This window comes from Kribbella sp. NPDC051770 (assembly GCF_040681455.1).
GTDB lineage: Bacteria > Actinomycetota > Actinomycetes > Propionibacteriales > Kribbellaceae > Kribbella.
Genome location: NZ_JBFAYT010000011.1, coordinates 121,907 through 178,909, shown reverse-complemented (window position 1 = coordinate 178,909; position 57,003 = coordinate 121,907). Strand labels below are relative to the sequence as shown.

53 protein-coding genes (2 of these 53 only partly in view) are annotated in these 57,003 nt (G+C 70.3%); 28 read left to right on the top strand and 25 right to left on the bottom strand.

All coding sequences use genetic code 11. The features are described 5' to 3' along the window. From AB0M01_RS31165 to AB0M01_RS31140, 6 genes are all read right to left on the bottom strand, one after another. Positions 1-1,740, bottom strand: the 5' portion of a protein-coding gene (locus AB0M01_RS31165) for a hypothetical protein (protein ID WP_363675823.1). It extends 57 nt beyond the left edge of the window; only the first 1,740 of its 1,797 coding nucleotides appear in the window; it begins with the start codon at positions 1,738-1,740; its stop codon lies off the left edge, out of view. After that, positions 1,733-2,563, bottom strand: coding sequence for a hypothetical protein (locus tag AB0M01_RS31160; RefSeq protein WP_363675821.1), 831 nt, complete (start codon positions 2,561-2,563; stop codon positions 1,733-1,735). The genes AB0M01_RS31165 and AB0M01_RS31160 overlap by 8 nt, the downstream gene beginning before the upstream one ends. Continuing rightward, on the bottom strand, positions 2,563-4,893 hold the full coding sequence (locus AB0M01_RS31155; RefSeq protein WP_363675819.1) for a glycosyltransferase: 2,331 nt from the start codon (positions 4,891-4,893) through the stop codon (positions 2,563-2,565). The genes AB0M01_RS31160 and AB0M01_RS31155 overlap by 1 nt, the downstream gene beginning before the upstream one ends. A gap of 190 nt (positions 4,894-5,083) precedes the next feature. Then, entirely contained in the window at positions 5,084-5,845 is a 762-nt protein-coding gene (locus AB0M01_RS31150) for an N-acetyltransferase (RefSeq protein WP_363675817.1), read from the bottom strand. Position 5,846: 1 nt separating this feature from the next. Beyond that, entirely contained in the window at positions 5,847-6,986 is a 1,140-nt protein-coding gene (rffA, locus tag AB0M01_RS31145) for a dTDP-4-amino-4,6-dideoxygalactose transaminase (protein ID WP_363675815.1), read from the bottom strand. 11 nt (positions 6,987-6,997) lie between these two features. Beyond that, entirely contained in the window at positions 6,998-7,993 is a 996-nt protein-coding gene (locus AB0M01_RS31140; protein ID WP_363675813.1) for a glycosyltransferase family 2 protein, read from the bottom strand. 53 nt (positions 7,994-8,046) lie between these two features. Here AB0M01_RS31140 and AB0M01_RS31135 point away from each other — a divergent pair, with 53 nt between their 5' ends. Further along, on the top strand, positions 8,047-10,374 hold the full coding sequence (locus AB0M01_RS31135) for a hypothetical protein (RefSeq protein WP_363676009.1): 2,328 nt from the start codon (positions 8,047-8,049) through the stop codon (positions 10,372-10,374). A 25-nt stretch (positions 10,375-10,399) separates the two neighbouring features. Beyond that, positions 10,400-12,646: a hypothetical protein gene (locus tag AB0M01_RS31130; protein ID WP_363675811.1), complete on the top strand. Its 2,247-nt coding sequence runs from the start codon at positions 10,400-10,402 to the stop codon at positions 12,644-12,646. On the opposite strand, the gene AB0M01_RS31125 is transcribed toward AB0M01_RS31130, so the two are convergent. Then, positions 12,631-13,659, bottom strand: coding sequence for a spore coat protein (locus AB0M01_RS31125; RefSeq protein ID WP_363675809.1), 1,029 nt, complete (start codon positions 13,657-13,659; stop codon positions 12,631-12,633). The two genes, AB0M01_RS31130 and AB0M01_RS31125, sit on opposite strands and share 16 nt — an antisense overlap. Positions 13,660-13,754: 95 nt before the next feature. Between AB0M01_RS31125 and AB0M01_RS31120 the strand changes: the two genes are divergently transcribed. The 12 genes from AB0M01_RS31120 to AB0M01_RS31065 all read left to right on the top strand — a co-directional run bounded on the left by AB0M01_RS31120 (position 13,755) and on the right by AB0M01_RS31065 (position 27,077). Further along, positions 13,755-13,982: an AbrB/MazE/SpoVT family DNA-binding domain-containing protein gene (locus AB0M01_RS31120; RefSeq protein ID WP_363675807.1), complete on the top strand. Its 228-nt coding sequence runs from the start codon at positions 13,755-13,757 to the stop codon at positions 13,980-13,982. Then, positions 13,972-14,412, top strand: a complete 441-nt coding sequence (locus AB0M01_RS31115) for a type II toxin-antitoxin system VapC family toxin (RefSeq protein ID WP_363675805.1) — start codon at positions 13,972-13,974, stop codon at positions 14,410-14,412. The genes AB0M01_RS31120 and AB0M01_RS31115 overlap by 11 nt, the downstream gene beginning before the upstream one ends. A gap of 174 nt (positions 14,413-14,586) precedes the next feature. Continuing rightward, a complete protein-coding gene (pseB, locus tag AB0M01_RS31110; protein ID WP_363675803.1) occupies positions 14,587-15,570 on the top strand; it encodes a UDP-N-acetylglucosamine 4,6-dehydratase (inverting) in 984 nt (327 codons plus the stop codon). A gap of 4 nt (positions 15,571-15,574) precedes the next feature. Further along, positions 15,575-16,699 (top strand): UDP-4-amino-4,6-dideoxy-N-acetyl-beta-L-altrosamine transaminase, encoded by a 1,125-nt coding sequence (gene pseC / locus AB0M01_RS31105; protein WP_363675801.1) that lies wholly within the window; start codon positions 15,575-15,577, stop codon positions 16,697-16,699. A 36-nt stretch (positions 16,700-16,735) separates the two neighbouring features. After that, positions 16,736-18,256 (top strand): hypothetical protein, encoded by a 1,521-nt coding sequence (locus AB0M01_RS31100; RefSeq protein ID WP_363675799.1) that lies wholly within the window; start codon positions 16,736-16,738, stop codon positions 18,254-18,256. Further along, positions 18,256-19,119: a hypothetical protein gene (locus AB0M01_RS31095; protein ID WP_363675797.1), complete on the top strand. Its 864-nt coding sequence runs from the start codon at positions 18,256-18,258 to the stop codon at positions 19,117-19,119. The genes AB0M01_RS31100 and AB0M01_RS31095 overlap by 1 nt, the downstream gene beginning before the upstream one ends. Then, positions 19,116-19,847, top strand: a complete 732-nt coding sequence (locus tag AB0M01_RS31090) for a glycosyltransferase family protein (RefSeq protein ID WP_363675795.1) — start codon at positions 19,116-19,118, stop codon at positions 19,845-19,847. The genes AB0M01_RS31095 and AB0M01_RS31090 overlap by 4 nt, the downstream gene beginning before the upstream one ends. 93 nt (positions 19,848-19,940) lie before the next feature. Continuing rightward, entirely contained in the window at positions 19,941-20,732 is a 792-nt protein-coding gene (locus tag AB0M01_RS31085; protein ID WP_363675793.1) for a class I SAM-dependent methyltransferase, read from the top strand. Positions 20,733-20,821: 89 nt separating this feature from the next. After that, positions 20,822-21,163 (top strand): DUF485 domain-containing protein, encoded by a 342-nt coding sequence (locus tag AB0M01_RS31080; protein ID WP_363675791.1) that lies wholly within the window; start codon positions 20,822-20,824, stop codon positions 21,161-21,163. Continuing rightward, entirely contained in the window at positions 21,160-22,800 is a 1,641-nt protein-coding gene (locus AB0M01_RS31075) for a cation acetate symporter (protein ID WP_363675789.1), read from the top strand. Before AB0M01_RS31080 ends, AB0M01_RS31075 begins: the two co-directional genes overlap by 4 nt. A 182-nt stretch (positions 22,801-22,982) precedes the next feature. Further along, positions 22,983-26,591: a discoidin domain-containing protein gene (locus AB0M01_RS31070; protein ID WP_363675787.1), complete on the top strand. Its 3,609-nt coding sequence runs from the start codon at positions 22,983-22,985 to the stop codon at positions 26,589-26,591. 81 nt (positions 26,592-26,672) lie between these two features. Next, the gene (locus AB0M01_RS31065) at positions 26,673-27,077 is read left to right on the top strand and encodes a hypothetical protein (protein ID WP_363675785.1); all 405 of its coding nucleotides are present in this window, start codon (positions 26,673-26,675) and stop codon (positions 27,075-27,077) included. 338 nt (positions 27,078-27,415) lie between these two features. Here the strand turns inward: AB0M01_RS31065 and AB0M01_RS31060 are convergent, their stop codons facing one another. Beyond that, entirely contained in the window at positions 27,416-28,225 is an 810-nt protein-coding gene (locus AB0M01_RS31060) for a hypothetical protein (RefSeq protein WP_363675783.1), read from the bottom strand. Positions 28,226-28,296: 71 nt separating this feature from the next. Between AB0M01_RS31060 and AB0M01_RS31055 the strand changes: the two genes are divergently transcribed. Next, positions 28,297-28,944: a Pr6Pr family membrane protein gene (locus tag AB0M01_RS31055; RefSeq protein ID WP_363675781.1), complete on the top strand. Its 648-nt coding sequence runs from the start codon at positions 28,297-28,299 to the stop codon at positions 28,942-28,944. On the opposite strand, the gene AB0M01_RS31050 is transcribed toward AB0M01_RS31055, so the two are convergent. Both AB0M01_RS31050 and AB0M01_RS31045 read right to left on the bottom strand, forming a co-directional pair. After that, the gene (locus AB0M01_RS31050) at positions 28,941-29,414 is read right to left on the bottom strand and encodes a MarR family transcriptional regulator (protein WP_363675779.1); all 474 of its coding nucleotides are present in this window, start codon (positions 29,412-29,414) and stop codon (positions 28,941-28,943) included. The genes AB0M01_RS31055 and AB0M01_RS31050 overlap by 4 nt on opposite strands. Before the next feature lie 217 nt (positions 29,415-29,631). Then, entirely contained in the window at positions 29,632-30,261 is a 630-nt protein-coding gene (locus AB0M01_RS31045; RefSeq protein ID WP_363675777.1) for an NAD(P)H-binding protein, read from the bottom strand. A gap of 79 nt (positions 30,262-30,340) precedes the next feature. On the opposite strand from AB0M01_RS31045, the gene AB0M01_RS31040 reads away from it, so the two are divergent. Beyond that, a complete protein-coding gene (locus AB0M01_RS31040; RefSeq protein WP_363675775.1) occupies positions 30,341-30,706 on the top strand; it encodes a helix-turn-helix domain-containing protein in 366 nt (121 codons plus the stop codon). Here the strand turns inward: AB0M01_RS31040 and AB0M01_RS31035 are convergent. After that, positions 30,696-30,974, bottom strand: coding sequence for a hypothetical protein (locus AB0M01_RS31035; RefSeq protein ID WP_363675773.1), 279 nt, complete (start codon positions 30,972-30,974; stop codon positions 30,696-30,698). The two genes, AB0M01_RS31040 and AB0M01_RS31035, sit on opposite strands and share 11 nt — an antisense overlap. Positions 30,975-31,222: 248 nt before the next feature. On the opposite strand from AB0M01_RS31035, the gene acs reads away from it, so the two are divergent. The 3 genes from acs to AB0M01_RS31020 all read left to right on the top strand — a co-directional run bounded on the left by acs (position 31,223) and on the right by AB0M01_RS31020 (position 34,317). Beyond that, positions 31,223-33,157 carry an acetate--CoA ligase gene (acs, locus tag AB0M01_RS31030; RefSeq protein ID WP_363676007.1) on the top strand — a complete coding sequence of 645 codons (1,935 nt, stop codon included), beginning with the start codon at positions 31,223-31,225 and terminating at the stop codon, positions 33,155-33,157. 69 nt (positions 33,158-33,226) lie between these two features. Next, positions 33,227-33,880, top strand: coding sequence for a hypothetical protein (locus AB0M01_RS31025; RefSeq protein ID WP_363675771.1), 654 nt, complete (start codon positions 33,227-33,229; stop codon positions 33,878-33,880). Continuing rightward, positions 33,877-34,317, top strand: a complete 441-nt coding sequence (locus AB0M01_RS31020; protein WP_363675769.1) for a hypothetical protein — start codon at positions 33,877-33,879, stop codon at positions 34,315-34,317. Before AB0M01_RS31025 ends, AB0M01_RS31020 begins: the two co-directional genes overlap by 4 nt. A gap of 7 nt (positions 34,318-34,324) precedes the next feature. Here AB0M01_RS31020 and AB0M01_RS31015 read toward each other — a convergent pair whose 3' ends face one another. Further along, the gene (locus AB0M01_RS31015) at positions 34,325-35,086 is read right to left on the bottom strand and encodes a GntR family transcriptional regulator (RefSeq protein WP_363675767.1); all 762 of its coding nucleotides are present in this window, start codon (positions 35,084-35,086) and stop codon (positions 34,325-34,327) included. A 301-nt stretch (positions 35,087-35,387) separates the two neighbouring features. Here AB0M01_RS31015 and nhaA point away from each other — a divergent pair, with 301 nt between their 5' ends. The 3 genes from nhaA (at position 35,388) to AB0M01_RS31000 (ending at position 38,140) form a co-directional block, all read left to right on the top strand. Continuing rightward, a complete protein-coding gene (nhaA, locus tag AB0M01_RS31010) occupies positions 35,388-36,602 on the top strand; it encodes a Na+/H+ antiporter NhaA (RefSeq protein WP_363675765.1) in 1,215 nt (404 codons plus the stop codon). Positions 36,603-36,836: 234 nt separating this feature from the next. After that, positions 36,837-37,238, top strand: coding sequence for a phage holin family protein (locus tag AB0M01_RS31005; protein ID WP_363675763.1), 402 nt, complete (start codon positions 36,837-36,839; stop codon positions 37,236-37,238). A 113-nt stretch (positions 37,239-37,351) separates the two neighbouring features. Next, complete coding sequence (locus AB0M01_RS31000; RefSeq protein WP_363675761.1) at positions 37,352-38,140, top strand: alpha/beta hydrolase; 789 nt, start codon at positions 37,352-37,354, stop codon at positions 38,138-38,140. On the opposite strand, the gene AB0M01_RS30995 is transcribed toward AB0M01_RS31000, so the two are convergent. From AB0M01_RS30995 to AB0M01_RS30965, 7 genes are all read right to left on the bottom strand, one after another. After that, entirely contained in the window at positions 38,137-38,847 is a 711-nt protein-coding gene (locus tag AB0M01_RS30995; RefSeq protein ID WP_363675759.1) for a hypothetical protein, read from the bottom strand. The genes AB0M01_RS31000 and AB0M01_RS30995 overlap by 4 nt on opposite strands. Continuing rightward, positions 38,844-39,338 carry a SigE family RNA polymerase sigma factor gene (locus AB0M01_RS30990; RefSeq protein WP_363675757.1) on the bottom strand — a complete coding sequence of 165 codons (495 nt, stop codon included), beginning with the start codon at positions 39,336-39,338 and terminating at the stop codon, positions 38,844-38,846. The genes AB0M01_RS30995 and AB0M01_RS30990 overlap by 4 nt, the downstream gene beginning before the upstream one ends. Before the next feature lie 58 nt (positions 39,339-39,396). Then, the gene (locus AB0M01_RS30985) at positions 39,397-40,569 is read right to left on the bottom strand and encodes a MarP family serine protease (protein WP_363675755.1); all 1,173 of its coding nucleotides are present in this window, start codon (positions 40,567-40,569) and stop codon (positions 39,397-39,399) included. Further along, on the bottom strand, positions 40,566-41,333 hold the full coding sequence (locus tag AB0M01_RS30980; RefSeq protein WP_363675753.1) for a CoA pyrophosphatase: 768 nt from the start codon (positions 41,331-41,333) through the stop codon (positions 40,566-40,568). The genes AB0M01_RS30985 and AB0M01_RS30980 overlap by 4 nt, the downstream gene beginning before the upstream one ends. After that, positions 41,330-41,878, bottom strand: a complete 549-nt coding sequence (locus AB0M01_RS30975) for a TlpA disulfide reductase family protein (protein ID WP_363675751.1) — start codon at positions 41,876-41,878, stop codon at positions 41,330-41,332. Before AB0M01_RS30975 ends, AB0M01_RS30980 begins: the two co-directional genes overlap by 4 nt. 92 nt (positions 41,879-41,970) lie before the next feature. After that, positions 41,971-42,756 carry an endonuclease III gene (nth, locus tag AB0M01_RS30970; protein WP_363675749.1) on the bottom strand — a complete coding sequence of 262 codons (786 nt, stop codon included), beginning with the start codon at positions 42,754-42,756 and terminating at the stop codon, positions 41,971-41,973. A 31-nt stretch (positions 42,757-42,787) separates the two neighbouring features. Next, positions 42,788-43,732, bottom strand: a complete 945-nt coding sequence (locus AB0M01_RS30965; protein ID WP_363675747.1) for a hypothetical protein — start codon at positions 43,730-43,732, stop codon at positions 42,788-42,790. A 196-nt stretch (positions 43,733-43,928) separates the two neighbouring features. Here AB0M01_RS30965 and AB0M01_RS30960 point away from each other — a divergent pair, with 196 nt between their 5' ends. Continuing rightward, positions 43,929-44,606, top strand: a complete 678-nt coding sequence (locus tag AB0M01_RS30960; RefSeq protein ID WP_012918134.1) for a Crp/Fnr family transcriptional regulator — start codon at positions 43,929-43,931, stop codon at positions 44,604-44,606. 57 nt (positions 44,607-44,663) lie between these two features. On the opposite strand, the gene cynS is transcribed toward AB0M01_RS30960, so the two are convergent. The 5 genes from cynS to AB0M01_RS30935 form a co-directional block, all read right to left on the bottom strand. Next, a complete protein-coding gene (gene cynS, locus AB0M01_RS30955; protein WP_363675745.1) occupies positions 44,664-45,116 on the bottom strand; it encodes a cyanase in 453 nt (150 codons plus the stop codon). 48 nt (positions 45,117-45,164) lie between these two features. Beyond that, positions 45,165-45,959 (bottom strand): MBL fold metallo-hydrolase, encoded by a 795-nt coding sequence (locus AB0M01_RS30950; RefSeq protein WP_363675743.1) that lies wholly within the window; start codon positions 45,957-45,959, stop codon positions 45,165-45,167. Then, positions 45,956-46,783 carry an NUDIX hydrolase gene (locus AB0M01_RS30945; protein WP_363675741.1) on the bottom strand — a complete coding sequence of 276 codons (828 nt, stop codon included), beginning with the start codon at positions 46,781-46,783 and terminating at the stop codon, positions 45,956-45,958. Before AB0M01_RS30945 ends, AB0M01_RS30950 begins: the two co-directional genes overlap by 4 nt. Positions 46,784-46,880: 97 nt before the next feature. Continuing rightward, entirely contained in the window at positions 46,881-47,342 is a 462-nt protein-coding gene (locus tag AB0M01_RS30940) for a RidA family protein (protein ID WP_363675739.1), read from the bottom strand. Beyond that, positions 47,339-47,500: a hypothetical protein gene (locus AB0M01_RS30935; RefSeq protein WP_012918129.1), complete on the bottom strand. Its 162-nt coding sequence runs from the start codon at positions 47,498-47,500 to the stop codon at positions 47,339-47,341. The genes AB0M01_RS30940 and AB0M01_RS30935 overlap by 4 nt, the downstream gene beginning before the upstream one ends. A 62-nt stretch (positions 47,501-47,562) precedes the next feature. Between AB0M01_RS30935 and AB0M01_RS30930 the strand changes: the two genes are divergently transcribed. The 4 genes from AB0M01_RS30930 to AB0M01_RS30915 all read left to right on the top strand — a co-directional run bounded on the left by AB0M01_RS30930 (position 47,563) and on the right by AB0M01_RS30915 (position 54,675). Beyond that, positions 47,563-48,513: an ArsA-related P-loop ATPase gene (locus tag AB0M01_RS30930; protein WP_363675737.1), complete on the top strand. Its 951-nt coding sequence runs from the start codon at positions 47,563-47,565 to the stop codon at positions 48,511-48,513. After that, positions 48,510-49,631 (top strand): ArsA family ATPase, encoded by a 1,122-nt coding sequence (locus AB0M01_RS30925; protein ID WP_363675735.1) that lies wholly within the window; start codon positions 48,510-48,512, stop codon positions 49,629-49,631. The genes AB0M01_RS30930 and AB0M01_RS30925 overlap by 4 nt, the downstream gene beginning before the upstream one ends. Before the next feature lie 97 nt (positions 49,632-49,728). Beyond that, positions 49,729-52,083 carry an endopeptidase La gene (gene lon, locus AB0M01_RS30920; protein WP_363675733.1) on the top strand — a complete coding sequence of 785 codons (2,355 nt, stop codon included), beginning with the start codon at positions 49,729-49,731 and terminating at the stop codon, positions 52,081-52,083. A gap of 183 nt (positions 52,084-52,266) precedes the next feature. Next, on the top strand, positions 52,267-54,675 hold the full coding sequence (locus tag AB0M01_RS30915; protein WP_363675731.1) for a transglycosylase domain-containing protein: 2,409 nt from the start codon (positions 52,267-52,269) through the stop codon (positions 54,673-54,675). Between the two features lie 42 nt (positions 54,676-54,717). Here the strand turns inward: AB0M01_RS30915 and AB0M01_RS30910 are convergent, their stop codons facing one another. Further along, on the bottom strand, positions 54,718-55,113 hold the full coding sequence (locus AB0M01_RS30910) for a hypothetical protein (protein WP_363675729.1): 396 nt from the start codon (positions 55,111-55,113) through the stop codon (positions 54,718-54,720). 113 nt (positions 55,114-55,226) lie between these two features. Between AB0M01_RS30910 and AB0M01_RS30905 the strand changes: the two genes are divergently transcribed. Beyond that, on the top strand, positions 55,227-57,003 hold the 5' portion of the coding sequence (locus AB0M01_RS30905; RefSeq protein WP_363675727.1) for a glycoside hydrolase domain-containing protein. Its footprint extends 572 nt past the window's final position; the window shows 1,777 of its 2,349 coding nt (coding positions 1-1,777); it begins with the start codon at positions 55,227-55,229; its stop codon lies off the right edge, out of view.

Below are 57,003 nucleotides of genomic sequence, written 5' to 3'. Positions count from 1 at the left end.
CTTGCGCGGGTTGCGGATCTGCGCGGCCTGACGGATCAGCTTCACCGCGGAGTACGCCTTGGAGTTCTTCAGCTTGGCGCGCTCGGAGTTGGCCTTCTGGACCTGGGTGCGCATCTCGCGCAGCCGGGTCTCGCGGGTCTTCAGGGCCTTGTCGCGGAAGCCGAGGGTGCGCTCCAGGCCGAAGATCTGGCCCTTCAGCTCGTGGATCTCCTGGGCGGCGCGGTCGGCGTCGGCCAGCACGGTCCGTACGTCGGGCGTCTGCGAACCGTCCGCCGGTACGCCGAGCGCGGTGGCCAGGGCGGCCGCCAGCTCCTTGCCGCGGGCAACCTGGGCGACGGAGACCGACGGGGTGTCCGGGGTCGTCGCCGGGGTCTGCGCCGGGGCGTCGATGCCGGACATCGCGAGCCAGGCCGAGACCAGGTCGTCGCCGACCATCCACGGCGGGTACGGGTGCCGGCGGTGCGCGCCGATCAGGCGGTCGTGGAACCGGGACCAGGCGGCCGCGAGGCGGTCCTGCTCGGACTCCTCGGCGACCGTCACCCACGCGGAGGCGCCGAAGGCGAAGCTGTCGCCGTCGACCACCACGTCGTCCCAGCGCGGGAGCACGCGGGAGGCCTGCGAACGCGCCCAGTCGCCGAGGCGACCGGCGAGGTCGCGGAAGCCTGGGACGTCTTCGGCTGCTGCCAGGCGGAACAGCAGAGTCTCAACCGAAACCCCACCGGAAACAGTCGAAGGAACTACAGAAGAGTCAAAAGCCAAAGCACCTTGGGCTTCGACATCGTCCCCGGCAACAACCAGTTTCCAGTTCTCACCCTCGGCGTCCGCCGTCAGCACGGCCGGGTGGCCAGTGGTCTGGCTGTAGACCGCGTGCGGCGCAGCGCCGCCGCGGACGGCCAGCCAGCCCGTGGGGGTGGAGGCCAGCAGGCCAGCGCGAGCAGCAGCCTCGGCCGACTCGGCGATCGGCGCCAGCAGCGGGACGACCGTGGACGCCGCCTCCAGGGCCTCGACCGCCAGGCGGGTGGGGAGCTGCCCCGGGCGAGCCGCGGCTGCGACCTCGTCGGACAGCAGCGCGTGCGGGGTCTCGCCGACCGAGAAGGTCGCGTACGTCGTCGCGCCGGTCAGGCCGACTCGGTCCAGCTCGGCGAGCAGCTGGGCGGTGGAGACCGGGCGCGTCGGGTCGTCGTGCAGCGGGCGCCACTCGTCGTCGCCGTGGCGCTGGTCGGCCGGGCGGCGGTCGAGCAGGTTGGTCAGGGAGAACTCGTTCTCCAGGCCCAGCACGACGACGGCGTCCGGCGCGCAGACGGCGGCGAGCGCGTCGAGCCGCTGCGACCAGGTCAGGTCGGGGCTGTCGTAGCCGATCACCCGGTCCAGACCGTCGGCAGCGACGACCACGTCGTACGCCGGGCGCCCCGCCTCGGCGAGTCCGTCGAGGGCTCCGGCGACGACCTGCAGGCCGGCACCGGCTCCCTGGCCGGCGCCTGCGGCGAACCGCTCGGCGAGCTCACCGGCGTCGGAGACCGAGCGGACCAGCAGCGTCGCCTCGGAGGCCTTGGCGACGACCGCCTCGACCAGGTCGGCGCCGTGCGGGCCGACGATCAGCGTGCGTGCCCCGTCGGGCAGGACGTCCGTGAGCAGCGCGCGCAGCGCCGGCCCCTGGACAGCCCCCCGCTTGCCGGAGTAGTCGCTCCACGGCTGCATCTCACCGCGGACGACCTCGACGGCCAGCTGGTTGTCAGACACGCTCTCTCCAATCGAACAACATCCGCAGTTCCGCGGGGGGCATCATCCACGGCACGCCCAGTTCCAGGTCGGTGGTCGCCCGGGCGGCGTCCATGTCCAGCTCCTTGCCGAGCATCTCAGGCCACAGCCGCGCGATCCGGCTCTGCCCGCCGAAGAGGGGGTTCTCGCCCTCCATCTCCATCGGGTCGCCGTACACGGCCGCGTCGCAGCCGGCGGCGATCCCGTAGAAGATCGCGGTCGACAGCCGGTTGGCCGCCACCCGCTTGTGCTTGCGGAGCTCGGCGAGCTGCTTGTAGAGGAACTTCGGGTCGGTGCCCTCGTAGGAGAACCCGCGGCGGCCGAACGAGACCACCCGGAACCCGGCGTCCTCGTACGACTTGCGCACCTCGGGCCGGTCGTACTCGGTGTAGTACAGGCTGAAGGTGACCGGGCCCGGCTCGGTCTCCCGGATCTCGTCGATCAGGCGCTTGTGGTCGCCCTGGATCTTGCCGCCCTCCCAGCCGTGGAAGAGGAACCACAGGGTGCCTTCGCGCTCTTCCTCCGGTACGGCGCCGAGCTCGGGCTCCAGCTCCTGCAGGTACAGGAACGGGGCGCCGATGCTGGCGTAGTTGCGGCGGCCGAGGGCATGACCGCGGCGGCGCGGGCCGTCGCTCCAGGTGTAGCGCCAGGCGCCGTCGTAGAACTCGTGCACCGGGTTCCAGCCGTCGGCGATGTTCCAGCCGTGCTGGAGGTAGCCGCGCAGGCGGGGCGGGTACTCGTCGTCGAGTCCGGCGTACCGGGCCAGGATGTGGGCCTGGCCGTAGTAGTGGTTGTGGTGATGCATCAGCGGACCTCGAGGTGGAGTGTGCCGGCGTGCGGGCGCAGCGCGGCGGTGTGACCGGCCTGCTCGACCTCGACCGGGAGCCGGGCGGACAGGAACGGCTCGCACTGCACCGCGTGCTCGGCGCCGTCCGGGGCGGTCGCGAACAGGATCCAGTCGGCCAGGCTGGCCAGCGGGTCCGTGGAGTTGACCACCGCGTCGGCCGGGATCAGGTCGGTCAGGTCGGCGCTCGCCGTCCAGCGGCCGCCGGCGATCTCCAGCCGGCAGGTCACGTCGGCGTGGTCGTCGGAGTCGTCCAGGTAGCGCCGCCAGGAGAAGGTGTAGCCGTCGCCGGCCAGCTCCGGGCCGTCGATGCGCAGTTCCAGACCGTTGCTGCCAGCAACGATGTTGGCGTGCTCGGCGGGCAGCCGGAGCGGGGCCTCGTGCAGGTTGACGTAGCCGCCGGTGGAGCGGGTCAGGCTGACCATCCGGCCGTCGGCCAGGTGGTGCACGGCCTGCGGCTCACCGGTCCACAGCAGCAGCTTCTCGTCGTCCTTGCCGACCAGCCGGAACGCCCAGGTGGTGCGCTGGGTGAACGGGTCGTCGGGGTTGGTGTCCTCGATGATCGGCCGGACCGGGATCCGGACGCTGAAGTCGCGGCCGTCACCGCTGAAGGTCAGCGGCAGCTCCTGGTCCTTGCCGGCCAGCGGCCGGGTCACCTGGAGCTTCGGCTCCTCCAGGTCGGCCGGCACGCGGCCCTGCAGGATCAGCGCGTCAGCGGTCTGGCTGACGGCGGTGAGGCGGGTCGGGTCGACCATGCGGCGCAGCACGAAGGCACCGTCGGCACCGGGGCCGGGCTGGACCCAGCTGGTGCTGCTGATCCAGGCACCCGGCGGCCAGCCCGGGCTGCCGGGGCGCTGGCCGCGGAGCTTGCCGTGCCGGCGCAGCCGGCCCGACTTCAGCCGGACCATGAAGTGCGCCGGGGCGCCGGTGCCCTTGAGCTTGCCGAGCAGCGCCTTGTCGAGGCGGACCTCGAAGCCGACCAGCGCCGGGTCGCCGTGCGTGTCGGTCGCGTCGTACCGGCGTACGGCGAGCGGAGTCTCGGCACCGCCGACGACCAGCGCGACCCGCAGGCTGGACGACGTCTTGGTCTCCAGGTGCCGGATCTCGGCCGTGCCCTTGACCGACAGTGAGCCGTCGTCGAGCCAGCTGACCTCGCGGACGCTGGTGGCCAGCGTCAGGTCCTTCATCGGCAGCCGGTAGAGCTCCTTCGAGACCGAAGCGCTCTGGTCCTGTACGCCGGGGTAGTTGTGCTCGAACTGCCACGGGCGGCCCGGCCGGGACAGCGCCCGGGCGCCGCCGCGCAGACCGCCGTCGTTGCGGAAGTGGGCCAGCCGGCGGAGCAGGTCGACGTCGCCGGCGGCGAGCGCCGAGTGCTGGATCCGGTCGTAGCTGTGGGCGCGGGCCAGGACCGAGTCGTCGAGCCGGTCCATCAGCCGCCGGGCGAGCTTGAGCAGGTTCTGCTCCTCCTCGGCCGGGGCGGCGCCGAACGCCATCATCAGCGTCAGCATGTCGATCTGGGTGAAGTGCGCGTGCACGCGGCGGCGGACCTCACGCAGCGTGTCACCGGTCTCGATCAGGTCCATCACCATCTCGGCCGAGCGGACCCGGTCCTCCATGTTGCCCAGCTGGAACTTCTGCTGGGTGATCGACTCGCCGGACTCGCGCTCGCGCCAGTAGTAGACCGGTACGGCGAGGGCGTCCACGGTGACCGCGTCCAGGTGCGCCTTCAGCGTCACCGGGTAGTCCTCGTAGCGGATCGCGGGGAACTCGTAGCCGTACTCGTCCCAGAACGACCGCCGGTAGACCTTGTTCCAGGCCATCCGGTCCAGGATCAGGTCCGGGGTCTCGATCACGTGGGTGGCGATCCGGTCCTTGGCGAACGGCAGCCGGTGGATCCAGGACGGCCGGACGCCGGAGCTGTTGTTGAACCGCCGCGCGTTGCCGCCGGCGAACGACGAGCCGCTGCTGTCCAGGGTGCGGATCAGCTTCTCGAAACCGTGCCGGGTGACCAGGTCGTCGCTGTCGACGAAGGTGATGTACTCGCCGTCGGCGTGCCGGACGCCGGTGTTGCGGGCCGGGCCGAGGCCCTGGTTCTCCTGCGCGACGATCCGGAACCGGGGGTCGCGGTCGCAGAAGTCCTGCGCGATCGCGGCGCTGTCGTCGGGGGATCCGTCGTCGACCAGGATCGCCTCGAAGTCGGTCCAGGTCTGTCGCGCGATCGAGTCGAGGCAGTCCCCGATGTAGTCGCGGACGTTGTAGAAGGGCACAACGACACTCAGCCGCGGCGTCACAACGGCAAATCTCCTCGGCTCGGTCGGCGGTCGGTCGACATCGATGTCGGCACTACCGCCTGACCCGATGCTGCCTGGGCGCGCGGCGCCGGAGCAACCAAGGTCCGGGCGGCGACCAGTGATCCATCGCGGTCATGTTAGCACCGCTGCGTAGTCGCCCGGACGGTCTGTGGAGCCACCGGGGATCTTGTCAGAGTCTTTGCTTTTCGTTCACCAGATGCACGGTCAGCAGGGTGTGAACCGGCTCGAAACCGTAACGTGCCCAGGCCCTCTGCACCCCGGTGTTGTGACCCTGCGTGGAGATCACCAGCCGGCGCGCGGTGCTCGAGTCCTCGACCGCGGCGAGCAGGTGCGCGTAGCGGCCACGCCCCTGCTCGGCCGGTACGACGCCCGCGAGCTCGATCTCGGTCCAGGACGCCTGCTGGTCCACTGTCGCCAGCGCCAGCACGCGGCGGTCCGGACCGCGCAGTACGACGGCACCTTCGGCTGCGATGCTCCGCCGCGCCCACTCCTGGTAGCCGGCCAGCGCCAGCGCCCGGTCGAACAGCGGGTTGGCGCAGTAGTGGTTCCCGTAGTCGCCGAAGATGTCCCCGACCAGGTCGTCCACCAGCTCGTCGTCGATCGCCGACTCCAGCCCGGCGGCGAAGCCGGCCAGCGGCGCCGGGCGGCGGCCCTTGCCGACCGGGAGCGACCAGTAGACGAGTGAGTCCGCCAGGATCGCCGTACGGCGTCCGGTGGCGAGCGCTGCGAACCAGGAGACCTCGCGGGCCGGGTAGCGCAGGACGACGACGTCGGCCGTGGACTTGTCGACCGCGGTCAGCACCTCCTCCAGCGGCGTACCGGCGGAGGCGGAGACCGAGACCCGGTCGACGGAGACGCCGAAGCGCTTCGACTCGTACTCCGAGGGGCTGCTGGTCAGCTCACCGGCCTCCAGCGCGTCGTACCAGCCCATCTCAGAGGGGGTAGGAGAGCAGCGCGTCGATCACTCGGGTCTGCTCCTCCTCGGTCAGCTGACTGAACAGCGGGAGCCGGACCAGCTGGCCGCTGATCCGGTCGGTGACCGCGCAGCCGCCCGGGCCGACCCGGCCGTAGCGCTCGCCGGCCGGGGCCGAGTGCAGCGGGACGTAGTGGAACGGCGCGGTGATGTTGCGCTCGCGCAGGTGCGCGATCAGGCCCAGCTGGTGCTCGTGGGTCGGCATCAGCAGGTAGTACATGTGCGCCGGGTGCACGCACTCCTCCGGAACCGTCGGTACGCCGATGCCGTGCGCGGCGGTCCAGTCCGCCAGCTCCGCGGCGTACCGGTCCCAAATCGCGTAGCGCGGGGCCTGGATCTGGTCGAACCGCTCCAGCTGGGCGGTCAGGAACGCGGCCAGCGGATCGGCCGGCAGGTAGCTGGAGCCGATGTCGACCCAGCGGTACTTGTCCACCTGGCCGCGGAAGAAGGCGCTCCGGTTGGTGCCCTTCTCGCGGATGATCTCGGCCCGGTGCAGCAGGTCGACGTCGTTGACGACCAGCGCGCCGCCCTCGCCGCAGTGCACGTTCTTGGTGCCGTGGAACGACTGCGTCGCCATCAGCCCGAGCGAGCCGAGCGGGCGGCCCTTGTAGGTGCCGCCCAGGCCGTGCGCGTTGTCCTCGATCACGACCAGGCCGTGCCGGGCCGCGATCGCGTTGATCTCGTCCATCGCCACCGCGACGCCGGCGTAGTGCACGACGACGATCGCCTTGGTCCGGCCGGTCACGGCCGCCTCGACCTGGGTCTCGTCCAGGTTCAGGGTGTCCGGGCGGACGTCGACGAACACCGGTACGGCGCCACGCAGCGCGTAGGCGTTGGCCGTCGAGACGAAGGTGAACGAGGGCATGATCACCTCGTCGCCGGGGGCCAGGTCGAGCAGCAGCGCGGTCATCTCCAGCGCGTGCGTGCACGAGGTGGTCAGCAGGGACCCGAGCCCGCCGGTCAGCTTGGTGACCAGCTCCGTCGCGCGGGCCGTGAACGGCCCGTCGCCGACGACCGCGGCCGAGGAGAAGGCCTGGTTCACGTAGGCGAGCTCGTCGCCCACCAGGTAGGCCTTGGAGAAGGGGATCGGGTCGGGCATGGTGACGGAGCCTACCGCTGCTCTGGCTCGCTGGATTCGAGTGCCTCGGCGTACGTGTGGTGACCGGGATCTTCCAGGCTGTCGTAGCCGATCAGGAACTGCGGGCGCTTCTGGCTGGACTGGAACAGACGGGCCACGTACTCGCCCAGCAGACCGAGGCAGAGCAGCTGGATCGCGCCGATCACCGCCACCGCCAGCACGGTCGAGGTCCAGCCGGGGATGCTCCGGCCGGAGACCTTGATGACCAGCGCGCCGACGACGAACGCGATCGACAGCAACCCGCCGAACAGACCCAGCCAGGTGGCCAGCCGCAGCGGTGCCGCGGAGAACGCCGTGACGCTGTCGAACGCCAGCCCGAGCATCTTGCGCAGGTTGTACTTGGTGACGCCGGCTGCCCGCTCGGCGCGGACGTAGCGGACCTCGGTGCTCGGGAAGCCCAGCCACGGGATCACCAGCCGGAACACCCGGCCGTCCTCCGGCAGCGCGTTCACCGCGTCCACCACGCGCCGCGAGACCAGCCGGAAGTCGCCGGCGTCGAACGGGATCTCCCGGCCGACCAGGCGGCACATCAGCCGGTAGTACATCCGGGCGGTGGTCCGTTTGGCCCAGGTGTCGCTGGAGCGGTCGGAGCGGACGCCGTACACGACGTCGACGTCCTGGTCGCGAGCAGCGGCCAGCAGCTCGGCGATCACCTCGGGCGGGTCCTGCAGGTCGGCGTCGATGCTCACCAGGTACTCGCCGCGGGCCCGGCGGAAGCCGGCCGACAGGGCGGCCTGGTGCCCGGAGTTGCGCAGCAGCCGGACCAGGCGCAGCTGCGGCCAGGTCTTGACCGCCTCGATCAGCAGCGCGGCCGTGGCGTCCCGGCTGCCGTCGTCGACGACCACTACCTCGTAGCTGATCCCCAGCCCGTCCAGCAGCGGGCGCATCCGCTCGAAGAAGATCGGCAGCACCTCCTGCTCGTCGTACATCGGTACGACGACAGAGAGCACAGGTACGGCGGTCGGCATCGGCACCTCCTCCTGTGAGGCTAGCGGGCCGCTAATCTTCCTTCGTGCCAACGATGACGCTCGGAGCGCCCAGCTCGCTCGGTGCCTCGCCGCGTCAGGAGCAGAAGACCCTCCCGTGGCGCACTGTGCTGAGCGTCGTTGTGAAGCTGGCCGCCGGGGTCGCGCTGGCCTGGCTGCTGATCTGGCTGATGGCCGGGCACTCGACCGGTGACAGCATCGTCCGGCTGCTTCGCTTCTGGGTTCTCGGCATCACTGTGCCCGGGACCATCCTCTGGCGACTGGCCAGCCCGTTCCGGCACAACCTGATCGAGGACTTCGCCGCCGGCTCACTGGTCGGCGTCTCCGTGCTGCTGCTGGTCTACATGGCTGTCGCGCCGCTGGGCCTGCAGCAGTGGGCCTGGCTCTGGATCGTGCCGGTGTTCGTGGCGGCAGTCGCCGTACCGTCGTGGCGCAGGCGCTGCCTGAGCCGGGTGGAGCGACCAGTGCACCCACTGACCGCCTGGCTGGTCGCTGCGGCCTGTGCACTGCCGATCTACGCCACTGGTCGCTACCGGAACCTGGTCCCCGCCCCGTACGCCGACGCCCGCTCCAACTCACCGGACATGGCCTTCCACCAGGCCCTGTCCGCCAGTGCGAAGTACGACTTCCCCCTGCAGGCGCCGTACCTGCAGGGCGAGAAGATGGACTACCACTACTTCTGGCACCAGTTCACCGCCGCCACTGCCTGGGCGACCGGTGTGGACCTGACCGACCTCGTCTACACGATCGGCTGGATCCCGCTGCTGCTCGCCGGGTGCGCGCTGATCTTCGCGCTGACCGACCGGATCGCTCCGGGCTCGCGCTGGGCCGGTCCGCTGGCCATCGCCGTGGCCGGCATCGGCGGCACGGTCAACGCCTACCCGAACGTGACGCTGCCGGCCGAGGGCCTGACCAACTACGTCTGGGGCTCGCCCACGCAGAACCTCGGCGGCGGGCTGATCGTCCTGATGGCCCTGCTCGGCGTCGACCTGCTCCGCGGCCGCAGCGGGCCGGGGACGTACGTGCTGTTCGTGCTGATCGGAGTCGCGGCCTCGGGCTCCAAGGCGACCGTGCTGCCGCTGATCATCTGCGGGCTCGGCCTGGCGCTGTTCATCCGGATCTTCTACCGCCGCTTCGCGGTCGGCGCGCTGGTGCTGATCGGGGTGCTCAGCGCGGTCTTCCTGGCCGCGATCGTGGTCGTGTTCGGCAACCACTCCTCGGGCCTGGCGGTCCGGCCGTGGATCACCTTCGCCAAGATCGGTACCTACCCGCTGACCGCCAAGGAGGTCGGCTGGGGTGAGTACGACCACGGCGCGATGTGGACCAGCGGCATCATCGTCTGCCTGTCGCTGCTGCTCGGCTCGGCCGGCCTGCTCGTCCTGGCCGGTACGACGGCCCGCTGGTTCCGCGACCCCGGGATGATCTTCCTGGTCGGCATCGCGATCGCGGGTTTCGGCGGGATGGTGCTGACCGACCAGCCGGGGACCAGCCAGATGTACTTCCACCGGACCGCCGTACCGGTGATCGCTGCGCTGGCTGCGGCCGGTGCCTGGATGCTGGTGTTCTGGTTCGCCGACCGGCGCTCCGGTATCGCCGTACTGGCGTCGGTGTTGGGTGGCGCGGGAGCGACGTACCTGGCTCGGGAGATCACTCGGGCCAACCCGGGTGAGGGCAAGCCGTTCCGCCGTCCCGACGGGACGCTGGACGGACTGGTCGCGCCCTGGCTGTGGACGCTGCTCTTCCTGCTGCTGGCGGCCGGTCTGGTCACCGGGCTGTGGAAGCTGGCCAAACGGCGTGGGCGGCCGAGCCGGATCGCGATGGCAGCGTTCGTGCTGGCCGGGATGGGAGCAGGCCTGCTGCTGCCGGTGCAGACGATGCTGAACTACCGCGAGGTCACGCTGCAGCCGCTGACCGACAAGTACCCGCTGGGCCCGACGCAGACCCAGACCGACGCCGCGCACTGGCTGCGCGACCACACCTCCCCCAGCGACCTGGTGGCGACCAACGCGCACTGCGCGATGAAGAACGCCTCCGGCTGCGACGTCCGGCACTTCTGGATCAGCGCGCTGTCCGAGCGGCACGTCCTGGTCGAGGGCTGGGGCTACACCAACACCATCAACGACCTGGTCGCCGCGACCGGCAAGAGCCCGAACGGCCTGCCGTTCTGGGACGAGCAGAAGCTCGAGGACAACGACGTGGCCTTCACGTCGCCGACCCGGGACAACCTGCGGCTGCTGCGCACCAAGTACGGCGTCCGCTGGCTGTACGCCGACCCGACCCAGACCGCCGTCTCCCAGAACCTCAACACGCTGGCGACGCTGCGCTACGCGACACCGGACGCGCTGATCTACGAGCTTCCGTGACGCCCCGTCACTTAAGGTGACCCGCATGGGGAGAGCCAGGCGGCGTGGGCCGCGGGATCACGGCACTGGCTCAGTCGCCGGGCTGGTGGCCGCCGTACCGGTGGTGCTGCTGACGCTGGTGATGATGGGCCGGTACGCGCCGCTGCTGGACGTGCTGAAGTTCACCGTCTTCGTGCTGCTCGGCGTCGGACTCCCCGGCCTGGTGCTGTGGCGACTGATCGGCGCCTACCGCCGCAACCTGGTCGAGGACTGCGCAGCCGGCTTCGCAGTCGGTACGGCGGCCCAGCTGCTCGTCTACCTGGCCAGCTCGTCCGTCGGGCTCCAGCGCTGGTCCTGGGTGTGGGCTCCGATCGTCCTGGTCGTCGGTGTCCTCGACCGGGACGTCAGGGCTCGCGTCTGGCAGCACGTGGAGGCGCCGCTCGCGCCGGTCACCGCCTGGCTGCTGGCGGCTGCGACATCGCTGGTGCTGCTGCTGATGTGGGTGAAGGGCCCGGGGCGCTACGCACCGGCGTACACGGATCCGAACGCGGCCTTCCCGGACATGGCGTTCCACCAGGCGCTAGCGGCGAGCGCGAAGCACGACGTACCGGTCGTGCCGCTGTGGGTCTTCGGCGAGCCGATGAAGTACCACACGTTCTTCCACCAGGTCGCTGCTGCGACCTCCTGGTCGACCGGGATCGACCTGACCAACGTGCTGTACGCGCTGCTGTGGGTGCCGCTGGCGCTGGTTGGTTGCGTGCTGGTGTTCACGCTGACGCAGCGGTTCCTGCTGAAGCCTGGTGAGGAGCCGCATCCTGGTGCTGTCTGGGCTGGGCCGTTCGCCGTGCTGCTGGCTGGGGTGGGCGGCACGCTGCAGCCGCTGCACGACATCTCGCTCGGCAACATCTCGATGGCCTCCAGCCAGTACCTGAGCCCGACGCAGAACCTCGGCATGATGCTGGCGCTGCTGCTCGCCGTACTGGCTGTGGATCTGTTGCGGTCGAAGCCTGTGCGCAGCCGGTGGGTGCTGTTCGTGCTGGTGGCGCTGGCGTCGTCCGGTGCGAAAGCGACGATCCTGCCGCTGGCGGTCTGCGGGTTCGGGCTGGTCTTCCTGGCCCGCTTGGCCACCCGGCGCTCGACCGGGCGGGCTCTGGTCGGCGGACTGGTCGTGCTGGCGGTTCTGGTGGCCGCCACGATCGTGGTGTTCGGTGGCGAGTCGTCCGGCCTGCAGATCAAGCCCGCACAGCTCTTCATCCAGCTGCAGCCGTACGCCGCCCTCCGGCACGGCACCGGCGTGGACCGGGCCGCTCAGCTGCTCAGTGCGCTGACGACCACGGCTGCGTGGGGTCTGGCCGTTGCGGGTGTGCTGTTCCTGCGCAGGTTCTGGCGGGATCCCGGAGTGGTGTTCCTGGCCGGTGCGGCGATCGGTGGGTTCGCTGCGAGTGTGCTGACGTCGCAGCCCGGTGTCAGCCAGGTCTACTTCTACCGGACCGGTTTTCCCTTCCTGGCGGTGCTTTCCTGCCTGGGACTGGCCCGGCTCGCCGACAAGCTCGGCGACCGGCGGAGCGGCGTACTGGTTGCGGCTGCTGCTGGCCTGGGTCTGCTCGGTGCTGGTCTGGCCAGAGCAGCGTCGGCTGATCTGTCTGGCGTGAAGGTGCCGTTCCTCCTGACCCTGCTGGCGTTGCTGGTCGTCGGACTGGTCGTCGCCATCGCCTGGCGGCTTGTACGCCGCGGCAGCATGGTCACCGCAGCCCTGGCCGCACTGGTCGCCGCCTGCATGGCCGCCTCGACCTCGCTACCGCTGCTGACCCTCGTCTCCGACCAGGCCACGCTGGTCATCTACGGCAACGTCGCCGGCAACGGACCCACCAAACCCGAGGCCGACGCAGCCCGCTGGCTGCAGCGCAACTCCGGCACCGACGACCTGGTCGCCACCAACGCCCACTGCATCGTCCAGCGCGGCGACGTCTGCGACAGCCGCCACTTCTGGATCGCGGCACTGTCCGAACGCCAGGTCCTCGTCGAGGGCTGGGCCTACACCAACCGCATCAACCGGATAGCCACCACCGAGGGCGGCAACCCCAGCCTGCTCCCCTTCTGGAACCAGGAACTCCTGGCCACCAACGACGCCGCGTTCTCCTCCCCCTCAGCCGCCGTCATCGAGCGCCTCCGCCGCTACGGCGTCCGCTGGCTCTACGCCGACCACCGCACCGGCCAGGTCTCCCCCGACCTCAACCAGTACGTCCGCCTCCGCCACGCCACCCTGGACGCGACGATCTACGAGATCAGGTGAAACAGAGCGTCGGCGACGCGGACGCGGCCCTGGCCGTCGACCAGCTGGTAGCCGGCTGCGGCTAGGCGGGCTCGTTCGTTCGGGTCCTGCAGCAGTGGGCGGAGTACGGCGGCTGCCGCTGTCGGGTCTTGCTTGAGGTCGGAGAGGACGCCTACGCCGACAGCTGCACCCGTGGCGACTGTGCGTTCGTAGCCCATCACCTGGTTGTCGACGACGCAGACCAGACCGGCGGTGGCTCCCAGGCACAGCAGCTCCCAGGTGGAGGTGCCGGAGGCGCTCAGGACCAGGTCGGAGGCCACGACCGCCTTGGCCAGCTGGGACGTGGGGCCGATCACCTCTACGTGCTGGCCGTCCTGGAGCTCGACCGCGGCGATCGCCTCGGCCAGCTCGTCACCCGGAGCGATCACCAGCGCTTCGAACGGCGTACCGGTCGCTGCCAGAGCCCGTACGACGTGCGGCCCGGCTCCGAACGCGTCGGTGCCGCCGAAGAAGGCGAAGACCTTCGGGACCTGGGTGGTGCGGACTGTCGGGGGCTCGGACGGGCGCAGCTCGAGGATCTCGTTGCGGAGCAGCACGTAGTCGAGCCCGGCCAGGCGGACCGCGCCGGCGGGGAGCTCCGGAGAGTCCTGCTCGGAGCCGAGGTTCTGGTCGACCAGGATGTCGGCCACCGCACCGCCGTACCCGCCGTCGACGATCGCCAGCGTCGGCAGCCCCGACGCCCGAACCGCGGCGAACACATCTGGGTCGAGGTCGTAGGAGTCCCAGATCACAGCATCGAGCCCCAGTCGCCCGTACAGGTCCAGGTGCTCCTCAGCAGTCCAGACCGCCGGCTCGACCGCGATCCCACGGCTCCGGATCTGCTCGTCGGCCCACGGCACCGTGTGGCTGTCACACACGAAAACCACCTCGGCGCCCCGCCCAACCAGTTCCTCGGCCAGCGCCAAACTGCGCATCACATGCCCGATCCCCCGCTTGGGGCCTACGTCACACCTGACACCGATCCGCACCGTCACGCCCAGACCGTAGCCCGGTGTGAATGTGAGAGGAAAACCAGTGTGAGGAGATGGGCTAAGGTATTACGTATCACATGTATCGGGTAGGAGGTCCCGTGAAGCTGAACAGCAAAGGACAGGTCACCATCCCGGCCGCCCTACGCCACAAGCACCACCTGCACGAAGGTGACGAGGTCGAGGTGATCGAGGACGACGGCGCCTTGCGGATCGTCCGAGTCGAGCGGAGCGAGACCCGCGGACAGCGCTGGGTCCGCGAGCACCGCGGCAGCGCGACCAGCGGGATGAGCACCGACGAACTCATGGCGCTGCTGCGTGGCGAATGAGCGTCATCTGAACCTGGTCGAGCCTGTCACGACGCTCGTGGACAGCTGCGTGCTGCTCGACGTCCTGACCGGTGATCCGCAGTGGGGCGAATGGTCAGCTCAGGCCATCGCCACGGCGGAGGTCGAGGGTGAGCTGGTGATCAACCCACTGATCTACGCCGAGGTCTCGGCCGGCTACCAGCAGGTCGAGGAGGTCGACGCGGCGCTTCCGGCGAACCTCTTCCGGCGCGAGCCGCTGCCGTACGAAGCCGGATTTCTGGCCGCGAAGGCCTTTCTGGCCTACCGGAAACGCGGCGGCACCAAGACCGCGCCACTGCCCGACTTCTTCATCGGCGCGCACGCCGCCGTGGCCCGGCACCGGGTGATCACCCGCGACGTCGCGAGGTTCCGCACGTACTTCCCGAGCCTCGAACTCGTCACACCGCAGTGACCTGAACCACGTGGGACAGCGGCGAACTTCTGGGGCTCAGGGGGCGTCTGTCCACAGGCGGGCGAAGCGGTGATTGAGGCTTCCGCCGGGGCGCCCGCTATCGTACGGAGTTGCCGTTAAGGGTGTGTACTGACGGCTGTCCGGAACTGTCCCCTCAGAAGGGTCCTACTCGACGTGTCCATCCTCACCGGCTCCGACATCCTCGTCACCGGAGGCACCGGCTCCTTCGGCAAGGCGTTCATCCGCTACGCGTTGGACAACCTGGACCCGCGCCGGATCATCATCTTCAGCCGCGACGAGCTGAAGCAGTGGGAGGTCCGCCAGCTGTTCGGCGACGACCCGCGGCTGCGGTTCTTCATCGGCGACATCCGCGACCGGCAGCGGCTGAACCGGGCCATGCACAAGGTCGACTACGTCGTGCACGCGGCCGCCCTGAAGCAGGTCGACACCGCGGAGTACAACCCGTGGGAGTTCGTCCAGACCAACGTGGTCGGCTCGCAGAACGTGATCGAGGCCTCCATCGACGCCGGCGTGAAGAAGGTCGTCGCGCTGTCCACCGACAAGGCCTCCAGCCCGATCAACCTGTACGGCGCGACCAAGCTGACCGCCGACAAGCTGTTCATCACCGGCAACCACTACGCCGCGGCGTACGAGACCCGCTTCTGCGTGGTCCGCTACGGCAACGTGATGGGCTCCCGCGGCTCGATCATCCCGAAGTTCCGGGCCCTGCACGAGGCCGGCCAGTCGCTGCCGATCACCGACCTGCGCTGCACCCGGTTCCTGATCACGCTGCCCGAGGCGGTCCAGTTCGTGGTCGACTCGTTCGAGCTGATGCAGGGCGGCGAGCTGTACGTGCCGCGGATCCCGTCGATGAAGATCACCGACCTGGCCCAGGCGATCGCGCCGGGCGCCAAGATGCACGACATGGGCCTGCGCCCGGGCGAGAAGCTGCACGAGGAGATGATCAGCCCGGAGGAAGGCCGCCGCGCGCTGGCGATCGGCGACCGCTACGTCCTGCAGCCGGACCTGGCCACCTGGGGCTACACCGCGCCGAGCGACGGCGTACCGGTCGCGGACGGTTTCCACTACACCTCGGACAACAACGACGAGTGGTACTCCATCGAGGAGATCACCAAGATCCTCGAGAGCGACGTCTGAGCCGATGCTGCCCTACGGACGCCAGTCGATCAGCGACGACGACATCGAGGCGGTCACCGCGATCCTGCGCGGTGACTGGCTGACCACCGGCCCCAGCGTCACCGCGTTCGAGAACGCGGTCGGCGAGCTGGCCGGCGGTCACCGCGCCGTCAGCTGCACCTCCGGCACCGCCGCCCTGCACATGGCGTACGCCGGGCTCGGCGTCGGCCCCGGCGACGAGGTCGTCACCACCCCGATGACGTTCGTGGCGACCGCGTCCTGCGCGGCGATCCTGGGCGCGAAGGTGGTGTTCGCCGACGTCGAGGAGGACACCGCGCTGCTCGACCCGGCCGCCGTCGAGGCAGTCGTCACCGACCGTACGAAGGTGATCGCGGCCGTCGACTACGCCGGTCACGCCGCCGACTACGACGCGCTGCAGCCGATCGCGGACCGGGTCGGCGCGAAGACGCTCGACGACGCCGCGCACTCGGTCGGCGGCTTCTACAAAGGCCGCCCGGTCGGTGACCTGGCCGACGTCACCACGCTGTCGTTCTTCCCGACCAAGAACCTGACCACCGGTGAGGGCGGCGCGGTCGTCGCCAAGGACCCGGCGGTGGCCCAGAAGGTGCACGAGTTCCACTTCATCGGCCTGGTCCGCGACCCCGACCGGTTCGAGATCACCGACGAGGGCCCGTGGCACCAGGAGGTGCACGAGCACGGCCTGAACTACCGTCTGACCGACATCGCCTCCGCGCTCGGGCTGTCCCAGCTGAAGCGGCTGGACGCGTTCAAGAAGCGCCGGACCGAGATCACCGCGCGCTACAACGAAGCGTTCGCCAGCGTCGACGGCGTGCGGACGCCGGCCCAGCGCGACCACGTCGACCCGGCCTGGCACCTGTACCCGGTCCGGATCCTCGGCGACCGCCGCCGGGAGATCTTCGAGAAGATGCGGGCCGCCGGCATCCTGGTCCAGGTGAACTACATCCCCGTCTACTGGCACCCGGTGTTCGCGAACGCGGGCTACCAGCGCGGGATGTGCCCGAACGCGGAGCAGTTCTACCGCGAGGAGCTGTCGCTCCCGATGTACCCCGACCTGACCGACGCGGACGTCGATCGGGTCATCGAGACGCTCACGGATCTGGTGTCCTGATCACTCATTTGGTGGAAAGTCAGAGAATTGACCACTGTGACATCTGACCAGTCCTCGGACGAGACCGCTGCGGCCCGCTCGGTGATGATCGCCGGCGAGATGCTGAACTGGTCCGACCTGCACCCCACCGACGGCCGCCCGGCGGTCGGCGGGCCGGTGCCGGCGGACCTGCTGGCGGCTGCCGTCCGGCCGACCGACACCGTGCTCGTCGCGGGCCCGCACTCGCTCGAGCTGCTCGAGCAGGTGGCCAAGACGGCGGCCTCGGTCGACGTCCTGGTCCGCTCGGCGCCCGACGCCGAGGAGATCGCCGAGGCGCTCGGCGTCCGGGTCTTCTGCGGGACGCTGGACCACTTCGGCCCCGAGCACGGCGAGCCGACGTACGACGTGGTCGTGGCGCTCGCCGGGATGCCGTGGCTGATCGGCCCGGATACGCTGGTACTGCGGTGGGCGGACGGGCTCGCCGCGCTGAAATCCCGGCTCGCCCCGGGAGGACGGCTTCTGCTCGGTGCCGAGAACAGCTTCGGCATCGAGCGGATGATCCAGCCCGACCCGACCACCACGATCCCGCGCGACGAGGACTGGCCGGGTGACCTCCGCGGCGACGCCGCCGCGCCCGCCGGGCTGAAGGCGGTGGTCGCGGCGCTGGAGGCTCCTGACGCGAGCGCCGGCGAGGCTGCTGAGCTGCGGGTCGCGCGGACCTACGCGGTCTACCCGACGGTGGCTGAGGCGTCCGTGGGACTGAGCGCGGTCGACGGACCGCTGGCAGCTGCCGTGGTCGCCCGGGCTGTCGCCGGCCGGTTCACCGGGCCGACGCTGACCGATCCGTACCGGACGACTCAGGAGGCACTCGCCGCCGGGCTGGGCGTCGAGCTGGCGCCCGCCTGGTTCTTCGTGCTCGACGCGGCCGTGCCAGAGGCGAGTTCGACTCAGCAGCAGGCGCTCCCCGAGCAGCTCCCGGCGGGCGTAGTCCCCAGTGGCCCCGGCATCCTGCTGGAGGAGGAGCTGTTCACCGCGCTCCGCCTCGACGACCAGGCGGCGCTGCGGCGCATCGTCCCGGCGTACGTCGACTGGCTGCGCGCCCAGGACGCGGCGACCGCCGCCGTCGCCTCCGCCGACAACGTGATCACCGACGGTACGTCGTACCGGCTCTTCGGCACCGCTCCGGCGGTCGAGGGCACCGGGGACGCACTGGTCGTCGCGCAGCTCGGCCGCTTCGTCCGGCGCTCGCTGGAAGCGGGCTCCCGGCAACCCTGGGCGGCCGGCAGCGCCCCGCGTGACCTGACCGCACGGCTGGCCTCGATGACCGGGCTGACGGTCACCGACGAGCTCTGGGCCGCGGTTGCTGACAGCAACGAGATGATCCGGCCGCAGGGCAGCGCCGAGCAGCTGGCGACGATCGCCCGGCTCAGCCAGGAGCTCGCCGACGCGAGCGCGCAGGCGACCTGGTTCGAGCAGCAGCTGAGCGGGATCCGCCGCTCCAAGCCGTACCGGGTCGGTCAGGCGGTGCTGAACCCGGCCCGCGTGGTCGTCAAGCGGGTCCGCCGCGTGGTGCGCTGATGCACCACGCCAACCACTTCTACGGCCACGCGCACATCATGGCCGAGTACGCCGGCCTCCCGGCCGGTGATCCGCCGCGGATCTGGGGCTACCTCCAGCACGGCTGGAACATCCTGGACGGGTTCGCCTACAACACCGCGTTCGTGCCCGGGATGCCGAAGTTCGTCTGGTCCGACACGGTCCGCCGCCGCGGCTGGTCGATGGGCCTGCGCGACTACTCGGTGATCGGCTCGGCCTGGCTCTACCTGCTCGAGCTGCACCCCGAGCTGGCCGCCCCGGCGACCGATGCCGCGGGCACCATCTTCTACCCGTTCCACGGCTGGGAAGGCCAGAACGTGCTCGGCGACCACGCCGAGATCGTTGCCTCGATCAACGAGCACGAGACCGGGCCGATCACCGTCTGCCTGTACTGGAACGAGTTCGACAACGAGGCGATCCGGCAGGTCTACACCGACGCCGGGTTCCGGGTGATCACGCACGGGTACCGGGGCCTGAACTGGCGCAAGACCGACCCGGACTTCCTGCTCAAGCAGCTCAAGGAGCTGCGCAAGCACAAGCGGGTCGCCAGCAACCGGCTCAGCTCCGCCGTGCTGTACGGTGCTTCGATCGGACTGCAACCGGGCGTGTACGGCGATCCGATGCTGCTGGAGAACGAACACCCCTCGTTCGGCGGCCAGGCCCGGATCCGGCGCCTGTGGCCGGAGCTGAACCAGCCGTACGTACCGCTCGACCTGGCCAAGGCGTTCACCGACGCCGAGCTGGGCGTCGAGCACCTGGCCGGACCGGCCGAGATCCGGGACCTGTTCCGCTGGAACGAGCTCCCGATGGTGGAACCCCCCAGAACTGCGAAGGTGTTGTCATGAAGATCGGGATCATCACCCAGGCCCGCGCCACCAGCACGCGGCTGCCGGCCAAGGTGCTGCTGACCGCCGGTGGCCGGACGTTCCTCCAGCACCACCTGGACCGGCTGGCCGCGACCGGGCTGCCGGTCATCGTGGCCACCACCACGAACTCCGACGACGAGCCGATCGTCGAGCAGACCACGGCGTACGGGTTCCCGGTCTTCCGGGGCAGCGAGCTGGACGTGCTGGCCCGGTTCGCCGGCGCCATCCGCGAGCACGAGCTGGACGCGGTGGTCCGGGTCACCTCGGACTGCCCGCTGATCGACCCCGCGGTGGTCAGCGAGGGTGTCGACGCCTACCGGGCCGCGCACGACGAGAACCTGTACGTCTCGAACTGCCTGGAGCGGACCTTCCCGCGCGGCATGGACTACGAGATCTTCTCCGCGTCCCGGCTGCTGCAGGCCGACGCCGACGCGACGCTGCAGGCCGACCGCGAGCACGTCACGTCGTACCTGCACCAGAACCGGACCGGCGACATGCACCTGCTGAACATCCCGTGGGACGGCGGCGACGGTTCGCAGTACCGGCTGACGCTGGACACGCCCGACGACCGGCGGCTGCTGACCACGCTGATCGAGGAGTTCGACGCGGCCGACCTGAACTGCGCCGACCTGGTCGCGATCATGGGCAAGCACCCCGAGCTGCACGCGCTGAACGAGCACATCGAGCAGAAGAAGCTCGGCGAGTAACCCACCTAGCACACCTGTCGCGGCAGGAATTGCGGACACGCCCTACCGCGCGCCCTGACGTCACCGGCCGCTGCTACGGCATGATTTACGGTGATGACCACCGACGATCCAGGACCTGAGCGCGCCCGCTCCTTCGGCGGCGTCGCGGCCGCGTACGCCGCGGGCCGGCCGACGTTCCCCGCCGAGGCGCTGGCCTGGATCCTCGGGCCGGGGCGCCGGCAGGTGCTCGACCTGGGCGCCGGGACCGGGAAGCTGAGCGCGGTCGCGGCCGGGCTCGGCCACGACGTGGTCGCGGTCGACCCGTCGGAGGAGATGCTCGCGGTCTGCCGCCAGGTGCCGCGGGTGGACACCATGGTCGGCGCGGCCGAGTCAATCCCGCTCGCGCACGGCTCGGTCGACGCGGTGATCGTCGGCCAGGCGTTCCACTGGTTCGACCACGCCCGGGCGCTGCCCGAGATCGCCCGCGTACTGCGGCCGAACGGCGTCCTGGGCCTGCTCTGGAACCACTACGACACGGTCGTTCCGTGGGTCCGCCGGCTGGACCGCGCGATCCTCGGCGAGGACTTCCTGGCCGGCGCCGACCAGTTCGATCCGATGCCGGTGCTGCTGCAGTCGGACCTGTTCGGCCCGGTCGAGACCGGCCGCTTCCGGCACTGGCACGACCTGGACCGGACCGGCCTGCGCCAGCTCGCCCTGTCGCACTCGCGCGTCGCCGTACTGACCGAGTCGCGGCGGGAGTCGGTGCTGGAGCAGATCGACGGCATCTACGACGGCACCGCCCGGCCCCCGGAACCGCTGCGGATGCCGTACTTCACCAACTGCTACCGGACCTGGCCGAGCGACCTGGCCAACTACCAGCGCGGCCTGGACCAGCCCGGCCTCTGACGCCCTGGGCAACTTTTTGGTCGCGGTGGGTCACAAACGCCGTCGTGAGGACTACCGTGCATCTGTTCGTTCCCGACTGAGGGGTGCAGATGGAAGACGACGCAGTGCGCGAGCGGGACGCCCGCGCGTACGAAGCGGTGCACGAGGCGGCCGACTTCACCGAGCTGAAACGCCGCTACAAGAACTTCGTGGTGCCCTGGACCATCGCGTTCATGGTCTGGTACCTGGCCTACGTGGCCTGCAACAACTGGGCCCGGGACTTCATGAGCACGCGGGTGGTGGGCCACATCAACGTGGCGCTGGTCTTCGGTCTGCTGCAGTTCGTCTCCACCTTCGTGATCGCGTTCCTGTACGGGCGCTTCGCGAACCGTAAGCTCGACCCGCTGGCCAGCGGCCTGAACGCCAAGTACAAGAGGGAGCGCCGCCGGTGAGCACTCTGTTGATCCCCCTCGCCGACGCCGAGCCCGGCAACCAGGCGCTGACCATCTCGCTGTTCACCGCGGTCGTCGCCGTGACGCTGTACATCACCTGGTGGGCGTCGCGGCAGAACAAGACCACCGCCGACTACTACGCCGGCGGCCGCTCGTTCAGCGGCTCCCAGAACGGTCTCGCGGTGGCCGGCGACTACATGTCGGCGGCGTCCTTCCTCGGCATCTCCGGCCAGATCGCCCTCTACGGGTACGACGGCTTCCTGTACTCGATCGGCTTCCTGGTCGCCTGGCTGGTCGCGCTGCTGCTGGTCGCCGAGCTGCTGCGCAACTCGGGCCGCTTCACGATGGCCGACCAGCTGGCGTTCCGGATGAAGCAGCGTCCGGTCCGGACGGCGGCCGCGTCGTCCACGATCGTCGTCTCGATCTTCTACCTGCTGGCCCAGATGGTCGGCGCGGGGTCGCTGGTCGGGCTGCTGCTCGGCGTCAAGAGCGAGGGCCTGAAGGCCGGCGTGATCGTGCTGGTCGGCGCGCTGATGATCGTCTACGTGACGATCGGCGGCATGAAGGGCACCACCTGGGTGCAGATCGTCAAGGCGGTGCTGCTGATGACCGGCACGCTGCTGATCACGTTCCTGGTGCTGCTGAAGTTCGACTTCAACCCGTCCAAGCTGCTCGGCGCGGCCGCGGCCAACTCGGGCAAGGGTGAGGCGTTCCTGCAGCCCGGTCTGCTGTACGGCAAGGACCTGGTCGGCCAGATCGACTTCCTGTCCCTCGGCCTGGCCCTGGTCCTCGGTACGGCGGGCCTGCCGCACATCCTGATCCGCTTCTACACGGTGCCGGACTCCAAGTCCGCGCGCCGGTCGGTGCAGTGGGCGATCGGCCTGATCGGCGCCTTCTACCTGATGACGCTGGCCCTCGGGTTCGGCGCGGCGGCGCTGCTGAACACGGGCAAGGACAGCGCGGTCGCGGCCTCCAAGGGCAACACCGCGTCGGTGCTGCTGGCCGAGATGGTCGGCGGCGGGCCGGACTCGATCGGCGGCGCGATCCTGCTCGCGCTGATCGCCGCGGTGGCGTTCGCGACCATCCTCGCGGTGGTCGCCGGGCTCACGCTGACCTCGGCGTCGTCGTTCGCGCACGACCTGTACGTGAACGTGATCGCCAAGGGCAAGGTGACCGAGAAGAACGAGATCCGGGTCGCCCGGTTCGCGGCGATCGGGATCGGCGCGGTCGCGATCGGGCTGGCGATCCCGGCGCAGAAGCTGAACATCGCGTTCCTGGTCGCGCTGGCCTTCGCCGTCGCGGCCTCGGCGAACCTGCCGGCGCTGCTGTTCAACCTGTTCTGGAAGCGGTTCAACACCTCCGGGGCGGTCTGGAGCATCTACGGCGGTCTGATCAGCGCCGTGGTGCTGGTGATCTTCTCGCCGGTCGTCTCGGGCTCGCCGACCTCGATGATCACCGGCGCGGACTTCTCCTGGTTCCCGCTGTCCAACCCGGGCATCGTCTCGATCCCGCTGGGCTTCCTGCTCGGCGTGGTCGGCACGTTCGTCGGCAAGGACCGCTCCAGCGAGAGCCGCTACAGCGAGCTGTCGGTCCGCGCGCTCACCGGCGCGGGCGCGGAAGGTGCTGCCAAGCATTGACCCCGTAGCCGCCGCAGGACCCCTCGAGGGCGTCGCTCCATCCGGAGCGGCGCCCTCGAGCCGTTGACGCTGCAGTAATCCTGCCGTAACAATAAGCCAGCGCTGCGCAAGAAGTTCATCGTTTTGAGCAATTTCTTGATACTCCTCTGTGCCTTTACCACCCGCCCACCGGAGAGGCCCGCATGAGAACCAGAACCGTGCCCTGGCGCTTGCTCGCCACCGCGCTGGCCGGCAGCCTGCTGCTCGCCGCCCCCACCTTCACGCCCGCCGGCCCCACGCTGGCCGGCAGCACCGCGTCGGCCGCCGTACTGGCCGGACCGAACCTGGCCGCCGGGAAGTCCGCCTCGGCCAGTACCAGCACCCAGAACTACGCCGCGGGGAACGTGACCGACGGCAACCAGAGCAGCTACTGGGAGAGCGCCAACAACGCCTTCCCGCAGTGGGTCCAGGTCGACCTGGGCTCCTCGGTCAGCACCAACCAGGTCGTGCTCAAACTGCCCAGCTCCGGCTGGGGCTCCCGCAACCAGACGCTCGCCGTCCAGGGCAGCACCGACGGCAACAACTTCACCGACCTGTCCGCGTCGGCCTCCCGCGCGTTCACCGCGCCCGGCAACACCGTGACCATCGACTACGGCGCGGCGACCGTCCGGTACGTGCGGATCCGGATCACCGCGAACACCGGCTGGCCCGCCGGTCAGCTGTCCGAGCTGGAGGTCTACGGACCGGCCACCGGTGACACCCAGGCTCCCACCGCCCCGGGCAACCTGTCGTTCACCGAGCCCGGCACCGGCCAGATCCGGCTCACCTGGACCGCGTCGACCGACAACGTCGGCGTCACCGGGTACGACGTGTACGCCAACGGCCAGCTCCGGACCAGCCTCGGCGGCGGCGTCACGACGTACACCGACACCCAGCCGGCCAGCGCCGCGGTGACCTACTTCGTTCGCGCGAAGGATGCCGCGGGCAACCAGTCGCCGAACAGCAACAGCGTCACCCGCGGCGGCAGCAGCGGCCCGGGCAGCAACCTGGCGCTGCGCAAGCCGATCACCGCCTCGGGCTTCGTGCACACCTTCGTCGCCACCAACGCGAACGACGACAACGTCACGACGTACTGGGAAGGCAACGGCAACCCGGCCACGCTGACCACCCAGCTCGGCTCGAACGCCGACCTCAGCTCCGTCGTCGTCCGGCTCAACCCGGACAGCGCCTGGGGCAACCGGACGCAGACGTTCTCGATCCTCGGGCGCGAGCAGAGCGCTGCCGGGTTCACGACGATCGCGGCGTCGGCGGCGTACAACTTCAGTCCGGCGTCGGGCAACACGGTGACGATCCCGGTCAGCGCGCGGGTCGCCGACGTACGGCTCAACTTCACCGGGAACACGGGCGCGCCGAGCGGTCAGGTGGCCGAGCTCCAGGTGATGGGGGTGCCTGCTCCGAATCCTGACCTGACGCTCTCGAACGTGACGTGGAGCCCCAGCGCGCCGGTCGAGACCGACGCGATCACCGTCCGGGCCACCGTCAACAACACGGGATCTGCTGCCGCGGGCGCTTCCGCGGTGAACTTCTACCTCGGCGAGACGCGCGTCGGTACGGCGACCGTCGGCGCTCTCGCCGCCGGGGGCTCGACAACGGTCTCGGCGTCGATCGGGACCCGGGACGCGGGCAGCTACCCGCTGAGCGCGAAGGTCGACGAGGCCAACGCGGTCATCGAGCAGAACGAGGCGAACAACTCGGCCAGCAGCTCGTCGCCGCTCGTGGTGACGCCGGTGGCCAGCTCCGACCTGGTGGCGGGGGCGGTCACGTGGACGCCCGGCAACCCGTCCGCGGGGACGAACGTCGCGTTCTCCGTTGCCATCCGCAACCAAGGCTCGATCGCGTCGGCCTCCGGGGCGCACGGGATCACGCTGACGCTGCTGAACGGCAGCACCGTCGTACGGACGTTCACGGGGTCGTACTCCGGTGCGATCGCCGCCGGCGCGACTGCCCCGGCCGTTGCGCTGGGGAGCTGGCCGGCGGCGAACGGGCGGTACTCCGTGCGCGTCGTACTGGCTGACGACGCCAACGAGCTGCCGGTGAAGCGGGCCAACAACACGTCCGAGCGGCCGTTCTTCGTGGGCCGTGGGGCGAACATGCCGTACGACCACCTGGAGGCCGAGGACGCGGCCGTCGGCGGTGGCGCAACGGTGGTCGGCCCGAACCGGACCATCGGTGATCTGGCCGGAGAGGCGTCCGGCCGAAAGGCCGTCACGCTGAACTCGACCGGCGCGTTCGTCGAGTTCACCACCCGGGCCAGCACGAACACCCTGGTGACCAGGTTCTCCATCCCGGACGCGGCCGGCGGTGGCGGCATCAACTCGACCGTCAACGTGTACGTCAACGGCGCGTTCCACAAGGCGCTGCCGCTGACCTCGAAGTACGCCTGGCTGTACGGCGCGGAGGCGAGCCCCGGCAACTCACCGGGCGGCGATCCTCGCCACATCTACGACGAGGCGAACCTGATGCTCGACGGGACCTTCCCGGCGGGCACGAAGATCAAGCTCCAGAAGGACGCCGCGAACACCACGAACTACGCGATCGACTTCGTCGACACCGAGCAGGTGGCGCCGGTCGCGAACCCGGGTTCGGCGTACGCGGTGCCGGCCGGCTTCGGTCACCAGGACGTGCAGAACGCCCTCGACCGGGTCCGGATGGACACCACCGGCACGCTCGTCGGCGTCTACCTGCCGCCGGGTGACTACCAGACGTCGAGCAAGTTCCAGGTGTACGGCAAGGCAGTCAAGGTGCTCGGCGCCGGGCCCTGGTACACGAGGTTCCAGGCGCCGACGACGCAGGACAACACCGATGTCGGGTTCCGCGCGGAGGCTTCGGCCAACGGGTCGTCGTTCACCGGCTTCGCCTACTTCGGCAACTACACGTCCCGGATCGACGGTCCCGGCAAGGTGTTCGACTTCTCGTCCACCGCGAACATGACCATCGACAACATCTGGGTCGAGCACATGGTCTGCCTGTACTGGGGGGCCAACACCGACAACTCCACGATCAAGAACTCGCGGATCCGCAACATGTTCGCCGACGGCATCAACATGACCAACGGCTCGGCCGGCAACACCGTCAGCAACAACGACGCCCGGGCGACCGGGGACGACAGCTTCGCGCTGTTCAACGCCACCGACTCCGGTGGTGGCGAGGTCCGCGACAATGTCTTCGAGAACCTCTCGTCGACGCTGACCTGGCGAGCCGCCGGCTTCGCGGTCTACGGAGGCACCAACAACGTCTTCCGCAACCTGTACGTCGCCGACACGCTGGTCTACTCCGGCATCACGATCAGCTCGCTCGACTTCGGCATCCCGATGAACGGCTTCGGCGCGACGCCGGCCACCCGCTTCGAGAACATCTCGGTGGTCCGCGCCGGCGGCCACTTCTGGGGCAACCAGACGTTCCCCGGCATCTGGATCTTCTCCGCCTCGAAGATCTACCAGGGCATCCGGCTGACCGATGTCGACATCGTCGACCCGACGTACAGCGGCATCATGTTCCAGACCAACTACGTCGGCTCCCAGCCCCAGTTCCCGATCGCCGACACGATCCTGACCAACGTCTCGATCTCCGGCGCCCGCAAGTCCGGCGACGCCTTCGACGCCAAGTCCGGCTTCGGCCTCTGGGCCAACGAACTCCCCGAACCCGGCCAGGGCCCACCGGTCGGCGGCGTCACCTTCAACAACCTCACCCTCACCAACAACGCCGTCGACATCCGCAACACGACCAGCACGTTCACCATCACCCGCAACTAGCCCGTCCAACAGAACGGCCGCCGACCCCACCGGGTCGGCGGCCGTTCGCCGATCTGCCTCGGCTGAAAAACATCGCGTGGCTTGCTGCTGCCTGAGCGGGAGCGGCTGCACTTCCGCCACGAGACCGATGCCCGACGCAAGCAGATCCTGCACGTCATCGCGGAGTTCCACCTGCTCGTCGACCTGTACCAGGCCGAGCGCGACACCCTCGCCGACCGCCAGGCGTGCCTGCAGGCGATCGTCAGGGACGCCGCCGGCACGGCCGAACGGCTTGTGGTCGAGCGAGACGAGTCGACGTACCAGCGTGACCGCCGGACGCTGCACGCCGCCTGTCACCGCTACAACTGTCCCGACCTGCGCTGGGATCTGCTGGCTCCGAAGCTCGACCCGCTGCTGTGGGTTCCGGATGCAGTGGCGTGGGCGTGGGCACGCGGCGGACCGTGGCGGCGACTGGTCGCGCGGCATTCGGTCCGAAGAGACCTCTGAACGCGCGAGACCCGGCTCACCTACCGTCCGGAAGGCTGCCGGGTCCACTTCAGGAGGCTCTACTGCCTCAAGCAAGATCCACTGTACGTCCTCCAACGAAGCTCTGCCGGGGCAGATCAGGAACTGCCCCGGGATGCCCCGGTGTCAGGCCTGGGGGAGGAGCGGCTGCACTTCAACCCCGAGAACCCTCGGCGCAGAAAGCTGGTTCTGGCGGGAGTCCTGACAGCGCGAGACCCGGCTCGTCCACCGTCCGGTGAGCTGCCGGGTCCACTTCCGAGGGACTCCTGTCCCTGGCGAGATCCACTGTAGCGGGCGTGGAGCGGTCTGGCAGGGGCAGATCAGGATCTGCCCCGCCTGCGGCGGGAGATGAGGTGGGCGGCCGCGGTGAGGAGGGTGAGGGCTGCTGAGGCGATCGCGAGGGTGCGGGTGAACGTGGCGTCGGACTTGTTGGCTTGGGTGGTGCCGGCGGGGCGGGCCTGAGTTGGGTTGCTGGGGACGTACTCGATCTCCAGGGAGCCGCCTGGGGGTGGGATGCGGGTCTCGGGCTGGTAGTCCTCGGCTTTGACCTCGGTGGTGTACTCGCGGCCGTCGGCGGTGAAGCGGACCTCGAGCAGGCGTTCGCCCAGTCCGGCAGGGCCGTCGTCGTAGCGGAGGATGGTTGCGGTGGTCCTGGCGAGCGGGGTGTCGAAGGGGCCCTGGTCGGTGGTGAAGATGCCTGCGGCAAGGAAGACCGCGGTCATCAAGGCGAAGAAAGCGATCAGGCCTCGGCGGATCACGGGTCCGCCGGGGTGGCGCCAGTGGGGGTCGTCGGCGGGGCGACTGCTTGCGGGCTTGGCTTCCGTCGAGGTGTGTGCGCTGACCACGGCTGCGGGGCTGATGCCTCGGAGCCAGAGGACGCCGTACACGACGAAGGCGTAGGCGGCCCACGCGGTGACCGTCAGCAGGCCGGTGAGCACGCCGGTGAAGAAGTAGTCCTCGACCGACGCGCCGGCCATGGCGGCGATCAGGGCGAACACCCCGCCGAAGGCCGCGGCTGTGCCGAAGAGTCCGGCAACGAAGGTGTACGGGACCGAGCCCCCGCTCGCCTCGCCGAGGAGGTAGAGGCGGCACGGGCCGGTCAGGAAGATCCAGCGCAGCAGGCGACGCATGGGGAGACTGTGACAGATCGGCAGGGCGTGGCGTGGGTGGCGACGGGCCGGCCGGCGGGCACGATGAGGTGATGACGAGGTCGAAGGTGGCGCGGGGCTGGTGGGCTGCGATCGTCGCGGTGATCGTCGTGTCGCTGGTGATTCAGCTGGTGCTGATCTTCACCGGTGGGGCCGATGCCAACTCCGGGGAGACCGGGGCCTCGATCGGGGTTCGGTTGTGGCGGCTGGTCAGTTTCTTCACGATCGAGAGCAACTTGATCGTGCTGGCCGCGCTGGTGTTCCTCGTCCGCAGTACGTCGTACGACGGCCCGCGCTGGCGCGTCCTGCACCTGGACGCGCTGCTCGGGATCGTGATCACCGGGCTGGTGTTCGCGATCGTGCTCGCCCCGCAGGTGCACCTGACCGGCTGGGCGCTGGCCGCGACGATCGGGTTCCACTACGTCTCGCCGTGGGCGACGCTGGTCGGCTGGCTGGTCTTCGGGCCGCGCCCACGGATGTCGTGGGCAACGGTCGGGCTCGCGTTCGTCTGGCCGCTGGCCTGGCTGGTCTACATCTTCGTCCAGGGCTCGTTCACCGACTGGTACCCGTACCCGTTCCTGGACGTGACCGACCTCGGGCTCGGCGTCGCCGTCCGCAACGCCGCGTTCGTGCTCGTCCTCGGGATCGCGCTGGCGGCCGGGTTCAAGACCCTGGACGCCAAGCTGCCGCGGACCGGCTAGAGGTCGTCGGCGACGCCGTACAGGATCTCGCCCGCCTCCAGGACCTTCGCGCGGTCGTCGGGCGACAGGTGCTCGAGGATCGTGGTCAGCGCCTGGCCGGCGTCGGCGCGCATGTGCGCGACGGTCTCGGCGCCCAGCTCGGTGAGCTCGACCGCGGTGGCGCGGCCGTCGAGGGTGTCCGGGCGGCGGCGGACCAGGCCGGAGGTCTCCAGGACGGCGACCGTGGTGGTCGCGGTCGGCTGCGAGCAGGGCACCTTGTTGGCGATGGTGCCGATCCGGACCGGCTGCTCGCGGGCGATCACGAGCAGCGCGATGAACTGCGTCGGGTGCATCGACGTCGACATCGCGGTCCGGCGCAGGTGCCGGACGATCCGGTGCATCGCCACCATCAGGTGGACTGCCTTCTCGTCCAGCACGATCACCCCGTCAGTCAGGCCGCCCCGGCGCCGGGACGGTCGATGTCCACCCATGTTGCCAGGGCGAACACCCCGGCGGGAGCGTTTTCACCTGAAGAGCTGCTGAGAGTTTTCCCGATCACCACCGTACGCCGAGCAGCTCCGCGTGGCGGCACGCAGCAGGCTCTTCTCCTGCCACCCTCAACCCGTCGTACGAGACGATCACCGGGCGGGTCAGCCGGAGCTGGGAGCTCGCCGTCCGCCGAAGAGCTGCGGGCCCGTCTCAGCGCACTCAGCTGACGCGCTCCACGCCGAGCAGTACGCCGTGGTGCCGCGGGTCGTCGATCTCGTCCAGCAGGGCGATCGCCAGGTCGGCGTACGAGATCCGGCTGGTCGCGTCGCCCGGGGTGATCCGGTAGGCGCCGGTGCGTTCGGGGTGTTCGTGGTCGAAGTCGCCGCTGGGGGTGATCGAGACCCAGTCGGCCTGGGAATTCGTCAATTGGTCGACCGCTGCCTGGTGGGCTTCGAAGAAGGCTCGGTACTCGGTGGGGTAGCCGGGTGTGTCCATCAGCAGCGTGCCGTTGCTGGTGGCAAGGATCGACGCGAGGCCGACCCAGACCAGGCGGGTGCTGCCGACTCCCTCGGCCAGGGCCTTGCCCGCGCGGGGGAAGAAGTCGGGCGTGGGGTCGTAGACGGCGGCGATCACCGCGTCGTGCGCGGAGGTGAGGCGGGCGACGGCCGCGGGGTCGGTGACGTCGGCCGCGACGACCGTCGGGCCGCCCACCGAGGGTGTTGCGCGGGCCGCGGCGTACTTGCTGGGCGTGCGCACCGCGGCGGTGACCTCGTGGCCGCGACGCAGTGCCTCCTCGACTGCCGCGCTTCCTGCTCGGCCGCCGGCGCCGAACACCAGGATCTTGCTCATCTTCAGGTCCCTTCTCGTGGTGTCCCGAGAAGGTAGGCGGAGCGGCGGTTACCGCCCGGATACTGGCTAGGCTGGCTGGATGGAGCCGTTGCGCGCGGACATGTTCGACGAGATGTGCCCCTCGACGCTGAACCCGTTCCGGTTCGGGCCGGACAAGTGGGCTGCCCTGGTGATCGCCTGCCTGGAGGACGGCCCGCGCCGGTTCTCCGAGCTGCGGGTGCCGCTGCACCGGGTGACGCCGAAGGTGCTCACCCAGTCGCTGCGCCGCCTCGAGCAGGACGGGCTGATCAGCAGGACCGAGTACGCCGAACCGGAGCGGCGCGTGGTCTACGCGCTGACGCCGCTCGGCCGGAGCATGCTCGGCCCGATCGGCGAGGCGTGCCGGTGGACGGCCGAGCACTGGGACGAGCTGCTGGACGCGCGGGAGCGCGAGATCACCAGGTAGGCGACTGGTTCCGTACGGCGGCGCGCAGGCGCCGGACGCGGCGGTCGCGGCTGTGGACGCGGCGGCGGGCGGCGCGGGAGATGCGGCGGTGGACGCCGGCGAAGGGGTGGTCGGCGGGGAGCCCGGCCGCGGGGTGGACCGGCTGCGCCGCGTGCTGGGCGAACTGCCCGGTCGGCTGCGCCGCGTACTGGGAGAAGTGCCCGACCGGCGGGTCGGCGTACTGGGCGTAGTGCCCGACCGGCTGAACGGCGTACTGGGGCTGGTGCATCGGCGGATCTCCTGGCGGTTGGCGACGGGGATCGGATGCGGCCCGGCCTCCTCCGGTTCCCGGTGTGACCTCGTTCACGGACCGGCCCGTTCGGCGCAGATAGAGGTCTGCTCGGCGAACCACCAGTACCGCGGGTGGTCTGCCGTTGGTAGAAAGGGGGCGGCGCCCGGGCGCGCCGACCGGCTATCGACGAGGAGTCCGCGACCGTGACCAGTTCCGAGCCCCAGTCCCCAGCGCTGTCGAACCTGATGCACGAGGAGCGGCGGTTCGACCCGCCGGCCGAGCTCGCGGCGCACGCGAACGTGAAGGCCGACGCCTACGACACCGCCGCGGCGGACCCGGAGGCGTTCTGGGCCGAGCAGGCCAAGCGGCTGACCTGGGCCGTCGAGCCGACCGAGACCCTCGACTGGAGCAACCCGCCGTTCGCCAAGTGGTACGCCGACGGCAAGCTCAACGCGGCGTACAACTGCGTCGACCGGCACGTCGAGAACGGGCTCGGAGACAAGGTCGCGTACTACTTCGAGGGCGAGCCGGGTGACACCCGCGAGATCACCTACGCCCAGCTCAAGGACGAGGTCAGCAAGGCCGCGAACGCGCTGCTCGAGCTGGACGTGAAGGCCGGCGACATCGTCGCGATCTACATGCCGATGATCCCCGAGACCGTGGTCGCGATGCTGGCCTGCGCCCGGATCGGCGCCCCGCACACGGTGATCTTCGGCGGCTTCTCCGCGGACGCGCTGAAGGGCCGGATCCTGGACTGCGACGCCCGCGTCGTGATCACCTCCGACGGCGGCTACCGCCGCGGCGCCCCGGCGGCGCTGAAGCCGGCCGTCGACACCGCGCTCGAGGACTGCCCGGACGTGCGCAACGTGCTCGTCGTGAACCGGACCGGTCAGGAGACCGCGATGGTCGAGGGCCGCGACCTGTGGTGGGAGGACTTCGTCGGCAAGCAGTCGACCGAGCACACCCCGGAGGCGTTCGACGCGGAGCACCCGCTGTACGTGATGTACACGTCGGGCAGCACCGGCAAGCCGAAGGGCATCCTGCACACCACCGGCGGCTACCTGGTCGGTACGTCGTACACGCAGTGGGCCGTCTTCGACCTGAAGCCGGACACCGACGTCTACTGGACCGCCGCCGACATCGGCTGGGTCACCGGGCACAGCTACATCGTGTACGGCGCGCTCGCCAACGGCACCACCTCGGTGCTGTACGAGGGGACGCCGGACACGCCGCACCAGGGCCGCTGGTGGGAGATCGTCCAGAAGTACAAGGTCTCGATCCTGTACTGCGCGCCGACCGCGATCCGCACCTTCATGAAGTGGGGCGCGGAGATCCCGGCCAAGTTCGACCTGTCCACGCTGCGCGTGATCGGCTCGGTCGGCGAGCCGATCAACCCCGAGGCCTACGTCTGGTACCGCGAGCACATCGGCGGCAACCAGGCGCCGGTGGTCGACACCTGGTGGCAGACCGAGACCGGCATGCACATGATCTCGCCGCTGCCGGGCGTCACCTCGGGCAAGCCGGGCGCCGCGATGAAGGCGATCCCGGGCGTCAGCGTCGACGTCGTCGACGACGCGGGCAAGTCGGTGCCGAACGGTTCGGGCGGCTACCTGATCATCGACAAGCCCTGGCCGGCGATGCTGCGCACGCTGTGGGGCGACGACGAGCGCTTCAAGGAGACGTACTGGTCGCGCTGGCCGGGCGTGTACTTCGCCGGCGACGGCGCCAAGAAGGACGAGGACGGCGACATCTGGCTGCTCGGCCGGGTCGACGACGTGATGAACGTGTCCGGCCACCGGCTCTCGACGACCGAGATCGAGTCGGCACTGGTCTCGCACCCGAAGGTCGCCGAGGCGGCCGTCGTCGGCGCCTCGGACCCGACCACCGGGCAGGCGATCGCGGCCTTCGTGATCCTGCGCTCGGAGGCCGGTGACGGCGGTCCGGACGTCGTCCAGGAGCTGCGCAACCACGTCGCCAAGGAGATCGGCCCGATCGCGAAGCCGCGCCAGATCATGGTCGTGGCCGAGCTGCCGAAGACCCGCTCGGGCAAGATCATGCGCCGGCTGCTCCGCGACGTCGCCGAGAACCGCGAGGTCGGCGACGTCACCACGCTGGCCGACTCGACGGTGATGGACCTGATCAAGACCAACCTGGAGTCCGGCAAGTCCGACGAGGACTGATCGTTGCCACCGAAGGCCCGGACGGTCGCCGTCCGGGCCTTCGGCCTGTTCAGGTCCTAGCCTGTGCGGGTGGAAGACCTCGAGGCCGGGCGGATCGCCAAGACCAACGACGAACGGGCGGCACTGGCCGCTCGTCTCGGGTGGGACGTCCGGTTCGACGCGCCGGAGCTGGCCGATCGCTGGCGGTACGCGTTGCCGTTCAGTCTGCGCGGCGACCAGCAGAAGTCGTTCGGGGTGCTGAGCGGGAAGCACCAGGGGGTCCCGTTCACCGCGTTCGACTTCCACCGGGTGCGGGCGGTGAAGGCGGTCCGCGACGCGTGGAACGACAAGGCGACGTACGACGACGAGTACGCGCGGATCAACACCGTCTGGGTGCTCGATCTGAAGGCCGACGTGCCGTGGTTCCAGCTCGTCGAGAACATCGACCCGGCGTACGACACCACCGGTCTTCCGGAGCCGATCACCGGTGACCCGAACTTCAACCGCTGGTACCGGCTGGTGAACACCGACCCGCAGGTCGCGGCGCAGGTCCTGCACCCCGAGCTCGCTCGGTACCTGCGCCTGCACAAGCTGCACACCTGGGCGCTGATGCACACCGAACTGGTCTTCACCACCGCCCCGATCTTCACCCGCGTCAAGCCCGACGACCTGGTCGCCACCCTCGACCGGCTGATCGGCCTGGTCGCGCTGCTCCCGCTCCCGAAGCTCGCCGAGTACCGATGACAGCCCTGGTCGCGATCCTGCACGCCGGCCTCGCCGCCGCGTGGGTCGGCGGGATGGCGTACTCGCTGTTCGTCATCCAGCCCAAGCTCGCCAGGTTCTACGCGAAGGATCCGGAGTCCCGCGAGGCGCTCACCCTGGTGATTGCCTCAGGCAACCGCTGGAAGGTGGTCGCGCTGATCACGGCGATCGCCGCCACCGGCCTCACCCTGCTGCTGCTCGACACGCAGCACTGGTGGATCCACCTGATCAAGGCCGTCCTGCTCGCGGCCGCGACGGCGATCTTCTCCTACGTCTCCTGGCGCCACTGGCCGCACCGGGTCTTCGCGACGTCGGCCGAGCTCCCGGCGTACCAGCGCAGGCTTCAGCTGCTGGCGACGACCATGCTCGCGCTGACCGGTACGGCGTTCGCGCTCGGTGTGCTGGCCGCGCACGTTTGATACTTGATCAGGTGGTGCGGTACGCGACGGTGATGTCGTAGCGGTCCGAGCGGTACGTCGAACGGCCGCACTCGATCACCTCGCCGGAGGCGGTCCGCGGGGCCGAGGTGATGATCAGGCAGGGCGTCGTCTCCTCGATGCCGAGCAACTGGGCGTCCTCGGGGGTGTCCGGCGGGGCGGCGACGATCGAGGCGGAGACCATGCCGAGCGCGACGCCGTAGCGGGACGCCAGTTCGCCGTACAGGGAGAGCTCGTCGAAGGACAGCTCGTCGAGGCCGGGGAAGCGGCGCAGGGAGAGGTTGGTGCGCTCGATCGCCATCGGCTCACCGTCGGCGAGCCGGAGCCGGACCAGGTGCAGCACCGGGGTGCCGACCGGCTCCTCCAGCTCGGCGGCCAGCGCCTCGTCGGCGGTGCCGACCCGGTGCTCGAGGACCTTCGCGCCCGGCGTGATGCCGCGGGCCTGCATGTCCTGGCTGAACGACGACGCGAGCAGCTTGTTCGGCCGCGGCTCGGCGACGAACGTGCCACCGCCCGGGCGCCGGGCGGCCAGCCCCTCAGCGACGACGCGGTCGACCTCCTGGCGGACCGTCATCCGCGCGACGCCGAAGCGCTCGGCCAGCACCCGCTCCGAGGGCAGCACGGTCCCGGCCGCCAGGCTGCGGGTCAGGCGCTCCAGGATCTCGCGGATCTGGTCACCCTTCGGCCGGTCCGTCCGCAGCTCGGTGGGGAGCTCGGCGAGGTCGCCGGGGTTGTTCCTTGGGCGGGCCATGGTGTCGTGTTCCCTGGGGATCTGGCCGGCAAACCGGTTGCCGGGGTGTGGTGACGGGTCTCGGGCCGGTTGCTCGACCGTTCACCGACAGTACTGGCCGGAGCCCCAGGACGGCCAGCGATCATCCTCCCAAACCAGCGCTGCCGCGTCGAGCCGGGTGTGCGGTGACTCATCCGGGAAAGCGCTCACCGTCACCGGCTGCGACCGGGTCGATGGCCTAGACTGAGCACGCAACGCAACAGGTGTGCCGGGAAGACTGGTCGGCGGCGGTTCGACCATGCCCCGAGCGAGAGGCCCAGCGATGCGACCAATTGACCGGATCCGGCAGCGGCGGCGTGCGTTCCCCCGGGTCCTCGGCCGCGAGCGTGCCTTCCTCGCCGACGCCCTGCGCGCCGAGACCACCGGCGGGCTGCTGCTGCTCGCGGCGGCCGTCGTCGCGCTGATCTGGGCGAACTCGCCGTGGCAGGACGCGTACCACCACGTCCGCGACCTCGACCTCGGTCCGCTCAGCGTCGAGGCCTGGTCGGCCGACGGTGCGCTGGCGATCTTCTTCTACCTGGCCGGCGTCGAGCTCAAGCGCGAACTGGTCGTCGGCACGCTGTCGAAGCTGTCCGAGGCCGTCGTCCCGGTGGTCGCCGCACTCTCCGGGATGGTGCTTCCGGCAATCATCTACCTGGGTGTGAACCTGCTCGCGCCCGGCGGCCGGACCGAGGGGTGGGCGGTGCCGACGGCGACCGACATCGCGTTCGCGCTCGCCGTACTGGCGATCGTCGGGTCGTCGCTGCCGGGGGCGCTGCGGGCTTTTCTGCTGACGCTGGCGGTGGTCGACGACTTCGGGGCGATCCTGGTGATCGCGGTGTTCTTCTCGCACGGGTTCCACCTGCTGCCGCTGCTGGCGTCGGTCGCGTTGATCGCGGTGTTCTACGCGCTGCAGCGCTTCCGCGTCCGTACGCCGTTGCTGTACGTGCCGATCGCGATCGCGGCCTGGTGGTTCATGCACGAGTCGGGGATCCACGCGACGATCGCGGGCGTCGCGCTGGGGTTCGTGACGCGGGTGCTGCCGGACGCCGGCGAGGCCGAGGCACCGGCGGAGCGGATCGAGCACAAGCTGCGGCCGTGGTCGGCGGGGGTGGCGGTGCCGCTGTTCGCACTGTTCGCGGCGGGAGTGACGCTGAGCGGCGGGGCGGTGCGGGCCATGCTGACGGATCCGGTGGCGCTCGGGATCGCGGGTGGGCTGGTGGTCGGGAAGTTCATCGGGGTGTTCGGGGGAACGTGGCTGACGACGCGGTTCACGCGAGCTGAGCTGAACTCGGACCTCGCGTGGCGGGATGTGGGCGCGGTGTCGGTGCTGGCGGGAATCGGGTTCACGGTGGCGCTGCTGATCGCGCAACTGGCGTTCGGTGGAGATGCCGCGCAGACCGAGCGCGCGAAGGCGGCGGTGCTGATCGCGTCGGCGATCGCCGCGGTGCTGGCGGCCGGGCTGCTGTTCAGGCGCAACCGGGCGTACTCCGACTGAGCTGCGTCGGACCTGCAGCACTCACCAACCCGGCGAACCTGCCGCCGGGCACGCTCGAGCAGGCGCGGATCGGTGCTGGTCGTGGTGGTTGGTGAGTGGTGGGGGTCCGCCTGGCGGGGTGCGCCGATCGGGTGACCAGTGGGATTCGCCGGCTCCCGGGTCAGGCCTCGGCGATTGGGTACCGGCGGTTCGGAGTACGCGGCGGTAGGGTCGGGGTGGGACGGAAGGAGCGCCATGTCGATGGGGCAAGAGGACGAGCCGACGGTCGGGCAGCTCGTCGCGAACGCCAGCCGGGACCTGTCCAGCCTGGTGCGCAGCGAGATCGAGCTGGGCAAGGCCGAGCTGAAGAAGACCGCGGTCAAGGCCGGGACCGGAGCGGGCCTGTTCGGCGGCGCCGCGTTCCTCGGGCTGCTCGCGATCATCCTGCTCTCCGTCGCCGCGGCGTACGGGGTCAGCGCGCTCGGGCTGCACCCGGCGCTGGCGTTCCTGATCGTCGCGGTGGTCTACCTGCTGATCGCCGCCGTCCTGGTGCTGATCGGCAAGAAGCAGCTCGGCCAGGCCAAGGGCCCGCAGCGCGCGATCGAGACCTCGAAGGAGTCGGTCGAGGCGCTCAAGGCGGTCGGGAAGGGCGACTGAGCCCCGCCGGAGTCTCCGACCTGCTCGTCGACGGGCCCTGGTCGCACGCGCTCGTTGCGGCCAACGGCGCCCGCTTCCACGTCGCCGAGTGCGGTACGGCGGACGATCCCCTGGTGCTCTTCCTGCACGGCTTCCCCGAGTTCTGGTGGGCCTGGCGGCACCAGCTGCCGGCCGTCGCCGCCGCCGGGTATCGGGCGGTCGCGATGGATCTGCGCGGGTACGGCGCGAGCGACAAGACACCGCGTGGGTACGACCCGTTCACGGTGGCGGCCGACGTGTCCGGCGTGATCCGCTCGCTGGGTGCGTCGGAGGCGGTCGTGGTCGGGCACGGTTGGGGCGGGTTCGTCGCTTGGTCGGCCGCTGTGCTGGCATCGCGACAGGTGCGGGCGCTGGCGGCTGTGTCGGCTCCGCACCCGCTGATGCTGCTGCGTTCGGGCCGGCCGCGGGCGGCTGCGCAGGTCGGATGGTTCCAGCTGCCGATCCTGCCCGAGCGGCGGCTGCTGGCGCACGACGGGATCCACATCGAGCAACTACTGCGGGCGTGGGCTGCGCCGGGTGGTGACTTCCCGGACGCGGAGGCATCGCGGCGGTACCGGGCGGCCCTGCAGGTCTGGCCGGCGCCGCATTGCGCGCTGGAGTACCACCGGTGGTTCGTGCGGTCTCGGCTGCGGACTGATGGGCGCCGGTACTCCGCGCGGATGCGCGAGCCTGTCGACGTACCGGTGCTGCAGGTGCACGGCGGGCAGGACGGCGCCGTGGCGCCGGCGAGCTGGATCACGCCGCCGGAGCTGATCACCGCGCCGATGCGGCAGGAGGTGCTGACGACCGTCGGGCACTTCCCGCACGAGGAAGCGCCCGATCAGTTCACCGAGGTGCTGCTGGACTGGCTGGGGACGGTCTAGGAGACGGCTTCGGGGCCGACGGTCCCGGTGACCTTCCACTCGCCGGCCTTCTCGTCGAGGCGGAAGGTGAGCCAGCGAGCGGCGAGGCAGCCGCGCCAGATGCTCGCGTCGACCTCGACATGACCGGCCTGGTGCACGATCTTCCCGACCGTCACGTACGGGCCGCCGGCGTCCGGAGCGCAGGGATCGGGCAGCGGCGGGCGCTTGGTGATCCACTCCAGCTTGATCGGCGCCAACTGGTTGGCGATCGTGGACTTCTCGGCGTTGGTGAACGGCTTACCGCGCTGTGAGGCGCCGTTCTGCTGGGGTGCGTCGAGGACGTAGTACGTCGCGGCGCCTGGCTCGCGGTCGATGATGCCCTTGATCGCGGCGGCCCAGATCCGCTCGTCGTCGGTCAGAGCGAGCCCCAGCGGGTCACCGACGGAAACCCCGGGGGCGCTCGGCGTGGCCGCCGGCGCCTGGAGGTCGGTGGAGTGCGGGACGTTCTCGCGAATGATGACTGCGGCGGCAACCACAAGAACCACCGCGGCCGCGCCGGCCAAGACCGGGACGAAGCGCCGGCGGCCGGACACCGCCCGGCCGGTCGAGACCCGGGCGGCGGGCGAACCGGGCGATTTGTTTGCTGCTAGCAACCGATCGGCTTGGAACTCCTTGTCCGTAAAGGTTTCCCGGAGCAGGTCGCCGAGCTCTTGGTCGGACTTGGTCATCGCGTGGCTCCTAGGTCGGCGCGCAGGGCTGCCAGGGCCCGGGCCGCGTTGGACCGGACGGTGCTCGCCGTGCAACCCAGCACGGTGGCGATCTCGTCGTCCGGCAGGTCTTCGTAGTACCGCAGGACCAGTACGGCGCGTTGCCGGCGGGGCAGGGTCGCGAGCAGGCGCCAGGCGGCGTCGCGTTCGACCTGGCGGGTGCTCAGGTCCTCGGTGGACGGGGTATCGGCGAGGTCGGCGAGGGGGAGCTCGCGGTTCTTCAGGCGGCGGCGCCAGCTGAGGAACTCGTTCACCACCATCGTGCGCAGGTAGGCCTTGGGGTGCTCGAGCCCACCGATCCGTTTCCAGCGGCGGTGGGCGCGAGTGAGGACGGACTGGACGAGGTCCTCGGCGGTGTGGGCGTCAGCGGTCAGCATGTAGGCGGTTCGCTGCAGGCGCCGCTGGCTCGACCGAGCGACCTCGTCGAAACCTGAAGACACCTCGCTGGTCACCGTCACACTCTCCCAACGCAGCGGACCAGCGGATCTGCTGCATTTTCAGAGAGAGAATTTAAGTGCAGGTACGGGTGGAGACCGGCTTCGTGGCTCGCTCGCCCTGTTCCGCGTCGTCGGCGACCTGGGCCGCAGTCAGCACGTAGCCCGTGCGGTTGTCCTCGACCGACGCGGCGAAGACCACGCCGTACACGGTCCCCCGGGTGGAGATCAGCGGACCACCGGAGTTGCCCGGTCGCACCGACGCCCAGATCGAGAACGCCTTGCGGGTCACCGTCCGGTCGCCGTAGATGTCCGGGCCGCGCAGCCGCTCCTCCGAGCGGATCCGGGCCGGCTCGGAGTTGAACGGGCCGTTCTCCGGGTAGCCCAGCACGACCGACGCGGCATCGGCCTTGCCGCTGTCGTCGAAGACCAGGGGCTGCGCGTTGAGCTTCGGCACGTACAGCACCGCGACGTCGACCTCCGGGTCGAACAGCACCACCGTCGCGTCGTACGAGCGCTTGTCGACCTCGACCTTCGGGTTCTCGACGCCGGCCACCACGTGCGCGTTGGTCATCACCCGCTGCGGTGCGTAGACGAAGCCCGAGCCCTCGAGCCCGCGGGAGCAGTTCGCGACGCCGGTCACCTTCGCGATCCGGCTGTACGCCGCCTTGACCGCCGCGGTCCGCCCGATGCCGCCGTCCGGCGGCTGGGTCTCGCGGATCCGCTCCGGGACGAACGGGTCCAGGAAGCGCGGGAACAGATCGGTGTTCACCACGTCGTTGAAGGCCTGCAGCGCCTGGTCGGCCCGGTTCGGCAGCACCTCGTCGACCTTGGCCAGCACCTGCGAACCGCGCACCGCCGACGTCACGTCCGGGATCCGCGCGCCGCTCACCGCGACGCCGAGCACCCAGGAGACAACCAGCACCGAGGCGGCAGCCAGCACCGCGCCCCCGAGCGCGTCGACGGCCTTGACCGGTTTCCAGGAGATCTTGTTTCTCAGCCGGGAGCCGAGCAGCGCGCCGATCGTCCGGCCGACCGAGGCCAGCAGGATCACCAGCACCAGCGCCGCGAACGACACCTCGACGCTCGGTGAGAAGTTGTCCAGCACCTTCGGTACGCCGTACACGCCGACGGCGGCGCCGGCCAGCAGGCCGAGCGTCGCGCAGGCGCCGAGGATGAAGCCCTCGACGTACCCGGAGACGGCCACCAGCACGGTGACCGCGACCAGCACCCAATCGAGAACGCTCACTCGTCACCCTCCGGACGCCCAAGGTCGTGCTCGATGGCAGTCAGCCGCCGCTCCTCCTGCGACCGCTGCCCCTCACTCCGCCAGGCCGCCTCGACCAGCCGGTCGGGCAACGGTACGACGTGAGCCGGGTCCCAGTCGCGCGCCCAGCCGCCGAGCAGCAGCAATTTGTCGAGCAGACCGGCGGTGAAGCCCCAGATGAACAGGTCGCCGATCACGAACGCCGGGCCGGTGAAACCGGACGGGTGGATGCAGCTGATCCGGTTCGCCGGGTCGGCCAGCGCGGACAGCGCGACGCGGTGCACGGAGGCGACCTCGGCCGGGTCGACGACCGCGACCGGCGAGGGTTCGCGCCACCAGGCGAGCACGGGTGAGACACCGAAGTTGCTGACCGGGACCCAGAGTGCGGGCCAGATCGCGAACACCTCGACCCCGGTCGGGTCGAGCCCGGTCTCCTCCTCGGCCTCGCGCAGCGCGGTCCGGATCAGCCCGTCGGTGCCGGTGCCGTCCTCCTCGTCGCTGCGGCCACCGGGGAACGCCATCTGGCCGGCGTGCGAGCGCAGCGTCCAGGAGCGCTCGGTGAGCAGTACGTCGGGGCCGTCGGCATCGTTGCCGTCAGCAAGCAGAATCAGGACGGCGGACTCCCGGACGGCCGGGTCGTCGGGCGGCAGGAAGCGCGAGAGCTCATTCGGGTCAACGGTTTTCGAGGCCGTCAGCAACGGGTGCAGCCAGGCCGGGATCTCGGTGTCGAACGTCGTCGCGGTCACAGCGTGACTCCCAGTTTGTCCTGCACCAGCTGGTCGAGCTCCTGCTGGGACTTGAGCACGCCGCGGTGCACGTAGACGACCTTGCCGTCCTCGTCGACGAACGCGGTCAGCGGCGGGCCACCGACCTTGAGCGGCTGCTGGACGGCCTTCTCGGCGTCGACCAGGTGCGGGTAGGCCAGCCCGTGCTCGCGCGCGAACTGCACCGCGAGCTCGCTGCGCGGATCGGCGTAGTCGATCCCCAGCAACTTGACCTTGCCGCCGGCCTTCCTCTGCAGCTCGGCGAGGTACGGCGCCTCCTCGCGGCACGGGCCGCACCACTGCGCCCAGACGTTCACCACCAGGGGCCCGCGCAGGTCGGCGAGCCGGATGTCGGGCCCGTCCCCGAGGCAGGGCAGGCTCACGTCTGGCAGTCCGTTGCTGACCGGAGGCTTCGACGGCGCGGCCTCACAAGCCAGCGCCTGCTCGGCCGCCTCCGGACTCGGCGCGCTGCTGATCGCCTCAGCGCCGCAGGCGGCGAGGAACAGCGATGCGGCGACAGCCGGCACCGGCACGATGCGGCGAAGCCGCGAGCCTGGGGGCCGAGCCCGCCGCCCCCCACTCTCGGGGGCGAGGCGGCGAAGCCGCGAGCCCGTACTGCTCACGCCGGGACCTTGACGAGTTTTCCGGCGAGCTCCGGGTCGGTCGGGCCGGTGCCGTACGACGGGCACCACTGGGCGATCGGGCACGCGCCGCACGCGGGCTTCTTGGCGTGGCAGCGGCGGCGGCCGTGGAAGATCAGGCGGTGCGACAGCATCGTCCAGTCCTTCTTCGGGAACAGCGCGCCGATCAGGTGCTCGACCTTGACCGGGTCCTCCTCCGTGGTCCAGCCGAAGCGGCGGACCAGGCGCCCGAAGTGCGTGTCGACGGTGATCCCGGGGACGCCGAACGCGTTGCCCAGGACGACGTTCGCGGTCTTGCGGCCGGTGCCGGGGAGCTTGACCAGCTCCTCCAGCTTGCCGGGCACGACGCCGTCGTAGTCGTCCACGAGCGCCTGGCCGAGCTTCAGCAGGCTGTTCGTCTTGGCCCGGAAGAAGCCGGTCGGCTTGAGGATCGTCTCCATCTCCTCCCGGTCCGCCTCGGCGTACGCCTGCGCAGTCGGGTAGCGGGAGAACAGCGTCGGCGTCACCTTGTTCACCGTGACGTCGGTGGTCTGCGCCGACAGGATGGTGGCGACGAGCAGCTCCAGCGGCGTCGTGAAGTCGAGCTCGCAGTGCGCGTCGGGGTAGGTGTCGGTGAGCACCTTGTGCATCTTGCGGGCCCGCCGGACCAGCTGCGTCGGCGTCTCCTCGGCGTACACCGGGGCCTTCCGCGGCAGCTTCACGGGCGGGTGCAGCACCGGGGCCGGCACCGGGTGCGGATTGGGGTCCGCGACGCGCTGGGTCATGGAGGCCAGACTACGTGCGGCACTCCACCTGTCATCCACTACCGGGCTGGTCCGGTACGGCGGTCAGCGGCGCGGTGCGTAGCGGCACGGTGATGCTCTGGTGCTGCCCGCCCGGGTGCGGCACCGGCGGGTCGATCGCGTTCAGCCGGATCGCCAGCTCGTCCAGTACGCCGGCCGTCACCTCGGGATCGCTCACCGCCGTACCGGCGGGCGCCAGGAGCGCCTCCGCCTCGATCGGCGGGTTGTCACCGAAGTAGCGCGCCGCGTCCGTGTTGACGATCCAGCAGGCCACCGCGATCCGCACGTGCCCGAGCTCCGGCACGCTGACCAGTACGTCGGCGTAATAGGTCGCGCCCTCGTCGCCGAGCCGCGCGGTCGTCGCCAGCTCCGCATCACCGACCGGCGCGGGCAGCAACGCCCGTACGGCGTCCTCGACCTTCCTGGCGAGCAGCCCGTGCGTGGCGACCGGCTCGCTGTTCACCCGGCGCGTCGCGCCCCGGATCGAGTCCGCGGCCAGCAGGCGCAGCTCGTCGGTCCGGCCCAGCTCGCTGAGCAGGTTGCGCAGGCGCTGCTCGTCGGCGGGGTACGAACTGCCCCGCAACCACCTGATCGCCTCGTCCAGCTCGCCGCGGTGGAGGAGGTCGTCGATCCCGCCCAGCCCGCCGGCGGGCATCCCGTCGACGCCGTACACGCGGATCAGCCCGGCGAGCTCACCGCCGCGCTCCCCGACGAACTGCCGCAGCTGCCCAGGCGCGTCCGGGTCGGAGCTCGCCCGCAGGATCGCGATCGCGTCGTCCAGCCGCCCGGCCTCGCGGAGCAGCAGTACGACGGCCTTCTCGCTCCCCAGCGGACTGCTTGTCAGCAGCGCCACCGCGCCGTCCACGTCCCCCTGCCGGGCCAGCTCCCGAGCCTGTCTCGTCAGAGACGCGCGCTCACTCAGCGGCTGCTTCCGCCGCCGCGCACGCCATCCCCTCACCCATCCGAGCACCCCTCATCCTGCCTCGGGCCGGCGGCCGCCGGACGGGGTTCCCGGCGCGTCCCGGGCGACCTACGTGGCGGTTCCGTGACCGGAGGAAGTACGGTTTTGAGGCGGCCGGGTGCTTTCTGACCGGCGCCGAGGGGGCTCAAGGCCCCTCTCGAAGCTTGCAGTTGAGGTCCGAGGAGGCCCAAACGTGGACGCCGCAGTGCTCCGACAGGCACCGCTGTTCAGTCAGCTGGACGACGAGGCAGCCGACGCGCTGGCCGCGTCGATGACCGAGAACCGGCTGCGTCGCGGCCAGGTGCTGTTCCACGAAGGCGACTCCGGCGACCGGCTGTTCGTCGTGGTCGAGGGCAAGGTGAAGCTCGGCCGGACCTCCGCGGACGGCCGCGAGAACCTGATCGCCGTGCTCGGCCCGGGCCAGATGTTCGGCGAGCTGTCCCTGTTCGACCCCGGACCGCGCTCGGCGACCGTCACCGCGGTCACCGACGCGTCGATGATGTCGCTGACCCACGACGAGCTGCTGCGCTGGCTGGCCGGTCGCCCCGAGGTGGCCCGCGGCCTGCTGCTGCAGCTCGCGTCCCGCCTGCGCAAGGTCTCCGACGTGGTCGCCGACCTGGTCTTCTCCGACGTCCCGGGCCGGGTCGCCAAGGCACTGCTCGACCTGGCCAGCCGCTTCGGCCGGACCGCGGACGACGGCGTCCACGTGCACCACGACCTGACCCAGGAGGAGCTCGCCCAGCTGGTCGGCGCCTCCCGCGAGACCGTCAACAAGGCCCTGGCCGACTTCGCCTCCCGGGGCTGGGTCCGGCTGGAGCCGCGCTCGGTCGTCCTGCTGGACGTCGAGCGCCTGCAGCGCCGCGCCCGCTGACCTGCCGCGACCGGTACGCCGTACCGGGGCCGCCCGCGACGAGCGGCCCCGCGACGGTCAGAACTCGCGGTACTGCAGGTACTTGCCGTTCAGCGTGATGACCACCCGGTCGCCCTTCGGGTCGGCGACCCGCTCGAGCTCGACCTCGAAGTCGATCGCGCTCATGATCCCGTCGCCGAACTCCTCGCGGATCAGCTCGTTCACCGCGCTGCCGTAGACCTGGACGATCTCCTGCAGCCGGTAGACGGCCGGCTCGCTGGTGTCGACGACGTGCGCGCCGCGCACCGCCGGCAGCTGCAGCGCCTCGACCACCTCGGTGTCCAGCTCCAGCAGCTTCCCGAACTGCTCGGCCAGCTCACGGCCGATCGGGTGCTGACCGAGCAGCGCGGCCGTCACCCAGACCTTGCCCTTGCCGACCTCACGGGCGATCTCCGCCCAGGTCAGACCCAGTCGGCGCTTCGCCGCGAGCACGGCGTCCCCGGCGTCGAGCCGGACGACCGCATCCGTCATCGGACACACCTCCACGTCGTGAGGTGTATACAGTATTCGTTGCCCTGGTCAGTCGTCTACACCGAGGTACACCAACTGGGCCCGGACCGAGCGCTCGGCGGCCGGCCAGAGCGACTTGTCGACGTCGGCGTACACGGTCTCCACGACGGCCTCGGGCGTGGTGTGACCGGCGGCGACCGCGGCGCGGACCTGGTCGAGGCGTTCGCGACGGTGGTCCAGGTAGAAGCTGAGCACCGCCGTCGGGTCCTCGATCACCGGGCCGTGGCCGGGCAGCAACCGGTCGACCCCGGCCGCGGAGTTGGCGAACGCGCGCAGGCTCTCCAGCGACTCCAGGTAGGGGCCCAGGGCACCGTCCGGGTGCGCGACCACCGACGTACCGCGGCCGAGAACCGTGTCACCGGTGAGCAGCGAGCCGTCCTGCGGCAGCCAGAAGCAGACCGAGTCGAGCGTGTGCCCGGGCGTCGGCAGCACCTCGATCCGCAGCTCGCCCGCGCCGATCACGTCCCCCTCGGCCAGCCCGTGCGCATGGTCGGTCGGGACCCGGTACGCCGGGTCGACGGCGCGGACCGGGCAGTTCGCCAGGTTCGCGAAGTACGCCGCGCCCTCGGAGTGGTCGAGGTGGTTGTGCGTCAGCAGCACGGTCTGGACGGTGGCACCGGCGCTCTCCACGGCCGCCAGTACGGCGTGCAGGTGGTCCTCGAGCAGTGGGCCGGGGTCGACGACGACCGCGCGGTCGGAGCCGGGGGCGCGCAGGATCCAGGTGTTGGTGCCGTCCAGCGTCATCAGGCCCGGGTTCGCGGCGAGCACGCGGGCGGCGTACGGGGTGATCTGCTCGGCGGTCATTCGGTCTCCAGGTAGGCCTTGTCGTTCTCGACGCGGACGGTCGGTTGCACCGGGACGATCGTGCGGTCGGCGGCGGAGGCCAGGACGGCGGCGACGTCGGCGTACGGCGTGATGTCGCGACAGCACAGGTACGTCGGCGGCAGCATCAGCATCTCGCCCGCGTCGACGGCCTCGATCGCCGCGGCCGGAGGCATCCAGGCGACCTGGTCGGACTCGCTGGTCACGTCGCGGGTGACCTGGCCGGGCGGCAGCGCGGCGACGAAGAAGCGGGTGTCGTAGCGGCGCGGCTCGAACTCGGGGGTGATCCAGTGCGCCCAGGGCGCGAGCAGGTCGGCCCGCAGGACGAGCCCGCGGCGGTGCAGGAAGTCGGCGAATCCGAGCGAGCGGTCCTCGAGGGCGACCCGGTCGGCCTCCCAGTCGGCGCCGGTGGTGTCGCTGACGACGGTCTCGGTGGAAGGGCCGGCGAGCAGGACGCCGGACTCCTCGAAGGTCTCGCGGACAGCGGCCGCGACGTACGCCGCTGCCGTCTCGGCCGAGCAGCCGAGCCGCTCGCCGAACCACTGCGGGGACGGACCTTCCCAGGAGTCGGCGATGCTCGCGTCGGTCGCGTCGACGCGGCCGCCGGGGAAGACGGTCATGCCCGCGGCGAACGCCATCGACTGCTGCCGCCGGAGCAGGTAGACCTCGGGTCCGGCGGCGGTGTCCCGCAGCAGAATGACGGTGGACGCGGGGCGAGGCTCGGCGGGTGTGCGGCCCTCGCGCACGTGCGCGAGAGCCACCTCCGCCATCCGCCCGGACAGGAGCTCAGACCTCAGGTCACGCACTACTTGAACCTCCTGTGCGGGGTGGGGACGCCGCCCACGGACCGAGCCGGCGCCGCCGGCCGGTGAGGCGGGCGAGGCCGGCTCACCGGCGTACAGGTCAGACGACCTCGACGATCAGCTCGACCTCGACCGGGGCGTCCAGCGGCAGGACCGGGACACCGACCGCGCTGCGGGCGTGCTGGCCGGCCTCCTCGAAGACCTGGCCGAACAACTCGGAGGCGCCGTTCGCGACCTGCGGCTGGCCGGTGAAGTCCGGCGTGGAGGCGATGAACGCGACCGCCTTGACGATCCGCTTGACGTTCGCCAGGTCGCCGATCTCGGCCTTGACCGCGGCCAGCGCGTTCAGCGCGCACTGCTGGGCGCACTCGGCGGCCACCTCGGGGGTGACCTCGCCACCGACCTTGCCGGTGGCGAACAGCGCGCCCTCGCGCAGCGGCAGCTGGCCGGAGGTGTAGACCAGATTGCCGGTCCGGACCGCCGGGACGTAGGCGGCGACCGGCTTGGCGACGTCGGGCAGCTTCAGGCCGAGCTCGGCCAGCTTCTCCTCGGGGTGGCTCATGACTCGGTGATCTCCCGCTTGAAGTAGGCGACCAGGTTCTCCGGGTTCAGCCCCGGGACGACCTGGACCAGCTCCCAGCCGTCCTGGCCGAAGTTGTCCAGGATCTCCTTGGTCGAGTGGACCAGCAACGGCGCGGTGAAGTACTCGAACTTCTTCATGGAGTGGACTCTAACGGGCGCCCTCCGGACTGTGCTGTGGGCCACGTCCTACGCTGGGGGACATGGCGAGGCTGCATGTGGTCACCGGGAAAGGTGGCACGGGGAAGACGACGGTGGCCGCCGCCATGGCGCTGGCGCTGGCCGACGAGGGCAAGCGGGTGCTGCTGGTCGAGGTCGAGGGGCGCCAAGGCCTGGCCCAGCTGTTCGACGTCCCGCCACTCCCGTACGTCGAACGCCGGATCGCCGTCGGGCCCGCCGGCGGAGAGGTCTACGCGCTCGCCGTGGACGCCGAGGCGGCGCTGCTGGAGTACCTGGACATGTACTACCACCTCGGCCGGGCCGGGAAGGCGCTCGACAAGGTCGGCGCGGTCGACTTCGTCACCACCATCGCGCCCGGGCTGCGCGACGTGCTGCTGACCGGCAAGGTCTACGAGGCGACCCGGCGCAAGGCGCACGGCCGGCTCGCGTACGACGCGGTGGTGCTGGACGCGCCGCCGACCGGGCGGATCGGCCCGTTCCTGAACGTCAACCACGAGGTCGCCGGGCTGGCCAAGGTCGGCCCGATCCGCAACCAGGCGGACGCGATCATGGGCATGCTGCGCTCCGACGTGACCCGGATCCACCTGGTCACGCTGCTGGAGGAGATGCCGGTCCAGGAGACCCTGGACGCGGTCGAGCAGCTGGAGGCGCTGGACCTGCGGATCGGCTCGATCGTGGTGAACATGGTCCGGCACAGCCCGCTCGACGACGAGGCGCTCGCGCTGGCGGTGAAGGAGAAGCTGCCCGCGGCGGAGCTGACCCGCGGGCTGCGCGCGGCCGGGATCTCGGCGAGCAAGCAGATGGTGGCGACGCTGGCGGCGGAGGCGCGCGACCACGCCGTACGGATCGGGCTGGAGCGGGAGAACCGCGACCGGATCGATGCCCTGGGCAAGCAAGTGACGGAGATCGGCCTGGTGCCGGACGGGATCGACCACGGCGCACTGTTCGATCTGGCTGAGGAGTTGCGTTCGTGACCGCCCTGGATCTGGACGCTCTGATCGACGACCCGAAGACGCGGATCGTCGTCACCTGCGGCGCGGGTGGGGTCGGGAAGACCACCACCGCGGCCGCTCTCGGGCTACGGGCTGCTGAGCGAGGGCGGAAGGTCGTCGTACTCACGATCGACCCGGCGCGCAGGCTGGCGCAGTCGCTCGGGCTGACCGAGCTGGACAACACCCCGCGCGCGGTCCAGGACGTCGACGGGGCGAACGGCGGCAGCCTGGACGCGATGATGCTGGACATGAAGCGCACCTTCGACGAGGTGGTGCTCGCGCACGCGACCCCGGAGAAGGCCGAGCAGATCCTGGCCAACCCGTTCTACGTCGCGCTGTCGTCGTCGTTCGCGGGGACGCAGGAGTACATGGCGATGGAGAAGCTCGGCCAGCTGCACAAGCAGGCCGAGCGGACCGGCGAGTGGGACCTGATCGTCGTCGACACCCCGCCGTCGCGCTCCGCTCTGGACTTCCTGGATGCGCCCGAGCGGCTGGCGTCGTTGCTGGAGGGCCGCTTCCTGCGGCTGCTGCTCGCGCCGGCCCGCGGTCCGCTGCGGCTGATGTCGGCCGGCGTGAACCTGGCGATGTCGGTGATGAACAAGGTGCTCGGCGCACAGGTGCTGACCGACGTACAGACCTTCGCGGCCGCGTTCGACACGCTCTTCGGCGGGTTCCGCGAGCGCGCCGAGAAGACCGTGGCGCTGCTCCGGGAACCGCACACCGCGTTCCTGGTCGTCGCCGCGCCCCAGAACGACGCGCTCCGCGAGGCGTCGTACTTCACCGACCGCCTCCGCGAGGAGCGGATGCCGCTCGCGGGCGTCGTACTGAACCGCGTGACCACCACTCACGCCCCCGACCTCTCCGCGGAACGAGCCCTGGCCGCCGCCGAGAAGCTGACCGAGGCCGAGAAGTCCGACCTCACCGCCGCGGTTCTCCTGCTCCACGCCGACCGGATGCAGCAGGTCGTCGGCGAGACCAAACGCGCCGATCGCTTCCGGAGAGGTCACCGCTCGATCGCGACCGTCGACGTCCCGGCTCTCCCGGACGACGTCCACGATCTTTCCGGTCTACGCCAGATCGGCGACCTGCTCACCGCCTGATTTTCACCGTCGGCGAACACCACAGCCCTCGGGAATGACCAGGTCACCCCCACCGTTGAGCCTGTCAGACTCAATCTTCAAGTGAGGGTGTGACAGCGTGACTGAGACGTTGAATCTTCCTGTTCTGCCGTTGGACGACGTCGTGGTCCTGCCGGGAATGGTCGTGCCCGTACGTCTGGCCGACACCGAGGCCAGGGCCGCCATCGACGCGGCGCAGGCTTCCGGACAGGACAAGGTGCTGCTGGTGCCGCGCCTGGACGGCAAATATGCGAAGGCCGGGACGCTCGGCGAGATCGAGCAGATCGGCCGGCTGCCGGGCGGCGCCCAGGCGGCCGTGATCCGGGGTACCGCCCGGGTCCTGATCGGCGCCGGGACCACCGGTCCGGGTGCGGCCCTGTGGGTCGGCGCCACGGTGCTGAACGAGATCACCGACGAGCGGTCGGCGGAGCTCTCCCGCGAGTACAAGACCCTGGTGACGAGCGTGCTCGAACGCCGCGGCGCCTACCAGGTGATCGACTCCGTGAAGCAGGTGACCGCTCCGGCCGAGCTGGCCGACCTGGCCGGCTACGCGTCGTACCTGAACGACACGCAGAAGCTGGAGCTGCTGGAGAACGCGAACGTCACCGAGCGGCTGACCAAGCTGATCGGCTGGGTCCGCGACCACCTGGCCGAGCTCGAGGTCTCCGAGACGATCCAGAAGGACGTCCAGGAGGGCATGGAGAAGCAGCAGCGCGAGTTCCTGCTGCGCCAGCAGATGGCCGCGATCCGCAAGGAGCTGGCCGAGCTGGACGGCAAGGCCGAGTCCGAGGAAGAGGACTACCGGGCCCGCGTCGAGGCGGCCGACCTGCCGGAGCACGTCAAGAAGGCGGCGCTCGCGGAGGTCGACAAGCTGGAGCGGACCGCCGAGCAGTCCCCCGAGGTCGGCTGGATCCGGACCTGGCTGGACACCGTGCTCGAGCTGCCCTGGAACGAGCGGACCGAGGACGGCTACGACATCCGTGAGGCCCGGGCGGTCCTGGACGCCGACCACGCCGGCCTGGACGTCGTGAAGGAGCGCATCACCGAGTACCTCGCCGTACGGCGTCGCCGCGCGGACCGTGGGCTCGGAGTGGTCGGTGGACGCCGCAGCGGCGCCGTACTGGCCCTGGTCGGTCCTCCTGGTGTGGGTAAGACCTCGCTGGGCGAGTCGGTGGCCCGTGCGATGGGCCGCAAGTTCGTCCGGGTGGCGCTGGGTGGTGTCCGGGACGAGGCCGAGATCCGTGGTCACCGCCGGACGTACGTCGGTGCCCTGCCGGGCCGGATCGTCCGGGCGATCACCGAGGCCGGTTCGATGAACCCGGTGGTGCTGCTGGACGAGATCGACAAGGTCGGCGCGGACTACCGGGGCGACCCGACGGCGGCGCTGCTCGAGGTCCTGGACCCGGCGCAGAACCACACGTTCCGCGACCACTACCTGGAGGTCGAGCTGGACCTGTCCGACGTGGTGTTCCTGGCCACGGCGAACGTGCTGGACTCGATTCCGGCTCCGCTGCTGGACCGGATGGAGCTGGTGCAGCTGGACGGGTACACCGAGGAGGAGAAGGTCGTGATCGCTCGCGACCACCTGCTCCCGCGGCAGCTCGAGCGGGCCGGTCTGACGGCCGACGAGGTCACTGTCGAGGAGTCGGCGCTGCGCTTGCTGGCCGGCGAGTACACCCGCGAGGCCGGCGTACGGCAGCTGGAGCGGTCCATCTCCCGCGTACTGCGGAAGGTGACGGCGAAGCTGGCGCTCGGTGAGGACCTGGGTGGTTCGGTGACAGTGGATGCCAGTGAGCTGAAGAAATACCTGGGCTCGCCGAAGTTCACGCCGGAGTCGGCGGAGCGGACCGCGCTGCCGGGTGTGGCGACCGGGCTGGCCGTGACCGGAGCCGGTGGAGACGTGCTCTTCGTGGAGGCCTCGCTGGCCGACAAGGAGACCGGACCGACCGGGGTCACGCTGACCGGGCAGCTGGGCGACGTGATGAAGGAGTCGGCGCAGATCGCGCTGTCCTACCTGCGCTCGCACGGCGCGGAGCTGGGGCTGCCGGTCGGCGACCTGGCCGAGCGGAACGCGCACATCCACGTTCCGGCCGGAGCGGTCCCGAAGGACGGGCCGTCGGCGGGTGTCACGATGACGACCGCGCTGGCGTCGCTGCTGTCCGGCCGGCCGGTCCGTTCGGAGGTCGCGATGACCGGTGAGGTGTCGCTGACCGGCCGGGTGCTCCCGATCGGTGGCGTGAAGCAGAAGCTGCTCGCCGCCCACCGGGCCGGCCTGACCACGATCCTGATCCCGAAGCGCAACGAGCCGGACCTGGAGGACGTGCCCGCGTCCGTGCTGGCGGAGCTGACCGTTCACCCGGTGAGCGACGTCCGCGAGGTCCTGGACCTGGCGCTGGTCCCGGCGCAGGTCGACGCGCGGCAGTACGCCGCCTGATCCACAACCCCGGTACGCCGGCCGGCGTACCGGGGGCGGGAAACCCCTGACGGCCGACCCACCTGTCCCGGTGGGTCGGCCGTCCTCCTTTTGGACGATTTTCGCCGCGACCCGCCGGTTTTCCGTGACGCAGATCACACGCTCCGCCACGGCGTGGCTCGGCCATCCCGTAGGCTCTGACCCATGCGCGTGAGGGAGAAGGGCGACCGCGGCGTCGTCCAGTCGGTGGTCCTGTTCCTCGGTGTGAGCGTCCTGTCGGGTGCGCTCGCGGCCGGCCTGGCGATCCCGTTCGCGGGCCTGGCCGGGTACACCACGGAGAAGACCCACGAGACCCTCCAGGACCTGCCGCAGGAGCTGAAGACCGATCCACCGGCGCGGACCAGCAAGATCGTCGCCGCCGACGGGTCGCTGATCGCGTACCTGTACGAGCAGAACCGGGTCCCGATCACGCTGGCCCAGGTGAACCCGATCATGCGCAAGGCGATCGTCGCGATCGAGGACGACCGGTTCTACGACCACGGCGCGCTGGACGCCAAGGGCACGCTGCGGGCGATGCTGCGCAACCAGTCCGAGGGTTCGGTGCAGCAGGGTGGTTCGAGCATCACCCAGCAGTACGTGAAGCTGAGCCTGATCGCGAAGGCGAAGACGCCCGAGGAGTACCAGCAGGCGACGGCGTCGACGTACCAGCGCAAGATCGCCGAGCTGCGGTACGCCGTCGCGGTCGAGAAGGAGTTCTCCAAGGACGAGATCCTGGAGAAGTACCTGAACCTGGCCAACTTCGGCGACGGCGCGTACGGCGTCGAGGCGGCGTCGCGGCACTACTTCTCCACGCACGCGAACAAGCTGACGCTGGCCCAGGCCGCGCTGCTGGCCGGCCTGGTGAAGAACCCGAGCGGCTACGACCCGACCAACAACGCCAAGCGCGCCAAGGACCGGCGCGACGTGGTGCTGCGCCGGATGCAGGAGCTGAACGTCATCACGGCCAAGCAGGCCACGGACGCGATCCGGACCCCGGTGTACGACCCGAAGAAGGTCCAGAAGATCCCGAACGGGTGCGCGGCTTCGCGGTACCCCTTCTACTGCGAGTACGCGTACTCCAAGCTGCTCGAGAACCCGGCCTTCGGCGCGGACGAGAAGAGCCGCGCGCACTACGTGAAGACCGCGGGCATCACCGTGAAGACCTCGCTGGACCCGCGGGTCCAGGCCGCGGCGGAGCTGTCGATGAAGCAGAAGTCGAAGCCGTCGGACACGACGGTCGCGGCGATCACGATGGTCCAGCCCGGCAGCGGGCTGATCAAGGGGATGGCGCAGAGCAAGCCGTACGGCGACGGCACGAACAACACCACGTCGTACAACTACAACGTCGAGAAGACCTACGCCGGTGGCTACGGCGGGTTCCAGAACGGGTCGACGATGAAGGCGTTCACGATCGCCGCCGCGATCCAGCAGGGCATCCCGCTGAACTACCGGATCAACTCGCCGTCGCCGATCGACCTGAGCGGGGTCAAGTTCAAGACCTGCACCGGGACGACCTCCGACCGCGACTACCACCCGAAGAACTCGACCCGCAGCGGTGACCTGACGATGATCGAGGCGGCCAAGGCCTCGACCAACACCTACTTCCTGCAGCTGTCGCAGCGCACCGGGCTGTGCGCGGTCGCGACCATCGCGGCGAAGCTGGGCATGAAGGACGCGCAGACCCTGCAGCCGCTGCAGCAGGTCATCTCGATGACGCTGGGCGTCGACAACGTCAGCCCGCTGATGCTGTCGAACGCGTACGCGACCTTCGCGGCGCGCGGCAAGTACTGCAAGCCGCTGGCCGTCACCTCGGTGACCAGCGCCGCCGGCAAGCCGATCAAGACGCCGGGCATCGAGTGCAACCAGGCGCTGGAGCAGCCGGTCGCCGACGGTGTGAACCGGGTGCTGCACGAGGTCATGGAGCCGGGCGGTACCGGTAGCCGGCTGAAGTTCGGCAGCAGCGACCTGGCCGGCAAGACCGGAACGATCCAGGAGAACAAGGCGGTCTGGTACTCCGGCTACTCCTCGACCCTGGCCGCGGCCGCGGTGGTCGCCGACGCGAAGCTCCCGTACACGAACCTGATGTACGGCCACACCCTGAACGGCAAGGACATCGCGGACCCGAGCGGTTCGGGAACGGCCGGCCCGATCTGGGAGGTCGCGATGCGCGCCGCCCTGAAGGGCTCGGCCGAAACCCACTTCGTCGCCCCGAGCGACAAGACGATCCGCGGTGACGTGAAGGACCTCCCGTTCGTCACCGGCATGTCGGTCCAGGACGCGACCAACCGCCTGCAGGGCGCCGGCTTCCAGGTCACCGTCGCACCGGGCCAGGTCCGGTCGAAGGAGACCGCGGGCACGGTCGCCTACACCTCACCGCGCCAGCGCGACGGCGCCCCCGAGGGCTCGATGGTCACCATCTACATCTCCGACGGCAGCGAGGGCCAGCAGCCGCCTCCGCCACCGAACAGCCCGCAACCGCCCAAGCCACCGAACACGGGCAAACCGGGCGGCGGGAATCCCCAGTGCCCGCCGTGGCACCCGCAGTTCCCGAACTGCGGCGGCGGGGGCCGCTGACCTGAAGAACGGAGTGAGCTCGCGCTCACTCCGTTCTTGTTTTCACCAGAACAGGCCTTTGCCGAACGCCTGCATCAAGGTGAGGTCGAAGAGGCCGGAGATCGCGAGCGGTGCGACCAGCAGCGCCACCGTGGCCAACCAGAACAGAATCGCCGGGCCGCCGGTCGAGCGGTGGAGGCGCCGGTTGATGACGACCGCCAGCGCCAGCAGCGGGCACCCGAAGAGGACGAAGCCGTAGATGCTCGCCTGCAGGTCGCCCGGATCGTTGACGAACGGCGACCACGGACCGTCCAGCGCCACCGCGAGGAAGTGGCGCACAGCGAGTTCGCCAAGGCCCAGCGGGTAGAGCAGCAGGTACGCCAGCACCACGTTCACCACGAGCCACAGGAGCACGGCGCGGACCCGAACTGCTGGGCTGGCGAGCCGAATGTCGTTCACAGGCTGCTCCTCGTCGCTGGCGGCTACGACGCTGCCGATCGTACGGAATGCCTGGTTGCACGTAGCTGCAGAAGCGTTGCTCGGGGTGATCTCCGGCCGTCAGGCTTCCGGGTGTGGATGCTCAGGTGCTCAACGCCCAGGTCTGGCTGAACGCGACGTACGGCGGGGTGGCGGGGTGGGTGCCGCTGGAGGAGACCGGGCAGACCGGGTGGTCGACGATGTACGGGCTGCGGCGTGGGCTGCAGACGGAGCTGGGGATCTCGCCGGTCACGTCGGGTTTCGGGCCGGCCACCACGGCGGCGTACGTCGCGCAGATCGGGAAGATCGACGGCAGCACCACGAAGGTGAACGTGCTGAAGCTGCTCAGCGCGGCCCTGTGGTGCAAGGGGTACGCCGGGTTGTGGGACGGCGCGGCGGTCAGCTTCGCGAACCTGAGCGGCTCGGTCGGCAGCGTTCGCGAAGATCTCGGGCTGGGCTCGGCGAACCCGTCGGTCGACGTGAAGCTGATGGCCTCGCTGCTGACGATGGACGCCTACACGAAGCTCGGCGGCGGGACGACGCAGGTGCGCGACGTCCAGCGCTGGCTGAACGCGACGTACCTGAACCGCCGCGACTTCGCGCTGGTGCCGTGCGACGGGATCTACTCGCGCGCGGTGCAGACCGCGATGACGTTCGGCCTCCAGTACGAGCTGGGCATGGCCGACGGGACCGCGAACGGCAACTTCGGTCCCGGCACCCGGGAAGGGATCCGCACCCAGGCGACGGTCTCGCAGGGGTCGACCGACGGCGCGAAACGGTTCGTCCGGCTGTACCAGGCGGTGCTCCGCTTCAACCGGTACGACGCCCCGTTCACCGGCAGCTTCGACGGCGACACCGCCCAGCTCACCCGCGACTTCCAGGGCTTCATGGAGCTGCCGGTGAACGGCCTCGGCAACTACGGCACCTGGTGCGCGCTGCTGGTCTCCAACGGCGACACGACCATCGCCACCAAGGGGTTCGACACCAACAAGCAGCTCACCCTCGCGCAGGCCCAGGGCGCGGTCGCGGCCGGCTACACGCACGTCGGCCGGTACACGGTCGGCGCGAACAAGTTCATCACCGCACCGGAGCTGGACGCGCTGAAGTCGGCCGGCCTGAAGCTGTTCCCGATCCACCAGCGTTTCAACAACGCCCCCGGCGAGATGACCAAGGCGAACGGCCGCACCCACGGCATCGAGGCGGTCGAACGCTGCCGGGTTCTCGGCATCCCGGCGCAGAGCGTCGTCTACTTCTCGGTCGACTTCGACGCCCTCGGCGAGGTGATCGACGGTCCGGTCGCCGACTACTTCGAGGGCGTCAACGATTCGATGGACCAGACCGTCAACGGCCGCTACAAGATCGGCGTCTACGGCACCCGCAACGTCTGCGCCACGATGCTCGACCGGGACCTCGCCGAAGCCGCCTTCGTGGCCGGCATGTCCACCGGCTTCTCCGGCAACATGGGCTTCCCGATGCCGCCGGGCTGGCACTACAACCAGATCGTCGAGATCGCGTCGGGCGCCTACCCAGGCGCGCCCGCGATCGACAAGGACGTCGTCTCCTCGCACGCCACACCGGTCGACCTGAACCAGGTCACCAGCCCGCCGGTCGAACGCGACGGCTCGGTCTCGGGCACCGGCTTCGACGCGTTCTTCGAGTGGCTGGTCCGCGCGGAGGTCGCGTGCGAGCGGGCGCTGGTGGCTCCGACGGTGCCGCTGTCGCAGTACGCGTCGATGATCCCCACGTTCGTCATGCACTACCTGCAGAAGCCGAAGTACTGGGGCGGTCTGGGGTGGCCGCAGTACACGCCGATCACGACCGACACGCTGACCAGCCTGGCCCGTGCGTACGCCGAGGAGGAGCTCGGCCGGC

Bases quoted from the DNA above. Each gene is read 5' to 3' on its own strand.
- AB0M01_RS31020 (WP_363675769.1), top strand. From the start codon at position 33,877: ATGACAGCCCTGGTCGCGATCCTGCACGCCGGCCTCGCCGCCGCGTGG.
- AB0M01_RS31060 (WP_363675783.1), bottom strand. From the start codon at position 28,225: ATGCGTCGCCTGCTGCGCTGGATCTTCCTGACCGGCCCGTGCCGCCTC.
- AB0M01_RS31085 (WP_363675793.1), top strand. From the start codon at position 19,941: ATGACCACCGACGATCCAGGACCTGAGCGCGCCCGCTCCTTCGGCGGC.
- pseC (WP_363675801.1), top strand. From the start codon at position 15,575: ATGCTGCCCTACGGACGCCAGTCGATCAGCGACGACGACATCGAGGCG.
- AB0M01_RS31090 (WP_363675795.1), top strand. From the start codon at position 19,116: ATGAAGATCGGGATCATCACCCAGGCCCGCGCCACCAGCACGCGGCTG.
- rffA (WP_363675815.1), bottom strand. From the start codon at position 6,986: ATGCCCGACCCGATCCCCTTCTCCAAGGCCTACCTGGTGGGCGACGAG.
- nhaA (WP_363675765.1), top strand. From the start codon at position 35,388: ATGCGACCAATTGACCGGATCCGGCAGCGGCGGCGTGCGTTCCCCCGG.
- AB0M01_RS31040 (WP_363675775.1), top strand. From the start codon at position 30,341: ATGGAGCCGTTGCGCGCGGACATGTTCGACGAGATGTGCCCCTCGACG.
- AB0M01_RS31050 (WP_363675779.1), bottom strand. From the start codon at position 29,414: ATGGGTGGACATCGACCGTCCCGGCGCCGGGGCGGCCTGACTGACGGG.
- AB0M01_RS31015 (WP_363675767.1), bottom strand. From the start codon at position 35,086: ATGGCCCGCCCAAGGAACAACCCCGGCGACCTCGCCGAGCTCCCCACC.
- AB0M01_RS31150 (WP_363675817.1), bottom strand. From the start codon at position 5,845: ATGGGCTGGTACGACGCGCTGGAGGCCGGTGAGCTGACCAGCAGCCCC.
- AB0M01_RS31130 (WP_363675811.1), top strand. From the start codon at position 10,400: ATGGGGAGAGCCAGGCGGCGTGGGCCGCGGGATCACGGCACTGGCTCA.
- AB0M01_RS31035 (WP_363675773.1), bottom strand. From the start codon at position 30,974: ATGCACCAGCCCCAGTACGCCGTTCAGCCGGTCGGGCACTACGCCCAG.
- AB0M01_RS30995 (WP_363675759.1), bottom strand. From the start codon at position 38,847: ATGACCAAGTCCGACCAAGAGCTCGGCGACCTGCTCCGGGAAACCTTT.
- AB0M01_RS31135 (WP_363676009.1), top strand. From the start codon at position 8,047: ATGACGCTCGGAGCGCCCAGCTCGCTCGGTGCCTCGCCGCGTCAGGAG.
- AB0M01_RS31045 (WP_363675777.1), bottom strand. From the start codon at position 30,261: ATGAGCAAGATCCTGGTGTTCGGCGCCGGCGGCCGAGCAGGAAGCGCG.
- AB0M01_RS31140 (WP_363675813.1), bottom strand. From the start codon at position 7,993: ATGCCGACCGCCGTACCTGTGCTCTCTGTCGTCGTACCGATGTACGAC.
- AB0M01_RS31160 (WP_363675821.1), bottom strand. From the start codon at position 2,563: ATGCATCACCACAACCACTACTACGGCCAGGCCCACATCCTGGCCCGG.
- AB0M01_RS31005 (WP_363675763.1), top strand. From the start codon at position 36,837: ATGTCGATGGGGCAAGAGGACGAGCCGACGGTCGGGCAGCTCGTCGCG.
- AB0M01_RS31080 (WP_363675791.1), top strand. From the start codon at position 20,822: ATGGAAGACGACGCAGTGCGCGAGCGGGACGCCCGCGCGTACGAAGCG.
- AB0M01_RS30930 (WP_363675737.1), top strand. From the start codon at position 47,563: ATGGCGAGGCTGCATGTGGTCACCGGGAAAGGTGGCACGGGGAAGACG.
- AB0M01_RS31070 (WP_363675787.1), top strand. From the start codon at position 22,983: ATGAGAACCAGAACCGTGCCCTGGCGCTTGCTCGCCACCGCGCTGGCC.
- AB0M01_RS31095 (WP_363675797.1), top strand. From the start codon at position 18,256: ATGCACCACGCCAACCACTTCTACGGCCACGCGCACATCATGGCCGAG.
- AB0M01_RS30935 (WP_012918129.1), bottom strand. From the start codon at position 47,500: ATGAAGAAGTTCGAGTACTTCACCGCGCCGTTGCTGGTCCACTCGACC.
- AB0M01_RS31055 (WP_363675781.1), top strand. From the start codon at position 28,297: ATGACGAGGTCGAAGGTGGCGCGGGGCTGGTGGGCTGCGATCGTCGCG.
- cynS (WP_363675745.1), bottom strand. From the start codon at position 45,116: ATGACGGATGCGGTCGTCCGGCTCGACGCCGGGGACGCCGTGCTCGCG.
- AB0M01_RS30950 (WP_363675743.1), bottom strand. From the start codon at position 45,959: ATGACCGCCGAGCAGATCACCCCGTACGCCGCCCGCGTGCTCGCCGCG.
- AB0M01_RS30915 (WP_363675731.1), top strand. From the start codon at position 52,267: ATGCGCGTGAGGGAGAAGGGCGACCGCGGCGTCGTCCAGTCGGTGGTC.
- acs (WP_363676007.1), top strand. From the start codon at position 31,223: ATGCACGAGGAGCGGCGGTTCGACCCGCCGGCCGAGCTCGCGGCGCAC.
- nth (WP_363675749.1), bottom strand. From the start codon at position 42,756: ATGACCCAGCGCGTCGCGGACCCCAATCCGCACCCGGTGCCGGCCCCG.
- AB0M01_RS30940 (WP_363675739.1), bottom strand. From the start codon at position 47,342: ATGAGCCACCCCGAGGAGAAGCTGGCCGAGCTCGGCCTGAAGCTGCCC.